Genomic DNA, 57,671 nt, shown 5'->3' with positions numbered 1-57,671 from the left:
GACAGGCGGACCGTGGTCGTCGTACCGCCGTCCTCGCGGACCGTGCGGGAGACGTCGTGGCCGTACGTCGAGTCGTTGAGGACCGCGACGCCGTAGCCGGGCTCGGCGACATGCACCCAGCGGTGGCCGGAGACCTCGAAGCGGGCCGACTCCCAGCTGGTGTTGGTGTGCGTGGGGCGCTGGACGTGGCCGAACTGGATCTCCGCCGACGAGTGCGCCGCTCGGACGTCCACCGGGAAGGCCGCCTTGAGGATCTTCTCGGCCTCGTGCCAGTCGATCTCGGTCTCGAAGTCGATGCGGGGGCTGCCCGCCCGGACGGTGATCGTCTGGACGATCTTCGAGCCCTTGCCGAAGGCGCGCTCCACGCGGATGGCGCCGAGGAGCGGGTCCTCGTCGACGACCGTGATGGCGGACGCTTCCAGCAGGTCCGTGTAGCGGTTCTTGTAGTGCTTGTCGATGTCCCAGGCGTCCCAGTAGTTCGGGAGGTCCGTGTGGAGGCGGAGCAAGTTGCCCTTGTCGCCCAGGACTTCGCGGTCCGCCCGCAGGTCGCGGACCGAGGACAGGGTGCCGTCCTCGGCGATCTCCACGCGCACCAGGCCGTTGTCCAGGACCCGGCCCGCCGTGACCGTCACCGGCTGCGGGGGCTCCGCGACGGCCAGCGGGGCGCTGCCGTTCGCCGGGACCTCCACGTACATGGGGACGCCCGTCGAGGTGCGGACCACCTCGGCCCGGTCGTACGGGCTGGTGTTGAAGGCGCGGGAGTCGCCGCCGCCCAGCGCGGCCACCGCCTCGGCGGTCAGGGCCTCCAACTCCTCGGCCACACGGGCGTATTCGGCCTCCGCCTCGCGGTGCACCCAGGCGATCGACGAGCCCGGCAGGATGTCGTGGAACTGGTGCAGCAGGACCGTCTTCCAGAGGCGGTCCAGGTGCTCGTACGGGTACGCGTAGCCCGGCGCGTGCAGCGCGGCCGTCGTCGCCCACAACTCGGCCTCGCGCAGCTTGTGTTCGCTGCGCCGGTTGCCCTGCTTGGTGCGCGCCTGGGAGGTGTACGTGGCCCGGTGCAGCTCCAGGTACAGCTCGCCGACCCACACCGGGGCGTCCGGGTACTCCTCGCGGGCCTTGGCGAAGAAGTCGTCGGGGTGCTCGATCTCGACCTTCGCCGAGCCCTCCAAGTCGGCGAGCCTGCGCGCCCGTTCCATGATCTCGCGGGTGGGACCGCCACCGCCGTCGCCCCAGCCGAAGGGGGCCAGCGAGCGTGAAGCGGCACCCTTCTCCTGGTAGTTGCGGGATGCGCGGGCCATCTCCTCGCCGCTGAAACGGGCGTTGTAGGTGTCGACCGGCGGGAAGTGCGTGAAGATGCGGGTGCCGTCGATGCCCTCCCACCAGAAGGTGTGGTGGGGGAACTTGTTGGTCTGGTTCCAGGAGATCTTCTGCGTGAGGAACCAGTCGTTGCCGGCCAGCTTTGCGAGCTGCGGGTAGGCCGCCGTGTAGCCGAAGGAGTCCGGCAGCCACACGCCCTTGGTCTCGACACCGAAGTGCTCGATGAAGAACCGCTTGCCGTGGATCAGCTGGCGGGCCATCGCCTCGCCGCCGGGCAGGTTGCCGTCGGCCTCGACCCACATGCCGCCGACCGGCGCCCACTGGCCCTTCTTCACGGACTCCTGGATGCGCGCCCACACCTTGGGGTAGTTGTCGCGCACCCATTCGTACTGCTGGGCCTGCGAGCAGGCGAAGATGAAGTCCTCGTACTCGTCGGCCAGCGAGGTGACGTTGGAGAAGGTGCGGGACGTCTTGCGCTTGGTCTCGCGGATCGGCCACAGCCACGCCGAGTCGATGTGCGCGTGTCCGACGCCGGAGATCTTGTGGGCGCTGGCGTTGGCCGGCTTGGCGAGCGCGGGTGCCAGGGCCGCTCGTACCGCCGCCGCCGAACCGGCCACGTCGTCCAGGTCGAGCAGGTCGAGCGCGCGGTCCAGGGTGTGGGCGATCTCGTGGCGGCGCGCGTCGTGCTCCTCCAGCTCCAGCATCAGCTCGCGCAGTACCTGGACGTCGAGGTCGAGGTGGAAGACCTCCTCGTCCAGGATCGCGAGGTCGGCGCGCTGGAAGGTGTAGATCGGCTTGTCGCCGGCCGTGAGGATGTCACCCATGGGGGTGATCTTGGAGAAATTGTCGGCCAGGATGTCGGGGTTCGAGGCCGCCTCGACGAGGTAGTCGATCTCCTCGCCGCCGACGGCCGGGTTGGCGATCGGCACGTACTGGTTGAGCGGGTTGACCGCCTTCAGCGGGGTGCCGTCCGTGAGGTGGACGAGGGCCTCGGCCTGGTTGCCGGGCCAGTCGCCGATGAAGCCGAGGTCGATGACCGCCTCGACGCGCCGGCCGGCCCACTCGGCGGGCACCTGTCCGCGCATCCGGAACCAGGTGGTGCCCCAGGGCGGGCCCCAGGGGGTGTCCATGGCGAAGGGCGCGTAGGTCGCGGCCGACGCCTCCTCGAAGGAGACCGGCTCGCCCGGCGCCTGCCAGGCCTCGACCTCGAAGGGAACCGTGGCCGCGTAGATCGCCGCCTTGATCCGCTGGTCGTGGAGACGCTGTACGCGCTCCTCGATCCGCCGGCGTTCGTCGTGCATGAGAAGTCTCCAGACCAGTACGAGCGGGGAAAGCGCTTACTTAAGGTACGCCAGACCAGGATGGACCGCGGTGTAACCGTCGACCAGTCTGCGGGCCACGTTCACGGAGTCGACGAGGGGGTGCAGCGCGAACGCCTTGACCGCCGTCGCGCGGGAGCCGGACTCGGCGGCGGCGAGCACCTCGCGTTCGACCGCCTTGACCGAGCAGACCAGGCCGGAGGCGTGGTCGGGCAGCGGGTCGACGGTGACGGGGTGGGCGCCGTTGGCGTCTACCAGGCAGGGCACCTCGATGACGGCCTCGGCGTCGAGCACCGAGAGCGTCTTCCGGTTGCGGACGTTGAGGATCAGGGTGGTGCGCTCGTCGCGGGCGATGGCCCGCATCAGCGCGAGGGCGACCTTCTCGTAGCCCCCGGACAGGTCGTCGGCGTCACGTTCGCCCGCGCCCGCCGTCTCGCGGGCCTCGGCCATGTAGGTCGCCTCGCGCTCGGCGCGGGTGCGGTCCCAGGCGGTGAGGGCGGCGGCGCCGGGCCGGGTCATCTCGTCGTAGAAGCCGGCCTGCTGGTCGCGCAGGAAGGCGCCGCGGGTCCGCTCGGCCTCGCTGTAGGCGCGTACGGCCTCGCGGTTGAAGTAGTAGTAGTGCAGGTACTCGTTCGGGACCGCGCCCAGGGACTGCAGCCAGTCGGTGCCGAAGAGCTTGCCCTCCTCGAAGGAGCCGAGGAGGTCGGGGTCGGCGAGCAGCCGCGGGAGTTCGTCGCGGCCGTTGATGCGCAGTCCGCGTACCCAGCCGAGGTGGTTGAGGCCGACGTAGTCGATCCACGCCTCGCCGGGGTTGGCGCCGAGCACGCGTGCGATCCGGCGGCCGAGGCCGACCGGGGAGTCGCAGATGCCGATGACGCGGTCGCCGAGGTGGCGGGACATGGCCTCGGTGACCAGTCCGGCGGGGTTGGTGAAGTTGATGACCCAGGCGTCGGGGGCGAGGCGGGCGACGCGCCGGGCGATGTCCTCGGCGACCGGGACCGTGCGCAGACCGTAGGCGATGCCGCCCGCGCCGACCGTCTCCTGGCCGAGGACGCCCTGGTCGAGGGCGACCTTCTCGTCGTTCGCCCGGCCCTCCAGGCCGCCGACGCGGATCGCGGAGAAGACGAAGTCGGCGCCGGTGAGTGCCTCGTCGAGGTCGGTCGTGGCGCTCACCTCGGGGGCGTCGGGCACCCCGGCCGCCTGCTCGGCCAGGACCCGGGTGACCGCCGAGAGGCGGCCCGCGTCCAGGTCGTGCAGGGTGACATGGGTCACCCTGCCCTCGGCGTGGTCGCCCAGCAGGGCGCCGTAGACGAGCGGGACGCGGAATCCGCCGCCGCCCAGGATGGTCAGCTTCAAGGTTGCACCTTTCCTGCCGTGATGATCTGCACCCCGGCCTCCTGCAGTGAGGACTGCGTCGCCGGGTCCACCGGCGCGTTCGTCACCACGATGTCCAGTTCGTCCGGGCCGCAGACCTTCGCCATGCCCGTCCCCGGGAACTTGGCGCGGTCGGCGAGCAGCACGACCCGGTCGGCGGCCTTGATCATGGCGCGCTTGACCGGTACCTCGACGACCGTGGTGTCCATCACCTGGCCGCCGGGGCGGATGCCGCTGGTGCCGAGGAAGAGCCAGTCGGCGTGCAGCTGGCGCAGATTGTCCTCGGTGAGGAAGCCGACCAGGGAGCGGTACTCGCGCCGGACCATGCCGCCGAGGAGCACCAGTTCGATGCCCTCGTCGTCGACCAGCTCCTCGAAGACCACCAGGTTGCTGGTGATCACGGTGAGCCGGCGGCCGTGCAGCTGGCGGGCCAGCCGGTAGGCGGTGGTGCCGATGTCGAGCAGCACGGTCTCGCCGTCCGCGACGAGCGACGCGGCCTTGGCGGCTATCGCGTCCTTCTCGGCGACGCGCACCTCGGCGACCTCGGCGAAGGGCTGGTCGCCCTCCTCCACCACGGCACCGCCGTGTACACGTGTGAGCAGGCCCTCCTCCTCCAGTCTGACCAGGTCACGCCGGATGGTGGCGGGGCTCACGCCCAGTTGCTCGGAGAGATCGGTCACGGCCGCGGGGCCGCCCGAGCGCAGGGCCCGCAGGATGAGTTGATGTCGTCTTTCTGCCAGCACGCGACGAACAGTACTAGTCATCTTCAATCATTTCTATGCTCAGTTCTGCTCGACTCTTGCCAAATCTTCCGAAGACGCGCACGATTCCGGTCATCAAACTCATCAAACTGACGAGTTTTGACGAGAGGATGCGCACGTGGACGACGAACGGCCCGATGTGCTGCTGACCGGGCTGCTCTTCTTCGACCTCGTCCTCACCGGCCTGGGCAAGCCCCCGACGCCCGGCGAGGAGATCTGGACGTCGGGGATGGGCACCAGCCCAGGTGGCATCGCGAACCTCGCGGTGGCCGCCTCCCGCTTCGGTCTGAGGACCTCGCTGGCCACGGTCTTCGGCGACGACGCGTACGGCGCCCACTGCCGGACCGTCCTCGCGGACCAGGAGGGCGTCGACCTCTCGCTCTCGCGCACCGCGGACGACTGGCACACCCCCGTCACCGTCTCGCTCGCCTACGACGGCGACCGCGCCCTCATCACCCACGGGCAGCCGCCGCCGTACTCCCAGGACACCCTGCTGGGCGACCCGCCCGAGGCACGCACCGCCCTGGTGCACATCGAGGCCGAGCCGCACCGCTGGCTCGCCAAGGCGGCGGCGAACGGCACACAGATCTACGCGGACGTCGGCTGGGACCCCACCCAGCAGTGGTCCTCGGACCTGCTCGACCAGCTCGCCCTGTGCCATGCCTTCCTCCCCAACGAGACCGAGGCGATGGCCTACACGCGCACCGACACCGCGGTCGCCGCGCTGGGCACGCTCAGCGAGCTGGTCCCGGTGGCCGTCGTCACGCGCGGCGGGGACGGCGCGCTCGCCGTCGACCAGACGACCGGCGAGTACGCGGAGGTCCCGGCGCTGCCGGTGGACGTCGTCGACTCCACGGGCGCCGGTGACGTGTTCGGCGCTAGCTTCGTCGCCGCCTCGCTGGGCGGCTGGCCGCTGGAGGAACGGCTGAGGTTCGCCGTACTGGCCGCCTCGCTGTCCGTGCGGCACCACACCGGCGCGCTGGCCGCGCCCGGCTGGTACCACGTCAGCCGCTGGTGGCACACGCTCGACGACCCCGAACTGCGCCGCGCCTACGGCTTCCTGGCCGACCGGCTGCCGGCCGACCCGGGACCGCCGGTGCGCTTCGCGCCCGTCACACCCTGAGACCCCCACACATTCCCTTCCCCCCTTGACCTTGACTCCCTTTGCGATTCCCCCCTTTACGCACGTACCGAACAGATCCGAAAGGCGGTGGGAGCTGTGCAGCTCTCACGAAGAGGCCTACTGCGCGCGGGCCTGGCGGGCACTGCCGCCACCGCGCTCGGCGGCCTGGCGAGCGGCTGCGCCGTTCCGACCGGCTCCACCGGACGCAACATGGTCCTGTGGTACTGGAGCGGCGGTCTGAGCGACACCGTCGTCAAGAACGCCAAGACCCGCTACGACAGTTCCGTCGACCTGCGGGCCATCCAGATCGGCGGCCAGTACCGCTCGAAGCTCATCACCACGATCACCGGCGAGGCCCATGTCCCCGACATCGCGGGGCTCAAGGGCGAGGACATGGCGGCGTACCTGCCGAACGCGGACCAGTTCATCGATCTGCGGACGCTGGGCGCGGAGAAGTACAAGAGCCAGTACCTGCCATGGAAATGGGACCAGGGCATCGCCGACGACGGCACGATGGTCGGCTTCCCGATCGACTGCGGACCGGTCGCGCACTACTACCAGTACGAGGTGTTCCGCAAGGCGGGCCTGCCGTACGAACCCGCCGACGTGTCGAAGGAGTTGAACACCTGGGAGGCGTTCTTCGCCGCCGGCGAGCAGCTCAAGAAGCGTGTCCCCGGCGCCCAGTTGCTCACGGACGTCAACTCCGTCTTCGAGAACGTCGTACAGCAGGGCAGCAAGCGGTACGTCGACAAGGACCGTCACTTCATCGGTGACGAGCAGCATGTGCGCGACGCCTGGGCGCTGGCCGTGGAGGCCAAGCAGCGGGGGATCGTGTCGGACCTGGTGAACGGCACCCCGGACCAGCTGTCGGCCGTGCAGGACGGCAAGCTGCCCAGCCAACTGGGCGCGTCCTGGGCGAGTTTCGACATCAAGAACGGGGTGCCGAAGACCAAGGGCCGGTGGCGGATCGCCGACATGCCGGTACGGCCCGCGAACAACGGCGGCTCGTTCCTGTCGATCACCAAGGCGTGCCGGGAGCCCGAGCAGGCCTTCCAGATCATCACCTGGATGCTCAACGCGGCCAACCAGGCCCAGGGTTACGTCGACGCCGGGCTCTTCCCGTCCACGCCCGCGTCCTACGACCTGAAGCAACTCCGGGAGGCCGACCCCTTCTTCGGCGGTCAGGTCACCACGGACGTCTTCGGGCCGGCCGCGCAGAAGATCGTGGTCGCCTACAACAGCCCGTACGACATCGCGCTCGGCACCCCCATCAAGGACGAGATCAAGAACGTCGGCGTCCTCGGCAAGGACCCCAAGAAAGCCTGGAGTGACGCCATGAGCAAGTGCCGTCGCATCGCGAAGCACCTGGGGGTGAGCTACTGATGGCGGTCATCGAGCAGTCCCCGCCGGTGGTGGCGCAGCGGCCCTCGCCCACCGGTCCGAAGAGAGGGCTGCGCAAGTACTGGCACCTCTACGCGGCGATCTCGCCCTTCTATCTGATCTTCCTCGGCTTCGGCCTGTTCCCGGTCGGCTTCTCGCTGTATCTGTCGTTCCACCGCTGGGACGGCCTCGGCTCGATGGAGTGGGCCGGGCTCTCGCAGTACCAGTACCTGCTGACCGACAGCGACTTCTGGAACTCGATCGGGAACACGATCATCATCTGGGCGCTGGCCACCTTCCCGATGATCTTCCTCGCGATGATCACGGCCGTGATGCTCAACTCGGCGGTCCGCTTCAAGAACCTCTACCGGTTCGCGTACTTCCTGCCGAACGTCACCTCCGTCGTCGCCATCGCGATCGTCTTCGGCTCGATCTTCTCCACCAACTTCGGCATGGTGAACGCCATCCTGAACGCGGTCGGCATCGACCAGATCGCCTGGCTGAACACACCGTGGGGCATCAAGGTCACCATCGCGGCCCTGATGACCTGGCAGTGGACCGGCTACAACGCGATCATCTTCCTCGCCGGCCTCCAGACCGTGCCGAGCGAGCTGTACGAGGCGGCGCGCATGGACGGCGCCGGGCCCGTGCAGACCTTCTTCAAGATCACGCTGCCGCTGCTGCGGCCCACCCTGCTGTTCGTGCTCGTCGTGTCGACGGTCACGGGCCTACAGAGCTTCTCCGAACCACAGGTCCTGCTCCAGACCTCGTCCAACGACTCGACGTTCGCGGGCGGTCCGGGCCACTCCGGCCAGACGATGGTCCTCTACTTCTTCCAGCAGACCTTCGACAACAACGACTTCGGGTACGGAGCCGCGGTGGCGTGGGGCATCTTCCTCGTCGTCGTCCTCTTCTCGATCATCAACTGGCGCCTCGTGCAGCGCCGGGGCGACTAGGAAGGGCCCGCATTCATGGCATCCATCAAGGGCTCGCGCCGCAGAGGGCTCGCGCTGCACCTCCCGCTGATCATCGGCACGCTGATCTCGGCCTTCCCGTTCTACTGGGCCGTCATCATGTCGACGCACAGCTCGTCGGAGATCTTCTCCTACCCGCCGAAGCTGCTGCCGGGCACGCACTTCCTGGAGAACGTCCGCAATCTCTTCGACGCCATCGACTTCTTCGGGTCGATGTGGAACTCGCTCCTCGTGGCGACGTCGGTGACCTTCCTGGTCCTGCTCTTCGACTCCCTCGCGGCGTTCGTCTTCGCCAAGTTCGAGTTCCCGGGCAAGAACGCGCTGTTCGGGCTGCTCATGGTCATCTTCATGGTCCCGGCGCAGCTGTCGGTCATCCCGCAGTTCGTCATCATGGCGAAGATCGGCTGGATCGGCTCGATGACCGCGCTGATCGTGCCGGCCGCGGCCAACGCCTTCGGCATCTTCTGGATGCGCCAGTACATGAAGACGGCCATCCACGACGAGCTGCTCGACGCGTCCAAGCTCGACGGCGCGAACTTCCTGCGCCAGTACTGGCATGTGGCGCTGCCGGTGGTCCGCCCCGGTCTCGCCTTCCTCGGCATCTTCACCTTCATGGGCCAGTGGAACGACTTCGCCTGGCCGCTGATCTCCCTCACCAACCCCGACAACGTGACCCTCCAGGTCGCGCTGTCCCAGCTCAACGGCACCCACGGCACCACCGACTACGGCATCGTCATGACCGGTGCGCTGCTCGCCCTCATCCCCCTGCTGATCGTCTTCGCGATCGGTGCCAAGCAGATCATCGGCGACCTCGCGAAAGGAGCCGTCCGCGGATGACGAGCGACCCGCTGCTCGCCCTGCGCCCCTGGGAGTCACCCGAGGTGACCTCCTGGGGGCGGCTGCCCATGAACGCCGTCGACCGGCGTTCCGGCGCCCTCTCCCTCGACGGCGACTGGCGCTTCCAGCTCCTCCCGACGCCCACGGCACCCGTCGGCGACGACTGGTCCACGGCCCAAGTCCCGGGCGCCTGGACCCTCCAGGACACCGACGACCTGCCCTGGTACACCAACGTCCAGATGCCGTGGGGCGACTTCCCGCCCGACTCGCCCGCCGCCAACCCGACGGGTGTGTACGAGCGTGAGTTCGCCGTGCCGGCCGAGTGGGCGGGCCGGCGGATCGTGCTCCAAGTGGGCGCCGCCGAGAGCGTGTTGCTCGTGCACGTGGACGGGCGGCCGGTCGGCATCTCCAAGGACTCCCATCTGGCGGCCGAGTTCGACCTCTCCGACGTCGTGTGGCCGGGCCGCTCGGCGACCGTACGGCTGACGGTCGTCAAGTGGTCCGACGCCACCCACATCGAGGACCAGGACCAGTGGTGGCACGGCGGCATCACCCGCTCGGTCCTCCTGTACGCGACCGACCCGCTGTATCTCGCGGACGTGACCGTGCGCGCTCCGGCCTCCGGTGAGCTGCAGGTCGACTGCCGGGTACGGGACGCGGGCGGCGCGCTGCCCGAGGGCTGGTACGTCACCGGCGACCTGGACGGCCGACTCCTCGTCCAGGACCTCGACTTCGACCGGCTCAACGCCGAGGACGACCGCGTCTCCGACTTCCTCGGCGAGCCCCGGCTGTGCGCCCAGGTGCCCGACGTACGCACCTGGACCGCCGAGACGCCCGAGCTGTACGGCCTGACCGTCCGGCTGCACCGCGCCGACGGAACGGTCGCCGACACCTCGCAGAGCCGGATCGGTTTCCGCGACGTCGAGATCGTCGGCCGGGACCTGCTGGTCAACGGCGAGCGGATCTACGTCCGGGGCGTCAACCGGCACGACTTCCACCCGCTGACCGGGCGGACGGTGTCGTACGACGACATGCGCGCCGATCTCGTGCTGCTGAAGCGGTTCGGGTTCAACGCGGTCCGTACCGCGCACTATCCGAACGACCCGACGCTGTACGACCTCGCGGACGAACTCGGTTTCTACGTGGTCGACGAGGCGGACATCGAGTCGCACGACCACGCGCACGAGATCGCCGACGACCCGCGCTATCTGAACGCCTTCGTGGACCGGGTCTCGCGGATGGTGCTGCGGGACAAGAACCACCCGTCGATCATCATCTGGTCGCTGGGAAACGAGTCCGACTACGGCGCCAACCACGACGCGGCAGCGGGCTGGCTGCGCCGCCACGACCCGACCCGGCCCCTCCAGTACGAGGGCGCCGCGAAGACGGGCTGGGCCGATCCGGCCGTGGCCTCCGACATCGCCTGCCCCATGTACGCGCCGCTGGAGGACTGTGTCGCCCACGCGCTGTCCGGTGAGCAGACCAAGCCGCTCATCCAGTGCGAGTACTCGCACGCCATGGGCAACAGCAACGGCACGCTCGCGGACCACTGGGCCGCCATCGAGTCAACTCCGGGACTTCAGGGCGGGTTCATCTGGGAGTTCTGGGACCACGGCATTCTCCAGTGCGTGAACAGCGGCAGACCGGTCGGGCGCGCGGGCGCCGGACTCTATGACAACGGTGTCGCCGCCCCCGGCCTGCGCTGGGCGTACGGCGGCGACTTCGGCGAGTCGATCCACGACGGCGCCTTCATCGCCGACGGGGTCGTCTTCCCCGACCGCACGCCCAAGCCCGTCATGTACGAGCACCGGGAGATCGCCGCTCCGGTGCGCCTGGAGGCGTTCCGGCACGAGGGCCTCGTGCTCGCCAACCACCAGTGCTTCCGCGGCCTGGACTGGCTCGCGGGCACCTGGGAACTGGCACTCGCGGACGGCCGTACGCTCTCCGCGCCCGCCCAACTCCCGGATCTGCGCCCGGGCGAGACGGCGGCCGTACCGCTGCCCTTCGAACTCCCCGCCGACGGCGGCGAGGCCTGGCTGACCCTGCGGGTCACGACGGCCGACGACGAGCCGTGGGCGCCGCGCGGTACGGAGGTCTGCGTACCCCAACTGCTGTTGCGGGCCGCGCCCGAGGTGACGGAGAAGGCGGTCACCGGACCGCGCGTCAAGGTCGACGGCGACGGGCTGCTGCTGCACCCGCTGCTGACGTCGGCGCCCACGCTGTCCCTGTGGCGGGCCCCGACCGACAACGACGAGCTGGGCGGCATGGCGACCCGCTGGCAGGACTGGGGTCTCGACTCCCTCGTACGCAAGGCAGTTGACGTCCGCCGCGACGGCGGCCGGGTGACCGTGCTCGCCGAGTACGCCGGGAACGCGGGCGTCATACGCCACGAGCAGACCTTCACGCCGGTCCAGTGCGGCATCCGCGTCGAGGAGACCGTCGAACTGCCGGACGCCTACGCCGATGTGGCCCGGGTCGGTTCCGTGTTCGAGACGGTGTCCGGGCTCGACCTGCTGGAGTGGTACGGGCAGGGCCCCTGGGAGTCCTATCCGGACCGCGCGGCCGGGGCGCCGGTCGGCCATCACTCGGCGCCCGTGGACTCCCTGTTCACCCCTTATCTGCGACCGCAGGAGAGCGGCGGACGGCACGGTGTACGGCAGTTCAGGCTGTCGGCGCCGGACGCCACCGGTCTCTCGGTCGTGCTGGACCGGCCGCGCCAGGTCTCCGTGACCCGGTTCCGCGCCGAGGATCTCGCCGCCGCGACACACCACGACCAGCTGAAGCCCCGGCCCGGCTGTGTGGTGCACCTCGACGCGGCACACCGGGGGCTCGGCACGGCGTCGTGCGGCCCCGACACCTTCCCCTCCTATCTCGTACAGCCGGGCACCCACCGCTGGGCCTGGACTCTCCGCACGCTCTGAATCCCCCCACACACCTCCTCTCACCTCACGGAACCACTTACGGAGTCAGTTGTGTGCACCTCGCACGAGTCCGGGCACGAGCCTGCCCTGGAAGCGCCCCAGGCGGGCGCGGGTCGGCGTAGTTTCCTGCGGGCGACCGCGTTGATCGGGGCGGCGGCGACCACGTCCGTCGCCCTGCCGACGGCCGCCGAGGCCCTCACGGACCAGGCGCGTTCGTCGTCGCGGCCCGACACGGAGAGCCGTCGGTTCACGCTCGCCGTGATGCCCGACACGCAGTACCTCTTCGACGGGCCGAGCATCGACAAGGCGCCCGTCGAGGCGTCGCTGCGCTATCTGCTGGAGCACGGGCGGGACGAGAACATCGTGTTCCTGTCCCACCTGGGCGACCTCACCCAGAACGGCGCGGCGCCGGAGTTCGCCGCGATCGGCGAGGCGTTCCGGCTGCTCGACCGGAAGGGCGTCGGCTACAGCGTCCTCGCGGGCAACCACGACGTGAAGTCGTCCACGACCGACCAGCGGGGCGCCTCCGCGTACCTCGACGTGTTCGGGCCGCAGCGGTTCAAGGGCAAGCGGACCTTCGGCGGGGCGTCGGCCGACGGCTACAACACCTTCCATGTGTTCAAGGCCGGCGGACGGGAGTGGCTGGTCCTCGCGCTGGACTGGCGGCTGTCCGACAAGGGCTACGCGTGGGCGAAGGACGTCCTGGCGAAGCACCCGACCCTTCCCGTCATCCTCACGACGCACGAGCTGGTCGTCGAGGACAACTCCCTGTCGGACTACGGTCAGCAGCTGTGGGACAAGCTGATCGCCGACCACGACCAGATCTTCCTCACCCTCAACGGCCACTACTGGCCCGCCGGTCGGGCGACGCGCAAGAACGCGGCGGGACATGACGTCGAACTGCATCTGACGAACTATCAGAACCGGTACTTCGGCGGCGCCGCGATGATCCGCCTCTACCGTTTCGACCTCGACCGGAACACCATCGACGTGGAGACGGTCTCCCCGTGGATCCTGGGCCGAGCCGCGAAGGGCCTCAACGAGCTGGAGCGGCAGGAGATCGAACTCAGCGGCGACGCCGACCGGTTCTCCGTCGACATCGACTTCGCGGAGCGCTTCGCCGGCTTCGCCCCGGTGCCCGTGCGTCCGGCCCGCCCGGCGTCGAAGATCGTGATCCCGGGCACGGTCGCCTACTGGCGCTTCGACGGCCAGACGGACGGCGCCGCGCTCACCGGTAAGGTCCGCGACCAGTCGGGACGCGGCAACGACCTCCAGCTGGTGACGGTCGGGGGCGCCACCCTGAACTGGTCCAGCGACCACCACCCGGACCAGCCCGGCCACGGCAGCCTCGACTTCAACGGCTTCAAGTCGCCACTGAAGGGCGCCTATCTGCGCACGGTCGACGGCGCACCCCTCAACTCGGCGACGTTCAAGGCCGGTTACACCATCGAGGCGTTCTACCGCCTCCCCGCCGACTGGGACCCCGACCACCACGCCTGGGCCGGAGTGGTCAGCCGCACCGGCACGGGCGGCGCCGCGGGCAAGACGGGCGACGACCCGGACGAGCCGATCGCCACCCTCTCCCTCTCCAACGACCGCGAGCCGCAGTGGGCCATGCGGCCCCTCAACCAGCAGGGCATCGCCACCAACTGGGGCCAGGAGACCCCGCTGGAGACCTGGTGGCACCTCGCGGTCGTCAACGACGGCAGGCACACCACGCTGTACGTCCAGGGCTGCCCGGTCGTGCGCAACCCGACGGCGACCTCCATCGGCATCACCTCGGTCGGGCTGCCGTGGCTGCTCGGCGGCTACGAGTACGCGGGGAAGATCGACCAGATCCTGCACGCCCGGCTGGGTGACGTGCGGATCGTCGAACGGGCGCTGCCCGTCAGCTCGTTCATGAACAACTGACACACCGTCAGACCCCTTTGCCCCGACTGGACTTCCTAGACTCCAAGGGACCCACACGACCATGACAGAGCAGCAGCTGCCTGCCTGGGCCGACCCCGCCGTCTCCCCCGCCGGTCTCGACGCCCAGGGCGTCTCCCGGCGTCAACTCCTGCACCGGGCGGGCCTGTTCGGCGCCGCCTTCGCCGCCGGTTCGCTGGCCACGCCCGCCGCCGCCTCCGCCGGACCGCGCCGGCTCGGCGGCAGCGACCCGCGGCTCGCCTATCTCGTCGGCGACCATCACATCCACACCGTGTACAGCCACGACGCCAAGTACACGTTCTCCCAACTGGCCGCCGCCGGTGAGAAGTTCGGCCTCGACTGGATGGTGTTCACCGAGCACTCCAACTTCGGGCACGCCCAGTACGGGGCGCCGCTGGAGCACGCCGAGATCCTCAAGGCGCGCAGGGAGAACCCGCGTCAGCTGATCTTCCAGGGCCTGGAGTGGTACATCCCGGGCGCCGAGCACTGCACGGTGTTCTCGCCTCCCGGCAAGCACGAGGTGGACCTGCTCACCAAGTTCGAGAGCGCCTACGACGGCAAGCTCCTCGGCTACACGGAGGGTTCGGCGGGCGCCGCCGACACCGCCCGCAACGAGGCGCACGCCGTCAAGGCGATCAAGTGGCTGGCGGAGCAGCGCCGTACCGGATACGTGGACGACGTGCTGGTCCTCGCCAACCACCCGATGCGCCTGGGCATCGACTCGCCGCACGAGATGCGGAACTGGCGGGACGCGGCCCCGGAGATCATGATCGGCATGGAGGGCGCCCCCGGCGCCCAGGGCGCGGCCCTCCCCGGCTGGCGCGGGGCGACCTCGATCCGCGGCGAGTACGAGAACAAGCCCTCGGCGCAGTCCTGGGCGGGCTATCCGGCGGCCGGGTATCTGACGTACGGCGGTTTCGACTGGGCGACCGCGACGGTCGGCGGGCTGTGGGACTCGATGCTGGCCGAAGGCAGCCTGTTCTCGATCACCACGAACTCCGACGCGCACCGGATCGTCTTCGACACCTGGAAGAACGGCGACTGGCCGGCCGGGCAGAACTTCGACAACACCGGCAAGCTGCCCGACCCGGTGAACACCGACACCCCGCAGCCCGGCAGCGACTTCTGGCCCGGCCAGTTCAGCCGCACCCACGTCGGCGTCACCGGCTACGGCTACCGTGCGGTGATGCAGGGCATGCGCGCGGGCCGGGTCTGGCTGGACCACGGCCACCTGCTGGACGGGCTCGACGTCCGGCTGACCCGGGACTGCGAGTTCGGCCGGGGTGTCACCCTGGGCGGGCGGCTCCGGGTCCGCAAGGGCGAGAAGCTGACGCTGAACATCACCGTGACCTCCGCCTCCCGCCTCAACCCCCAGGGAATCCTCCCGGAGTTGGCGCACGTGGACGTCATCCGGGGCGCGGTGCGCGGACCGGTGACCGACCGGGACACCTGGCAGGCGCCGGACACGAAGGTCGTCAGGTCGAAGGACGTGTCGGGCCGCAAGGGGACGTACACCCTGCGCGTGCCGATCACCGCCGCCGACGAGTCGTTCTACGTCCGGCTGCGCGGCAGCGACGGCAACCGGCACGGCGCCGGTTACCTCGGCGCGTCGATCGACCCGCACGGCCCGATCCCGCACGAGCCCGGAAACGGTGACCCGTGGGCCGATACGTGGTTCTATTCGAACCCGGTGTTCGTCGACGTCGTATAGGTGGCCGACTGATGAAGCGTCAACTCCTTTCCCTGACAGTGCTCTTGGGCCTTTCCGGAGCGCTGGCTCTCGGCGGCGGGACAGCGTCCGCAGCCGACACACAGTGGACGGAGACCGGCGCGACACAGGTCGAGACCCTGGGCAGCGGTCAGGGGCTGGCGTCCCGTGCGGACGGCACGCTCCTGTACCGCGGCCTCACCTCCATCCCGCTGGATCTGCGGATCGCGGGCTGGGGGCACATCGGTGACCCGGACATCGCGAACGGGTACGTGTTCGATGCCTACCAGGGTTCGGACACGGCCACGTCCAAGATGTTCGCGGTCACCACCCCGGCCGGGCAGCGATACCAGTACGTCCACACGCTCGACTCGGGCGAGAAGCTGAACAACTCCTTCGCCACCGTCTCGCCCGACAACCAGTGGCTGGTCTCGGGCGAGTGGGGCGACCAGACCCGCCTCCAGGTGTTCCCGGCCCCGCTCCTCAACGCGTCCACCCCCGCCACGGGCGGCACGCTGGCACAGGCCGGGCAGATCACCCTCAACAAGACCGTACGGGATATCCAGGGCTGCGACTTCGTCACCGCGACCCGGCTGATCTGCGCCTCGGACGACGACTCGGGCACCCTGTTCCCGGAGATCCGCCCGCTGCTCCAGGTCGACCTGGCCCGCGCGCTGGACGGCAAGGCGGTCACGGGCACCGTCACGAGCCTGTTCGCTCTGCCCCAGCGCAGCAGTTGCTCGGGGACGGCGTTCGAGGCGGAGGGCGTCGACTACGACGTCAACAGCGGCACCCTGCGCGCCCAGGTGATCCAGCCCGGCATCTGCGCACTGGCGACCACCGTCTACTCGTATCAGCAGGTCACGGGCTGACGAACTGATCGGCGGGGCGTACCGTTGGCCGCGTGACCACCGAAGAGTCGCTGCGACCGCAGTCCCTGATGCTGGCCTTCCTGGGCGACCAGGTGCTCGGTCGTGACGTCTGCGTGTACTCGGGCAGCGTCATCGACGTGTTCGCCCGGGCGGGCATCGGCGAGCAGGCGACCCGCTCCACGCTGACCCGGATGGTGAGCCGCGATCTGCTGCGCCGCCAGCGCGAGGGCCGCCGCATGTACTTCGGGCTGACCGGGCGTTCGGCGGCGGTGCTCGCGGACGGCGAGCGGCGCATGTGGCAGACCGGCGCGGTCAACCGGCAGTGGGACGGCACCTGGACGCTGCTCGGCTTCTCCCTCCCGGAGTCCTGGCAGCGCCAACGCCACGATCTGCGCTCGCAGTTGACGTGGAGCGGCTTCGGCCCGCTGTTCAACGGCCTGTGGATCGCGCCGGGCGAGGTCGATGTCGCCGCCCTGGTGGCCGAACTCGGCCTGTCCGCCCATGTGAAGGTGTTCCGGGCGCACGCGGACACGGGCATGGACATCGGCGCGATGATCGAGGAGACCTGGGAACTGTCCGAACTGGCCGCGCGCTACGAGGCGTTCGTACGGCGCTGGCGGCCCTGGGTGACGGATCTGCCCGCGGCGGACGACGCCCTCTCGCTGCGCCTCGTCATCCAGGCCGAGTGGCTGGGCATCATCCGCCGCGATCCACGCCTCCCGGCCAAGCACCTCCCGGACGACTGGCCTGCCGAACCGGCCGAGAAGACGTTCCGGACGGTGTACGACCGGCTCACACCACTCGCCCAGGACGCCTCGGAACGGCTGCTCGACCTGGTGCCCGTGCGCGGGGACGGCGACAACGAGGGTGCGGATCAGGCGTAGAACCGCGACAGGCTCTGCAGCACCGCCGCGGGCTTCGGGGCGCCCTCGATCTCGATCGTGCCGTCCACGGTGATCTGCACGCCGCCCGGTACGTCCTCGACGTCGGCCAGCCTGCCGACCAGGCGGATCTTCGAGCCGACCTTCACGGGCGAGGGGAAACGCACCTTGTTGAGGCCGTAGTTGACCTTCGTCGTCACGCCCTGGACGTCCAGCAGCTCGGTGAAGAGCGGGATGAAGAGGGAGAGGGTGAGGTAGCCGTGCGCGATGGGCGCCCCGAAGGGGCCCTCGGCGGCCTTCTCCGGGTCGACGTGGATCCACTGGTGGTCGCCGGTGGCGTCGGCGAAGGTGTTGATGCGTTCCTGGGTGACCTCGATCCACTCGCTCGTGCCGAGGTCTGTGCCGGCGAGCTTCTTGAGGTCGTCGATGCCGTTGACGGTGATGCTCATATTGCGTTCCTTAGCTGGGAGTTGGGCTGAGATTGAGTGTTGTCCGCGGGGCGGTGGGGGCTGGTCGCGCAGTTCCCCGCGCCCCTTGGGGGCGCGGCTACGAACCCGTGCCGTAGGCCTTGCGTACGCGGGCCTTGAGGAGCTTTCCGGAGGCCGTGCGCGGGAGTTCGTCCGCGATGACGAGCGACTTCGGGATCTTGTACTTGGCCAGCCGCCCGGACAGCGAGGCGAGCACCTCGTCGGCGTCCAGGGCCGCGCCCTCGCGCGGCACTACGACCGCGCGCGGCACCTCGCCCCACTTCTCGTCGGCGACGCCGATGACCGCGCACTCGACGATGTCGGGGTGGGCCAGGAGCAGGTCCTCGATCTCGGCGGGGTAGATGTTCTCCCCGCCCGAGATGATCATGTCCTTGATGCGGTCGACGATGAAGACGTAGCCGTCCTCGTCGATCCGGGCGGCGTCCCCGCTGCGGAACCAGCCGTCGGTGAAGGAGGCGGCCGTCTCCTCGGGCAGCCCCCAGTAGCCCGGCATGACGTGCGGCCCGCGGACCACGATCTCGCCGGGTTCGCCGACCTCCGCGGGGGTGAGGTCCGGCCGGACCACCCGGACGTCGCTGAAGAAGTGCGGTACGCCCGCCGAACCGGCCTTGCTGATCGCGTGCTCGGCGTCCAGGAAGAGGGTCCCGGGCGAGGCCTCGGTCATGCCGTAGCCCTGGAGGAAGGTGAGCCCGCGCTCCTGGAACCTGGCGATCAGCGGGGTCGGCACCGGTGAGCCGCCGCAGGACAGCATCCGCAGCGAGGACAGGTCGGCGTCCGCCCAGCGCGGATGTCTCGCCACATGGTCGAACATCGTCGGCACCCCGAACATGAAGGTGATCCGGTGCCGTTCGATCAGGTCGAAGGTCTCCTCGGGGACGAAGGACTCGACCAGGACGCACAGCCCGCCCTTGAGCAGCACGGGCAGGGTGAGCATGTTCAGCCCGGCCGTGTGGAACAACGGGGCGGAGACCAGGGCGCGTTCGTCGGTGATGACGTCCTGGTCGACGAGGACGTTCACGGCGTTCCAGGTCAGGTTGCCGTGCGTGAGCATGGCCCCCTTGGGCCGGCCCGTCGTGCCCGAGGTGTACATGATGATGCAGGTGTCGTCGGCGGTCACGGGCGCGTCGATCGGCTCGGCGGAGGCACCGGCGAGCGCCGCCTCGTACTCGGCGCCGACCTCGACATACGTACGCACGTCCGTGTTGCCCGGCAGTCCGGCGACGAGACCGGCGTGTGAAGGACCGTAGACGAGGGCCTTGGTGCCGGAGTCGGCGAGCTGGTAGGCGATCTCCGGGCCGGCGAGGCGGGTGTTGAGCGGGACGAAGACGGCGCCGAGCGTGCCCGCCGCGAACAGGGTCTCCAGGTAGGAGGGGTGGTTCGGGCCCAGGTAGGCGATCCGGTCACCGCGCCGCACACCCTTCTCGCGCAGGGCGTGCGCGAGGCGGGTGGTGCGCTCGTACAGCTGCGCGTAGGTGAGTGTGGTGTCGCCGTGGATCAGGGCGGTGCGTTGGGGGGTCTTGCGGGCCCGGCGGGCGGGCCAAGACCCCAGTCCCTCGTTGCGCATCGTTGCGCCCCTCTACGAGTTACGAGATACGAGTTGCGGTGCCAGGACTGTGGTTATGGCTTGGTGAGGCCGAGCAGGCGGGCCGCGTTCTCCTTGAGGATCTTCGGCCGGACCTCGTCCTTGATCGGCAGCTTCTCGAAGTCGGCGAGCCAGCGGTCCGGGGTGAGGACCGGGTAGTCCGAGCCGAAGAGGACCTTGTCCTTGAGCAGGGTGTTGGCGTACTGCACCAGCTGCGGCGGGAAGTACTTCGGCGACCAGCCGGAGAGGTCGATGTGCACACCCGGCTTGTGCGTGGCGACGGCGAGCGCCTCGTCCTGCCAGGGAAAGGACGGGTGCGCCAGGATGATCTTCATCTCGGGGAAGTCCGCCGATACGTCGTCCACGTGCAGCGGGTTCGAGTACTTGAGGCGGATTCCGCCTCCGCCGGGCACCCCGGCCCCGATGCCGGTCTGGCCGGTGTGGAAGAGGGCGATCGTGCCGGTCTCCTCGATCACCTCGTACAGCTCGTACGCGACCGAGCGGTCGTTGGGGAAGAAGCCCTGGATGCTGGGGTGGAACTTGAAGCCCCTGACCCCGTACTCCTCGACCAGCCGCCGGGCCTGCTTCGCTCCCGCCCGGCCCCGGAAGGGGTCGATGGAGGCGAAGGGGATCAGCACGTCCGGGTTGGCGGCGGCGGCCTCGGCGACCTCCTCGTTCGGGACGGGCGCGGTGCCGGTCGCGGACTCGGCGTCGACGGTGAAGATGACGGCGGCCATCTTCCGCTCCCGGTAGTACGCGGCGGTCTCCTCCAGCGTCGGCTTCCGCTTGCCCTCGACCTTGAAGTAGGCCGACGAGGCGTCGTGGAGGTCGTCGGCCAGGGACGAGGTGCCCTTGGAGGAGATCTCGGCGTGGGTGTGGACGTCGATCGCGACGAGTTCCTCGACGTTGAGGTCCGTCATGGTCAGGCCTCCGGGAACTTGGGGGCGGGGATGCCCACCGACTGCGGTTCGGCGCCGACCGAGGTGGGCCAGGCGTCGGCCAGGGCCTCCGGGGTCCAGCCGCCGTCGGCGTACGCCGTCTTGATCTCCTGCGGATGCGACCAGAGTGCCACCTTGTCGCCGCCGATGCCGATGGCCTGGCCGGTGATGCCCCGGGCGGCCTCGGAGGCGAGGAAGGCGACGAGGCCGGCGCAGTCCTCGGGGGTGCCGAAGCCCTCGCCCTTGCGCAGGAAGGCCGGGAACGGCTCGCCGTTCTTCAGCGCCTCGACGTAGGGCGCGAAGGCGGGGATCGTCTCGGTCATGGCGGTGGCGGCCACCGGCACGATCGCGTTGACGGTGATGTTCGCGCGGCCCAGCTCCATCGACCAGGTACGGGCGAAGGCGGCGATGCCTGCCTTGGCGGCGGCGTAGTTCGTCTGGCCGAAGTTGCCGCGCTGTCCGGCCGGGGAGCCGACCAGGATCAGCGTGCCGCCCTCGCCCTGCTCGCGCATGCGTACGGCGGCGGCGCGGGCGCAGGTGAAGGTGCCCTTGAGGTGGGTGGTGATCACCGCGTCGAAGTCGTCGTCGGTCATCTTCCACAGCACCTTGTCGCGCAGGATGCCCGCGTTGGTGACCAGGATGTCGAGCCGCCCGAACTCCTCCACCGCGCGGTTCACGAGCCGCTCGGCGGCCTCGGTCGTGCCGACCGGAACCACCTCGGCGACGGCGGTGCCACCGGCCGCGGTGATGGACTTCACGGCCTGCTCGGCCACGTTCTCGTCGACGTCGTTGACGACCACGGAGGCGCCGGCGGCGGCGAGAGCGTGCGCGTAGGCGAGGCCGAGGCCCCGGCCACTGCCGGTGACGACGGCGACCTTGCCGGTCAGATCGATGCTGGGCACGAGGGGGGTCCCTTCACAAGACGACGGCTCACAAGACGAATCCGCTACGGGATTGAAGCTAAGAGCAATAATTGTCGACGTCAATAGTTGTTGATGACATACGGGTGAGTCATGCTGGAATCTGCAGGACAGACCGACCCAGGGAGCCCGCCATCACACGCCAGGACGTCACCCCCAACGCCACAGGCCCCAACCCGATCGACGCGGACGAGCCCTGGATGCGCGGGCTGCACGCCGACACGGGCTATCTGCTGTACCGCCTGGGGCTGCGCTCGGGGCAGTTGTTCAACACGTTCCTCCAGGAGTCCGGCCTGCGCCTGCGCCACTACGCGGTGCTGCGTTTCCTGAGCACCGCCGAGGGCGCGCTCCAGCGCGAGCTGAGCGCCCAGCTCGGCTACGACCCGTCCGCGATCGTCGGCCTGGTCGACGACCTGGAGAAGCAGGGCTTCGCCGAGCGCCGCCCCTCCCCCGACGACCGCCGCAGCCGCATCGTCGTCCTGACCGAGGACGGCCGCGCCTTCCTCCGGGACACCGACGAGGCCGGCCAGCGCGTGACCAACGACCTGCTGGGCCCCCTCGACCAGGCAGAACGCGCCTCCCTGCACACCCTGCTCCAGCGGATCACGGAGGACGGACTCGGCTGACGCGGGTGATGCGGGGCGACTTAATGTTGTGCATGTTATTGACTGCCGCATGATCGATGCCTAACTTCACCCGGACACCGGTTCGATCCCCACACCGGTGACGTCCCCCCACGGCATCGGCATCAGGGAGCTTCCCGTGCAGCCAATCCGCTCGTCCCCCGGCTCCACCCGGGAGTTGCGCCGCGTCGCGCTCTCCGGACTGCTCGGCACGACCGTCGAGTTCTACGACTTCCTCGTGTACGGCACGGTCGCCGCGCTGGTCTTCGGCGAACTGTTCTTCCCGCAGGCCGACCCCGCGGTCGGCACGATCGCCGCCTTCGGCACCTTCGCCGCGGGCTATGTGGCCCGGCCGCTCGGCGGCATCCTCTTCGGCCACTTCGGCGACCGGCTCGGCCGCAAGTCGATGATGCTGATGACGATGACCCTGATGGGCTGCGGCAGCTTCCTCATCGGGCTCCTGCCGACGTACGACGCGATCGGCGTCTGGGCGCCGGTCCTGCTGGTCGCCCTCCGGGTCGTCCAGGGCCTGGCGATCGGCGGTGAGTGGGGCGGCGCGACCCTGATGGTCGTCGAGCACGCCGAACGCACCCAGGGTTCCCGGCGCGGCCTGTGGTCCAGCTTCACCCAGCTCGGCGCCCCGCTGGGCTCGGTGCTCTCCGCCGGAGTGGTCACCCTCGTCGCGACGCTCCCCGACGACCAGTTCCGCTCCTGGGGCTGGCGCGTGCCGTTCCTGCTCAGCTTCGTGCTGCTGGGCGTCGGCCTGTTCGTGCGGCTGCGGGTCGCGGAGAGCCCGCTGTTCGCCGAGGTCAAGCGGGAACGGTCCGCCACCCCGCCGATCTTCGAGGTGCTGCGCCGCCCGAAGCCGGTCCTGCTGGCCTGCTGCGTGGGCATCGGCGCCTTCACCGCCCAGTCACTGCTGACCGGCTTCATGATCTCCTACGCCACCGGCAACGGTTACAGCAGGTCACAGGTCCTCACCGCCGTGACCATCGCCTCCTGCGTGGCGCTGGTCGTGCTCCCCACGGCAGCCGCGCTCACCGACCGCGTCGGCCGCCGCCCGGTGGTCCTGGCCGGCGCCCTCGCCTCGGCCGCGCTCGCCTTCCCCGTCCTCGCGCTGGTCGACTCCGGCTCGCCCGGACTGCTGATCCTCGCCCTGGTCCTCGGCCACGGCATCGCCCAGTCCACGATGTACGGGCCGCTGGGCGCCCTGTTCTCCGAGATGTTCGGCACCCGGGTGCGCTACACGGGCGCCTCGCTCGGCTACCAGGCGGCGACCCTGGTCGGCGCCGGGTTCTCGCCGCTGATCGCGAGCAGCCTGCTCGCCTCGAACGGCGGTGGGAGTACGCCGGTGTCGCTGCTGCTGTGCGGCGGCGCGCTGATCACCGCGGTCACCGTGTGGCGGATGCGCGAGACGAACACCGACACCCTCGGCTCCGCCGCCCTCCCCCAGGAAGCCCCCACGCCCGAAGGGATCCGCCCGTGAACCCGCGCACCCTGGTCCTCCTCGCAACGGCGTTACTGGCCACGCCCGTTCTGTCGGCACAGGCGGCCACGACCACGGCCCCCGAGCACGTGGAGGGTCAACTCCCCTCCGGCGCCGCCTACTTGATGGACGTACCGGCCGACTGGAACGGCACGCTCCTGCTGTTCAGCCACGGTTACCGCCCCGCCGGAACCCCCAGCCCGGCCGAGGACGCACCGACCCCGGCGGTACGACAGCTGCTGCTCGACGCCGGTTACGCGCTCATCGGGTCGTCGTACGCCACGAACGGCTGGGCGGTCACGGAGGCCGTGCCGGACCAGCTGGCCACGCTCGACCTGTTCACGGAGCGGTTCGGCGAGGCATCGCGGACGATCGCCTGGGGCCGGTCCTACGGCGGCCTGGTGACCACGGCCCTGGCGGAACGGCACGCCGACCGCTTCGACGGCTCGCTGTCGATCTGCGGTCTGGTGCAGGGCGGGGTGGCCAACTGGAACAGCACGCTGGACCCGGTCTTCGCGCTGCGCACCCTCCTCGCCCCCGACTCGGGCATCCGGCTCACCGGCTTCGCCGACCGGTCGGCGGCCCGCTCGGCCGCGAGCACGCTGGCCGCGAAGGTCACCGAGGCCCAGGGAACCCCGGAGGGCCGGGCTCGGATCGCGCTCGCCGCGGCCCTGCACAACATCCCCGGCCACAACGACGCCTCGCAGCCCGTCCCGGGCCCCACGGACTGGAACACCCAGCAGGCCAACCAGTACGCGGCGGTCACCGGCCTGATCCTCAACCCGGCGTTCAGCTGGCGCCAGGAGGCGGAAACCCGGGCCGGCGGAAACCCGTCCTGGAACACGGGGGTCGACTACACGCGGATGCTGCACCGGTCCTCGGTATACAAGGAGGTGACCGAGCTGTACAAGGAGGCGGGACTCTCGTTGCGCGACGACCTGAAGGCACTGGACAGGGCGCCCCGGATCAGTGCGGACGCCAGGGCGACGGCATGGATGAGCCGTACGAGCGCGTTCACCGGCCGCCTCACGGACCCCCAACTGAACATCCACACGACCGGCGACGCGCTGATCCCCGTACAGGCGGAGAGCGCCTACCGGCGGACGGCGACCGCGGGCGGCTCGGGCGCACTGCTGAGCCAGGCGTACGTCGACGGCCCCGGCCACTGCACGTTCACTCCCGGGGAGACGGTGGCCGCCGTCCGCACCCTGGAGCACCGCCTGGACACGGGCCGCTGGGACACCTCGGCGCGGACCCTCAACTCCCGCGCGGAGCAGGCGGATCCGACGACGACCGGACGCTACGTCACACACCGCCCGACGGAGTACCCCCGCCCCTACGACCTGGCGCGACCCCCGGGAGCTGCCCGCCCATGACCACCCGCTCCGCGCCCGACCGGCTGCTGTCCGTGCTCAGCGCCTTCGACCACGAGCACCCGGCGCTGTCCCTCACGGACATCAGCCGACGGGCCGGGCTGACCCTGACCACCACCCACCGCCTGGTGGCCGCCCTCACCGACTGGGGCGCCCTGGAGCGGGACGAGGCCGGCGTCTACCACGTCGGCCTCCGTCTGTGGGAGGTCGCGGCCCTCGCCCCACGCGGTCTGGCGCTGCGCCAGATCGCGCTGCCGTATCTGGAGGACCTGTACGAAGCGACGCACGAGAACGTGCAGTTGGCGGTACGGGACGGCGGCGAGGTCGTCTACATCGAGTGGCTGTCGGGCCGTTCGGCGGTAGGGGTCCACATCAGGGTGGGCGCCCGCTGGCCCCTGCACGCCACGGGTGTGGGCCTGGTCCTGCTGGCCCACGGCGACCCGGACTTCCAACAGACCTACTGCAACGCCCAGTTGGCAGCCTTCACGCCGCACACGATCACCGACCCGACCAGACTCCGCCGACTCCTGGCGGAGGTCCGCCGGACGGGCGTGGCGGTGAGCAGCCGCCAGGTGACGGACGACGCCCTGTCGGTGGCGGCCCCGGTACGGGGGCAGGGCGGCGGGGTGGTGGCGGCGGTCTCGATCGTGGTCCCGCAGGCGGACGCCCAGGTCCCGGTGCTGGTCCCGGCGGTAAGACTGGCGGCAAGAGGCATCTCCAGGGCCCTGGGCTGGCGCCCCTGAGGGGCGCGGGGAACCGCGCGAGAAGCCCCACGGCCGCGCAGCCAAAACACAAGCCGCTCCCCCACCCCACCCGTCCTTACCGGAATCTCAGACGGCAGCCCCCCTTTTCAAAGAACAAACCCATACAGAAAGCGCACCATGCACGCGCAGCATCGATCACTCCTGATCGTTCCAGAAAGGCGTGCCGTGGGCGTTCCGCACATACCGAACCCGTCCGAGCCGAGCGGACAGGACCCGGCCACCTGGTCCCGACGCGGAATCCTCGCCGCGCTCGGTGCCGTTCCGGCCGCCGTCGTCCTGACCGGCTGCAGCGGTTCCGCCGACGCCTCGGCGACGACCGAGGCGAGTGCGAGCGCGTCGGCGAAGGCCGCCAGGGCGAGGCAGGCCGTCGTCACCGTCACCCCCGCCGACGGCACCCGGCACGCCGACTTCGCCACCCCCGTCGAGGTCACCGTCACCGACGGCACCCTCGCCTCCGTCACGGTCACCGGCGGCGACGGCAGCGTGCTGGCCGGGACCCTCGACGCGGCCCGTACGAAGTGGACGTCCAGCGGGAACCCGTACTCCGGGACGACGTACAAAGTGTCGGCGCAGGTCACCGACGCCGCCGCGCACACCGCGACCTTCACCACCGCCTCGCCGTCGGCCACCTTCGTCGGGTACTTCACGCCGGAGGCCGACTCCACCTCCGGCGTCGGCATGCCGGTGTCGATCAACTTCACGGAGGCGGTCACCGACCGGGCCGCCGTCCAGAAGGCGATCACCGTGACCGCCGAACCGGCCGTCGAGGTGGTCGGACACTGGTTCAGCGACACCCGGCTCGACTTCCGCCCGGAGACCTACTGGGCCGCCGGTACGAAGATCACCCTCGGGCTGCGCCTCAAGGACGTCGAGGGTGCCGACGGGGTCTACGGCACCCAGTCCAAGGACGTCACCTTCCACATAGGCCGCGAGCAGATCAGCACCGTCGACCTGGCCGCGAAGACGATGACCGTACGGCGGGGCGGCGCGACCACGGCCACCTATCCCGTCTCCGGCGGCGACGCCGAGCACACCACCTGGTCCGGGATCATGGTGATCAGCGAGCGCTTCAAGCAGACGCGGATGGAGTCGTCGACGGTCGGGCTCGGCGACGAGTACGACATCTCCGACGTCCCGCACGCCCAGCGCCTGACCACCTCCGGCACCTTCGTGCACGGCAACTACTGGGCGTCGACCTCGGTGTTCGGCAGCACCAACACCAGCCACGGCTGCGTCGGCCTGCACGACACGAAGGGCGCGAACGACACCTCCGTACCGGGCTACAAGTTCTACGACAGCTCGATGCTCGGGGACGTGGTGATCGTCAGGAACTCGGGCGAGGTGACGGTCGATCCGGCGAACGGGCTCAACGGCTGGAACCTGTCCTGGGCGGACTGGAAGACGGGCAGCGCCCTCTGAAGTCCGCCTTTCCCTAGCACATTCATGTCTTCATCGGGTGAACTCACCTGTGGCGGAAGGAAATTCTGGGTTTCACCTCTTGACGGCCGGAGCCACCGGGAGCACATTGGGCCCACTTTGAGAGCGCTCTCAAGCCTTCTCGAAGACACCCGCGCTCACTTCCCCGTACCCGAGAGGCACCCCCATGAGTGAATCCTCCGGCATACCCAGACGGCGACGGGCTCTCGTCGCCGTGCTGAGCACCCTCGGTCTGGCCGCCGCCGTGGCGACGGCGGCCACCCTCCCCGCCGGCGCCTCCGCGCCCACACCCCCCACCGGCTGGACGCAGGTCTTCGTCGACGACTTCAACGGCACCGCCGGGACCGGTGTCTCGACCACCAACTGGCAGTACTCGACCGGGACTTCGTATCCCGGCGGGCCCGCCAACTGGGGCACGGGCGAGATCGAGACGATGACGAACAGCACGAACAACGTCTCGCTCGACGGCAGCGGCAATCTGCGGATCACCCCGATCCGTGACTCCGCCGGCAACTGGACCTCGGGCCGTATCGAGACCAACCGCACCGACTTCCAGCCCCCGGCGGGCGGCAAGCTGCGCGTCGAGGCCCGGCTCCAGGTGCCGAACGTCACCGGGGCGTCCGCGCTCGGCTACTGGCCCGCCTTCTGGATGCTCGGGGCGCCCTACCGGGGCAACTACCAGAACTGGCCGAGCGTCGGCGAGATCGACATCATGGAGAACACCCAGGGCCTCAACACCATCTGGGGCACCCTGCACTGCGGTACGAGCCCGGGCGGCCCCTGCAACGAGACGACCGGCCTCGGCGGTACGACCACCTGTACCGGCACCACCTGCCAGGCCGGCTTCCACACATACAGCATGGAGTGGGACCGCTCGGTGACCCCGGAGGCGATCCGCTTCTACGTCGACGGCACCAACTACCACACGGTGACGGCCAATCAGGTCGACGCGACGACCTGGTCGAACGCCACCAACCACGGCTTCTTCATCATCCTGAACGTGGCGATGGGCGGCGCCTTCCCGGCGGCGTTCGGCGGCGGCCCCGACGCCAACACGGTCTCCGGGCGGCCGATGGTCGTCGACTACGTCCAGGTCCTCCAGTCGACCACCGGCGGCGGTACGACCACTCCCCCGCCGACGGGGACCCGGGACGCGTACAGCGCGATCCAGGCCGAGTCGTACAACAGCCAGTCGGGCACCCTCACGGAGACCACCACCGACACCGGCGGCGGCCAGAACATCGGCTCGCTCGCCAACGGCGACTACGCGCTCTACCAAGGCGTCAACTTCGGCTCCACGGCGGCCACTCAGTTCGTCGCCAGGGTCGCGAGCGGCGCGAACACGGGCGTGAGCGGACTGGTCGAGGTACGCCTCGACAGCCGTACGAACGCACCGATCGGCAGCTTCTCGATCGCCAACACGGGCGGCTGGCAGAGCTGGCGGACGGTACCGGCGAACATCAGTTCCGTCACCGGCACGCACGACGTCTACCTGACGTTCACGAGCGGTCAGGCGCAGGACTTCGTCAACGTGAACTGGTTCAACTTCGGCCACTGAGACAGGCGTCACCCGTGCCCCGCGAGGTCCTCCCGACCTCGCGGGGCACCGGCGTATCCGGAACCGCGTGGCCGATATGCAAAGAAAGATTGCAGATGCAGCTATCGTCCTGCGCCATCGGGAGTCCGCACGCAGACTGCGGAAAGGGGCGCGCGGCGGCGCCGTGAGCGCCGGTGGACCACAGTGGCGAGTTTCAGCCAATTCGATCAAACAGGTTTGAACTCACCAGTATCAACAACGAGTTACCGCACCCACCCCTAGAATCAGCGCAACGTCACGGCGGTCGTATCGTCGTGCCGCGTCACTGGAGAACCGCGTCGCGCGGGGACCGCACCTCGTCCCAGGCCGTCGCGTTCGTGAACGGGGGCTCTTTGCCATGCCCGGTGTCGGAGAAGACAACGGAACACTCTTCGCACTGCCGCTGGTCGTGCCCCGCTCGACGGAGTACACCCGCCTCGGTGTGCCGCCGGAGGCGACGGCCGACGAGATCCGCGCGGCGGCGGCACGCTACGACGCGCTGCTCCAGGCACGGGGGGCGAGCGAGGCGGAGATCGCCGCCGCGCACGCCGTCAACCTGGAGAACGCCGAGGCGCGCGCCGCGCACGACGCCCGCCGTCCCCCGCTCCCGCTGCTGCGCCTCGAACCCACCTGGGAGCCGGTGCTCGACGAGCGGGACGTCGGACTGACCGTGCTGCGCAGGGAGATCGAGACCTTCCTGTCCGCCGCCGGCGAAGACGTCCACCACCCCACGGACACCACCCGGACCGACTTCACCGGTGATTTCACCCGCGTCCACCTGCTCGACGGCTTCGCCGGCGAGTGAACCCCGGAGGAACTCTCCCCAATGGATGACCAGTTGCACCGGGTCGTCGGCATCGACCTCGGCACGACCTACTCGGCCGTCGCCGCCTACCACCCCGACGACTTCGCCCCCAAGATCCTCGCCGATCCCGAACGGGAGGGGAACAGCGCCGTGGCCACCCCCTCCGTCGTCCGCCTCGACCGGGCCACCGGCGCACTCGTCGTCGGCCACGACGCCAAGGACGCCATCAGCACGGACGGTCCCGGCACCGGCGACACGCTCGTCGAGATCAAGCGCGAGATGGGGGCGGTGTTCACCCAGGAACTGCTGGAGCGGTTCGGCGCGGCCGGCGTCCACAAGGAGGGCGACCCGGTACGGGCCCGGCTGGGCGAGGACTGGCTGCGCCCGCAGGAGATCAGCGCCCTGGTGCTGATGCAAATGAAACGGATCGCCGAGCAGGCCCTCGGCGGCGAGATCCACGACGCCGTGGTGACCGTACCGGCGTACTTCATGGAACGGCAGAAGAAGGCCACCGAGGAGGCGGCCCTGCTGGCCGGTCTCTACCCCCGCCAGCTCATCCCGGAGCCGACCGCCGCCGCCGTGGCCTACGGCGTCGACCGGGCCGAGTCGGAGCGGCAGGTCTACCTCGTCTTCGACCTGGGCGGCGGCACCTTCGACGTGTCGATCATCGAGACCCGGGACGACGAGATCGAGGTCATCGCCACCGCGGGCGACCAGCGGCTCGGCGGCGGCGACTTCGACGACGCCGTCGCGGCCTGGCTCGTCCGGGAACTCGGCGACGCCCTGCCGGAGGACACCGACCGGCTGCGGCTCAAGGCGGCTGCCGAGGCCGCCAAGCGCGAACTGTCCCTGCGCAGCGTCACCACGGTCGACCTCGGCGGCGGCGTCCCCGCCCTGGAGCTGGACCGGGACACCTTCGAGCGGGAGATCCAGCCGATCCTGCAGCGGTCCCTGCACCAGGTCGACGAGGCCCTGCGCTTCGCCAGCAGCGCCAAGGGTGTACAGCGCGAGGACGTCAACGCGGTGCTGCTCGTGGGCGGTTCGACCCGTATCCCGCGCGTGCGGCAGATGCTGCTCGACCACTTCGACCAGGACGAGGGCTTCGTGCGCGGCGACGCCAACCCCGACACCCTGGTCGCCCGGGGCGCGGCCATCATCGCCAACCGGTTCGAGCCGTCACCCGTCTTCGACCTCGCGACCCGGCCCACCGCCGAACGCTCCGCGGACGACCAGGACTACACCGTCACCCTGATCACCGAGCACACCCTCGGGGTCGGCGTCCAGCAGGGCCGGTTCAACACGCTGATCCCGCGCGGCACGAAGATCCCGGCCCGCCAGGCGAAGACGTACGGCAACCCGGATCAGGCCGACCGCATCGAGGCGGCCATCTACCAGGGCGAGGGCGAGTACATCTACGACAACACCCTGATCGGCACGATCCACCTCGACGACATCGAGCCCCGGCCGGAGGGCCACCACCAGTTCGAGGTCGAGTTCTCGCTCGATGTGAACGGTCTCCTCGGAGTGCAGGTCACCCACACCAACACGGGGCGGGAGTACCAGGCGACCTTCGACCAGAGCACGACCATCGGGAAGTTCGACGAGCTGGTGGAGCGACGCGCCGCCCTGGTACGGCTGTTCGCGGGCGGCTCCCGGCGGAAGCCGGCCGCGCGCCAACCCGGCGCCGCATCCCCGGAGTTCGGCCTGCCCGACCCGGTGACCGTCTCCGTGCCCGACCCCGTCACGATTCCGGCCCCGGCCGCCGCGCCGCTGCCCGAGGTCGACCTCGACGCGGTCCCGGCCGAGTTCCGCCGGACGGTCAGGAGGGCGCTGCGGTCCGCGCAGGACGGCCAGGTGAGTCCGCCGCTCGCCGAGGCCCTGCACGCCTTCGTCGGCGCCGTGGCCGCGGGCGCCGACGAGGACAGGCTCGACGAGCTCGCCGACCGGCTCGAAGGCGAGCTGTGACGACACCCGTCGACGAACACACGAAGGCGGTCGAGGAGGAACTCGACGCCGAGTACGCCGGGGCGGGCTGGTGGGGTTCGCTCTACCGCGCGCCCCGGCAGCGCCGCTGGTACCGGCTCATCCCGAACGACGAGATCAACGGGGCGCAGCGGGCCGACCTGGTCGCCTGGCAGACCCGGCCGCGCCGCCGTGAACTGGTCCCGGTCGTGCGGAGCGAGCAGGGCGAGCAACGGCAGCTGGGCGGCCGGTGGTTCCAGGTCGTCAGCTACGAGACCGACGCGCGGCGCAGTGTCGCCGACGCCCTGGACTCCCCGGAACCCGCGCTGCGGGTCGCGGTGCTCGCCGCCGTGCTGCGGGCGTACCCCGGGTGGCGCGAGGCGGTCGGGCCGGGGCTGGTGCCGCTGCCCGCCGACATCGTGCTGGCCGGTGAGCTGGGCCCGCTGCTGCTCCCGCTGCCGCCCTGGGGAGCGCCGTCCCTGGCGCAGCTCACCGACGCGCCGACGCGGATCGCCCACCTCACCCCCGAGGCGGCCTGCGGACTGCCGTCCCGTGACCGCGACCCCGGTCTGCACTCCCTGGCGGTCGCGGCCCGGCACTGCTTCGAGAACCTGCCGGCGGACGACACCGGGCGGCTCCTGCAACGCGCCGCGTGCGGCACCGTGTTCACCGACGAGCGGCGCGAGGGCCGGCTGCCGTCCTGGATGCGCCGCGTGGAACCGGTACGCAGGGTGCGCGAGCGGCTGCGCGAGATGACCGGCCCGCACACCGCACGGGTGGGCGACACGGACGCCGGGGAACTCGCGGACGCCCTCGACAGGGCGCGGGACGCGATGGACCCGGTGACGGCCGTGAAGGCGCTGCGCGCCGAGGGCGGTCCGCGACCGGCCGTGGGGCTCGCCCAGGCCGCCCTGGTCGACCGGCCGAGCTACGAACTCCTGCTGCTCGCCGCCGAGATCGCCCGGGAGGATCTCCACGAACCCCTGGAGGCGCTGTCCCTGCTGGAGCGCGCGGTGCAGGCGGACCCCGGCCGGTCCGAGGCCTACGCCGCCCAGCTGTCGATCATCGGCGGGCTCTGGCAGGTCGTCCAGGGCGGGCTCGCCCAGGCCACCGACGGCTCGTTCGCGCAGCGGCTCAACGACACGGCCCGCGCGGCCTTCGAGCGGCTGCCCGCGGAGCTGCGACGCGAGCACGCCCATGAGATGGCCCGCTGTCTCATCGGCCAGGGGGCGTACGCCGAGGCCAACGTCCATGTCCACAACTGGCTGCACGACAACGGGAAAACGCTGATGTGGTGGCGTTTCGACCTCATGCTCGACTACGCCGAGACCTTCCTGCTGCTCGGCCGCCACGACGCCGCCGCCCAGGTCGCCGAGCAGGTCAGGGCCGGACTGGGCAGGCTGCGGGAGAAGCGCGAGATGACCACCCGGGAGATCCACGAACACGGCATGCGGCTGGCCGCGTTGGACCGGCGGCTGCTGGAGGGCGACGGATGACCACGATCCTGCTGGCGGCCGTCCTGCCGTCGCTGTTCCTCACGACCGTGGCGAGCGGGGTGTACTTCCTCGTGCTGCTGCCCGGTCGCTGGCGCGGGCCGTACGAGGAGGCCCTGGTCCTGCTCGACAGCGACGACCGCGACGAGCTGGAGCGGGCCGAGGGGCTGCTCGGGCAGGCCGTCAACGCGGGCCCCAGGGGGCGGGCGCTGAGCCGGATCCGGTTCGCCCAGGCCCAGGTGCGGGCGATGCTGGGGACGTACGAACCGGCCCGCTACGGCGCCGCCGCGACCGTGCTCGGCGAGCTGATCGCCGCCGATGGCCGCACCGAGCACTCCGCCTGTCTCGAACTGTGGCTCCAGGCACGCCTGGGGAACCACTCCCGGGTCACCGACCTGTACACCGAGCACCGGCGGCTGCTGGACTCCCGCCCGCAGAGCCGTCGTATCGCCGCCGTCTCCCATCTCCAGCTCGCCGTCACGCACTGGCGGCGCCGGGAGACCGACGGGGCGCTGCACCACTTCGACCGGGTCAGGGAACTCGGCGAACTCACCGACCACATCCCGGCCGAGCTGAACGACCTCCAGCTCGCCAAGGGCGTCCAGGCGGTGTTCGACGGGCGGACGGACGAGGCGCGCGAGGCGTTCGGGGTGGCACGCAAGCGGATGGAGGGGCAGCAGCTGTCCACCGCCGAAGCCGAGCTGGGGCTGCTGGTGTGCGACTGGCCGGACGGCGAACCGGGGCAACTCGGCCAGTGGCTGGCGCAGTTGGCGGACCAGTTGGAGCGGCGGCCACCCGACGACGAGGCCGCCTCCGTCCAACTGCGATCGGGCATCGCCCTGTTGCGGCTGCTGGCGCTGCTGCGGGAGTGGCTGGCCAGGCCCGCGCGGTCCGGCGCGCCGTCGCCGGACGACTTCGCGGAGTTCCGGCGGCGGGTGGACGCCGTGCGCGAGACCGACCCCGAACTGGGCGACGCCGACCTGGTCGACGGCCTGGTCCGCTACTACTTCGCCCTGAGCCAGCCGGAGCGCGAACAGGCGCTGAAGGTGCTCGACGCGGGGCAGGGCAGGGCCAGGGCGGTCCTGCTGCCCGAGGTGCTCGACCTCATGGAGCGCGAGCGTGAGCTGGGCGGCGAGGAGAACGCACTCTCCCGCTACCTCGTCCTGCTCACGGAGTTCATGGAGAATCCGGGCTGCTCCCCGGAGAGCCGTGCCCAACTCCTGCGCCAGAAGCGGAAGTTCGAGCGGTTCGCCCCGGCGGACGGCCTCGACGGGGAGGCGGTGCCGCATCAGCGTGCCCCGGTGGACGACCCCAAGCGCCGGGTGGAGGCGCTGATCCGCCGGATCGAACTGATCGTCTATCCGAGGCTCCGGGACCTGCCCGCGGACCACCCCGCGCGGGACACCCTGCGCGAGCTGCTGACGGAACTGCGGCGCGTCGCCGACGCGGCGGCCGACGGCGCCGAGGGCGTCCACCGGGCCGAGCTCGACCTCATCATCAGCACGGCCCAGCTACTGCTGCCGGAGGAGACCCCGTGATCAGCCGTTTTCTTCCGGCCGCCCTCCGGGCCCGTACGGAACGACGTCGTGCGCCGGACCACGGAGCGCTCCTGGACCGGCTTCCGCCGGTGGAGCACCGGCCCCCGCCCGACCAGGACCAGCTGCTCGAACAGGCCTCCCTCGCGAGGGCGTTGCTCCTCCTGGTGCGGGTCGACCAGGAGGCCGAGTACCGGCTCTGCCGGGACCTGGCCGAACACGCCCTGGGCGCGGTGCCCGAACCGGGCGAGTAGGGCCGGCAGGCCCTCGCAGTGACCCCCTCACCTCCTGACCCAGCCCAAGCACCGGAAGAGGACCCGTGACCGGCACCGGCCGTGACCACACGTTCCACGAGCTCCGCCCCGTACAGACCCTGCGCACCCCGTCGTTCCAGCTCAACGCGGCCACCGGGCACGCGGGGCTCGTCGGCCTCGAACCGCGGCCGGAGGACATCGCCCGCGAGGCCGCCGCCGCCATCTCGCGGACCACGCAACTGCTGGCGCCCCCCGTCGCCGCCCTGGCCGAGCTGTCGCTGCACCTCGGCGACCACGGGGAGGACCTGCTGGAGGACGCCAGGGCGAACGTCGCCGACGGCGAGTACCGACTCGCCGCCGAGTTGCTGACGGAGTTCCTGGAGACCTCCCCGGACCACCAGGAGGCCCGCTACCTGCACGCCTTCTGCCTGTTCCACCTGGCCGGGGAGAACCGGACCCGGGCACTGCGCGTCCTGCGCCCGCTGCGCGACGAGCCGCTCCCGGACGACCTGCGCGCACGGGTCGGCGAGCTGCGCGGCGAACTGCGCCGCCTGCTGACCCCGGCGGAGATCGCCTCGTACGCCGAGACGTCCCGGTCCGATCCCCGGGGCGCCCTCGAACGGCTCGCGGCCTTCCTGGAGCTGGTCCCGGAGGAAGGCACCCTCTCCTACCTCGTCGCCGCCGGGAAGGCCGACGCCGGGTATCCGGAGGCGGCGCTGGACATCGCCGAGCGGGGTGCCCGTGAGGCGGACACCGACGGGGAACGGGTCGCGGCCTACGCCCGCCGGCTGAGCCTCGTGGTGCTGGTCCCGTACGTCGGCCGGGCCGTGGCGGCGTTCAAGGACGGCGAGCCGCAGCAGGCCCGCCGGGAACTGGCGGCGATCGCGCCCCGCCGGCGCGGCGCCGTCGTCCTCGACGACTTCGACGCGTTCCTCCAGTTCGTCGGCCCGCGCGGCGACCGCACGCCCTACCCGCAGCCGCGGCTGACCGAGGACCGCGCCGAGGACCTCTACACACTGATCGCGGGACCCGACACGGAGCGGGCGGCCGGCATGCTGGCGACGGGCCGTTTCGACGCGGCGAAGCGGGTCATGGACGACCTGCTTCCCCTCCTTCCGGGCTTCCGCAGGCTCAACTTCTTCTACGCCGTCTGCCTCCTGTGCCTGGGCCGCGATCCCGACCGGGCCGCCGTGTGCGCCGAGATCGCGGTGCGCGACCGCACCCTCCCGCAGGCCCCGGAGCTGCTCCGGGCGATCCGGGACTGGCAGGAGGCCATGGTCATCAACCCCGTGGTGAAGGCCTATGTCGACGCCATGGAGGGCGTACGCCACGAAGTCTCGCCGGCGAGTCTGACGCTCCTGCGCGACCGGCTGACGAACCTCCGGCGCCGGATTCCGGAGCTGCGCCGCGCCGCCCGGAGCGAGGTCGGAATCGACGTCGTCCGGCAGCTCGACGAGGCGATCGCGGCGCGGCTCTCGGAGATCGAGCGGGCCGAGACGACCATCGCGGTCTCCGAACTACTCACGCGGTTCACGGAGGTGGCGGGTCTGCTGGGCCGGCCCGACCGGTACACACCGCGCACCCGGCTGGACGACCTGCTCCGGGAGGCCAAGGCACTGCGCACCAGGCGCGGTCTGACCGCGGAGTCCCAGGTGGTGCTCGACCAGCTGATCGCGGCCGTCTCGACGATCTCCGGGACGCGGCGATGACGGCGGACCGGGCGGCCGACGACTGGGACGTGTTCATCAGCTACGCCCGTGAGGACTACGTCCAGGCCAAGGACCTGCACGACGCGCTGCTGGAGTGCGTGACCGCTCGCGGCGGGACGCCGAGGGTCTTTCTCGACGTGTCCCGCACGGGCATTCCCGGCGGGGCGGACTGGCAGAGCTACCTGGAGGAGGCCCTGCGCGGCACGCGCCATGTCGTGGCGCTGTACTCGCAGACGTACTTCGAGAAGGACGTCTGCCAGTGGGAACTGCACCGGGCGTACGAGCTGCGGCTGACCGAGGGCGGCCGGTTCGTGCCGCTGCTGATCGATCCCGGCGCCGTCAAGAAGGTGCCGTACGTCGTGAACCGGATCAACTGGATCCCGACGACGAGGCCGCACTGGATCGAGGAGGTGCGCAAGGCGCTGGGGCTGAGCACGGCCGTCGCGCGCCCGGCGCTGCGCTTCGACGCGCCGGTCGGCGACGCGGTGGCGGGCCACACGCTCGCGCCGCTGACGGTGACCGCCGCCACCCCGGAGGGCGCACCGGCCTGGCCGGAGGGGAGCACCGTCACCCTGGCCGCCCAGCCGCCCGGCGCCGGGCTGACCGGCACGCTCTCGGTGCGGGTCAGCGGGGGCGCGGCTGTCTTCGGCGACCTCGCGTTCGGTTCCGCCGCGCCCGAGGTGGTGCTCGTAGCGTCCGCCCCCGGGTGCGAACCGGTCACCACGGCGCCCTTCCCGGTGCGGGCGCCGCAGGAACGGTCGTCGTCGTGGGACGCCGTCGACCGCCCGGTCATCGACACGCGCGGGCTGCCGGTGTTCCTCCCCGACGGCCGGACCCTGGCCGTCTTGGACGGCCTGAGGCTGACGGTCCACCAGCCGAACGGATCGGCGTACGAGGCCGTCGGCACGGCGAAGCTGGGGCAACGGCCTCGGCTGTGGGCGCACGGGAGGCACGGGCTGGCCGTCGCCGACTGGTCGGGGCAGGTGGTGGTGGCCTCCCCGCGCCACGGCATCCGGGTCGTCGGCCTCCCGGCGCCCGCGGACGCGCGGCTCAACGTGCCGGGGGCGCTGGCCTTCGGCGCGGACGACGTCCTGTACATCGGCATGTGGTCGGGGTCGGTCTGGCGTCTGCCCCCCGGTTCCACGGAGCCGGAGCGGGTGCTCGATCATCCGGCCGGTGTCCAGGTGCTGGCAGCCGACGGCACGGACCTGCTGGTGGGCGGGCTCGACGGGACGCTCACCCGGTACGTGGGGCGCCGGATCGCCACGGAGCATGTGCTGGAACCCGTACTGCTCGGCATCGCCCGGGTAGGGGACTTCGTCCTGGTCGTCGGCGAACAGCACGTCCACCGACTGAATCTGACGACTCGTCAGATTCTGCGCGTGACCCTGCCGGTCGCACCGGTCACGGATGTCCTGGCGTGCGGGGAGCTGATCGCGATCGTCGACGCGAGGGGCCAGGGCGTCTGTTTCGACGGCGAGTTGGCGGTGCGCGTCGGCTTCCACACGGTGCCGGGCGCCCGGCCGGTGGGCTCCGCGCTCGGCGGACGGCTGCTGGTGCTTGAGCACCCGGACGGCTCCCACGCCCTGATGCGCGAGGGCCGAACCACCCATGTCTGTGGGCATCCGCTGGACGTCTCCCCGGACGGGAGCCTGGCGGCGGTGTCGGACGGGGAGCGGCTGCTGGTCCTGCCGGTTTCGGAACTGGGCGAAGAGGGGACACGGGCATGACCCTTCGTACGGGGCTGGAGAACCGGCCCGACACGCTGTGGCGGCTGGCGGAGCCGTTGTGGTCGCGGGCCGAGCAGGGCGAGGGGCTCACCCAGGGCCAGCTGGACGCGGTCGTCGAGGCCTTCTTCCGGCTCGGCGTCCATCCCGGCACGGCTCCGGCGACCGCGCTGACCCTGCTGTCCCGCGCCCACCGCCTGGACGGCGCCAACCCGAAGCACCCCTACCACGTCGGTCTGCTGTATCTGCGGCACGGGCATCCGGAGGCCGCCGTCCGCTGGCTGACGGCAGCCGCCGAACTGTCCCCCGTCAACCACCGGGTGCAGGCCCATCTGAGCCTCGCCTACCGGGGTCTCGACGAGCGGCGGGCGGGCACCCCGGGCTACACCGGCGAGCACCGCGCGCGGGCCGAGGAGATCGAGGCGGCGGTCCGGGAGGGCCGCGACGACTTCGATCCGGAGGCCGGGGAGCCCGTGCTGCCCCTGCTGTGGCCCGGGGTCTGCCGGTGGACGGGCGTCCACGACATGGCGGCCGACGGCCGGTTGCGCGGCCGTACCGCCGAGCGGACCCGGGACACCCTCCACGCCGATCTGGAGGCGGTCGCCGCCCTCGCGGAGCGCCGGCGGGGCGGCACGGCCTCGTTCACCGTGCTCGCCGTCCAGTGGATGGTGTACGGCTATCCGCCCGCGACCGTACGGCGTCTGATGAAGCGTCTGCCGCCCGACGACGGCCCGGCCGGCCGGCTGCTCTCCCTGGTCTGCGAGCTTTTCGAGACCGACCCCGGCGGGCTGCCCGACCGGCTCGCGGTCTGTCTCGCCGAGGGTTCCCTGCCGGACGTCCTGGTCGCGCTGATCCACCGGCGGCGGCTCTTCCGGCGTCCGCTGCGGTTCCCGGATCTCGGCGCCCACGCGGCGGCCAGGGCGTTCACCGACGGCGACCCGGTCCGGCACGAGAAGGCCCTGGCCGCGGCCTGGCGGACGCTCACCGAGGAGCCCCCGGGGCCCATGGCGGACGTACCCCGTCAGGAGGGCCCGGAGGAGGCCCCGGCCGCCGGTCCCGACGAGCGGCTGGCGGTGCTCGTGGACACGGCCGCCGCACTCAGGGGGCTGCGCGAGGACGCGCGGGCCCGGGCGAAGGCCCTGGGCCGGGAGACGGTCACGGACGCGGCCGGCTACGCGCGGCTCGCCGGGGACCGGGAGATCCTCGCGGAGTCGGTGGACCGGCTGGAGGCCGTACGGCAGTGCTGGGTCGAGGAGGTGCGCCGTTTCAAGGGCGCCGAACCGGCGGGACTGGTCATGCCGTTCGCCGAGTTCCAGCGCCGGCTGGAGGAGTGCGAGGCGGAGTTCCAGGAGCCGCTGGGCAGTATGCGGCGCGTCCTCAAGAAGGGGGTGGACCGGAAACTGGCCGCGCGGCGCGCGGAGTTCACGGCGGTCACCCCCGAACCCTCCCCCGGTGCGCTGGACTTCGCGGCCCGTCTTACCGGACTGGAGAGCCGGGAGCCGTCGGCCCTCGCGGTGGGCGCGCCGCAGCCGCCGGGCCCCGACGCGCGGCTCGCCGCGTTCGAGGGCGCGGCCGATCTGCTCACCGGTCTGATGGACGATGCCCTCGGCCACGCCAAGGGCCTGACGACGGCCTCGGTCGAGGAGTCGGCCGGGTGGGCCCAAGTCGCGGGCGACCAGGGGGTCCTGGCCGAGCTGGTCGACCGCTGGGAGCACGTCCGGCTGGCCCGGCTGGAGGATCTGCGGCACTTCAAGGACACCGAACCGACCGGACTGGCCATGCCGTTCGCGGAGTTCCAGCACCGGCTGGAGACGTGCGAGGCCCGGCTGCAGCAGTCGCCGGGCAGTCTGCGGAACATCCTGAACAAGCGGGTCGGACGCCGACTGGCCGCGCGCCGGGCGGAGTTCGGGACGCTCGCGCCCACGCCCTCGGATCCCGCGCGGGATCTGGTGGCCCGGCTGACCGCACTGGAGGAGCAGGACTCCGGGGCACCGTCCGGCGACCCGGTGGCGACGGCGGTGCCGGGTTCGCCGCCCGCCGGCCGACGCCCTGGCTCCCCGCCCGCCCCGCCCGGGGACGCCGACGCCGGTGCGCGGGTCGCCCACGCCCTCGCCACGGCCGAGGAGCAGCTGAGCGTCAACTTCACCGAGGCCCGGGCGACCCTGGACGCCTATCCGCCGGGGCTGCGGCAGCGTGAGGCGGTCCGGCTGCTGCGCGGCCACCTCGACGGACAGCAGGCCGAGGCCGAGCTGCGGCTGGGCCGGACGACCGCCGCCCGACGGCGCTGGAACGCCATGCTCGCCGACGATCCGCTGCACCCGGCGGTGCTGCGGAACCTCGCGGTGGCCCACACCTCGGCGGGCGACCTGGCGCATGCCGCGCTGGCCTGGCGCCGCTGCCTCGAAGCGCTGTATCTGCGGGACCTGCTCCACGGCGACATCCGTCGCGGCGCCGCCGAACGCGCCGAGGTCCACCGCGTGCTGGCCGGTTCCTTCGGGACCGCGCCGCTAGTGCAGGGCATGACGCCGCGCGGCGAACCGGACCAGGACGACCACCACCGGATCCCGCCCGTACTGGCGTCCCGGGCCAAGGTGGGGACGGCCGCGGCCCATCTGCGGCTTGACGAGGTCAACCACTTCCTCACCCACCGCGGCCCGACCCTGCTGCTCGGCGTCGGCCGCTCCGTGGGCGAGACGGAACTGGCCGCCGCCCGGGACGGCCGAAGGGCCGCTGTCGCCACGGCCGTCGCGGCGCTTCCCGCCCGGGTGCGGGAGCCCTTCGAGCAGGCGTGCGTCCGGTTGATCGAGGAGGCGTACGACGAGGCCTCCCGGGCGAAGGGGCGCACCCGCAGGCACGGGGACGAGGCCGAGGAGCGGACGCAGCTGGCCTGGGCCCAGAGCCGGGTGCTGTGGAAGGCGGCGATCCACCAGGCCGTCGTACAACCGGACGCGGAGGCCGACTGGGCCCTCACGGAGTACTCCGGCGACGTGCTGGTGAACCTGCGTCTCATCGACGCACTGCCGCTGGACCCGACCGACGAGATCGTGCTCGCCGCCGCGCGGCAGGTGGGCCACCAGGGCGACCCCGAGCCGTTCGTGAGGCAGTACAACAGACTCGCCGCGGTCGCCTGCGACCACGCGGTGTCCCGGATCTACGACGCTGCCCGAGACACCGCGTCCGACGGCGGGGCCGACCGCTTCCCCGACCGGTTCCGGCGCATCGGCCTCTCCTGGGTCCGCAGCGGCGTGCCCGAGCGGTACATCGATCTCCTGGACGATCCCCAGGACGTCTACGCCCCGTCCGTCGCGTCGGCCTTCGAGTTCCTGAACACCTTCGGTCCGCCCATCGAGGAACAGGAACGGAAGCTCGTGGCCGCCGCCGTGACCGCGCAGGAGCGCTGGGTACGACGGATGCCCGGGGCGACCGGCCCGGCCATCGTCCTGGCCCACCTCCTGAGCAGCCTCGGGCGGCACGACGACGTCGCCGAGGTGCTGTCCAAGGCCAAGTACGCGGCCTTCGACGACCGCGGCCGGCAGAAGCTGACGCCGTCCTACATCCGCCTCGACATCGACCGCGGACGCCACGCCGAGACCGTGCCGCGCATCCGGACCCTGCTGGAGGCCGCCCCCGACGACCCGGAGCTCCGCGGTCTCCTCGTCCACGCGTACAGCAGCTGGATCAACTCCGGTGAGAACCCGCCCTCGACGCGGACCGTCACCGAGGACTTCGCCCGGTGGACGGACGACAAGACGGTCGCCCTGCGCCGGAGCCTGGTCCTGGCGGCGGCGATGGCCGCGTACCGGGCCCGCCACCTGACGGGCGGCACCGGTCCGCTCGTCGCCGAACTCCGGCGGGTGTGCCTCGACGACCCCGGCCACGAGGACGCCCGCTACCAGTTCGTCGAGGCGCTGTACAAGCACGCCTTCGAACTGCGCAAGGAGATCCAGGGCGTCGCGGGCGAGCAACGCAGGGCGCTGCGCACGGAGTTCCAGAAACTCCTGGCGGAGTGCGAGCACCAGGCGCGCGCGGCCCTGGCCGGTGGCGGGCTCGACAAGGAGAGGCGGGCGCGGATCGAGGAGATCCTCCGCGGTCTCCGCCCCGAGTGACTCAGCGCAGCTCCGCCCGGAACGCCACCGGCGTGCTCCCGGTGTGCAGTTGGAAGAACTTGGAGAAGTTCGCCGCGTCCGGAAAGCCGACGGCCGCGCCCACCCGGCCGATCGGCAGTGAGGTGTGCGCCAGCAGCCGCTTCGCCTCCAGGGTCACGCGTTTGTCGATGAACCCCTTGGGCGTCTCGCCGGTCGCGGCGCGGACCGCGCGGACGAGGGTGCGGCGGGAGTAGCCGAGGGCGTCGGCGTACGCGCTGACGCTGTGATTGGTGGCGAAGCCCTGTTCCACCGCGTCCCGGAACAGGGTGAACGTCGTGTCCGCCCGGCCGCGTGCCGCCTCCGCCGAGGTCGCGGCGAGGTGGGACAGGCGCAGCAGGAACGCGGTGAGGGTGTGGCGCAGTACCGAGGTGTGCACGCCTATCGGCAGGGTGGCCGTGTCCTCGTACTCGCGGCCCAGTTGGGTCAAAGACGCTTGCAGGCCAGCGAGTTGGGGCGCGTCCGGGCGCAACAGCGGGGGCAGGTCGTAGTGGTAGAGGCCGGTCGACTCGACCGTGGCCCGGGGCAGGAAACCGGGCTGCATGGTGAGGACGGTGCCGTGGTACCCGCTGGTGCGGGAGAAGCGGTGGACCTGACCGGGGCGGATCCAGAGCACATCGCCCGCTGTCGCCTCGTACTCCGCGAAGTCGATCATGTGGGTGACCGGGCCCTCGTCGAACAGCATCACGATGTGGAAGTCGATGCGGTGGACGCGCTCCAGCGGGGCGCCGTCCTCGTGCCAGGTGCGGTCGGGTGACATCGGGCCGACCTGCATGCCGACGCCCAGGATGCTCAGATCGACGGGGAAGGGAAAGGTCCTGATCCCGTCATGAGTGCTTCTGTCCGCCATGTCCGTCTCTTGCCGCCTCGACCCCAGCGCCCGTGTCCCACTTTCACCAAAGGGTGACACACAGGTACCTGGCCCCGTAAAAGTCAGACTTTTAAGTTTGAACACGTCCGAGCAGTTCGCCGCAGTTCGTACGCCCCTACCGAGGAATTCTTGAAGATGAGTACGCAGACAGCCGACAGCCTCCAGTGGACCGAACTCGACCGGCGCGCCGTCGACACGGCCCGTGTTCTCGCAGCTGACGCCGTGCAGAAGGTCGGCAACGGCCACCCCGGAACCGCGATGAGCCTGGCCCCCGCCGCGTACACGATCTTTCAGAAGGTGATGCGACACGATCCGGCGGACCCCGAGTGGACGGGCCGCGACCGCTTCGTCCTCTCCCCCGGGCACACCTCGCTGACCCTCTACACCCAGCTGTTCCTGTCCGGGTACGAGCTGGAGCTGGACGATCTCAAGGCGTTCCGGACGCACGGTTCGAAGACGCCCGGTCATCCCGAGTACGGTCACACGGCTGGTGTGGAGACGACCACGGGCCCGCTCGGCCAGGGTGTCGCCAACGCGGTCGGCATGGCGATGGCCGCCCGTTATGAGCGCGGTCTGTTCGATCCCGAGGCGCCCGAGGGCACCTCCCCCTTCGACCACACCGTCTGGGCGATCGTCTCCGACGGCGACCTGGAGGAGGGCATCTCCGCCGAGGCGTCCTCGCTGGCCGGGCACCAGAAGCTCGGCAACCTGGTCTTCCTCTACGACGACAACCACATCTCCATCGAGGGCGACACCGCCACCGCCTTCTCCGAGGACGTGCTGAAGCGCTACGAGGCGTACGGCTGGCACGTGCAGCGCGTCGAGCCGGAGCTGGGCGGCGACATCGACGTCCACGCGCTGTTCACGGCGCTCGAAGCGGCGCGGGCCGAGACCGCACGCCCCTCCATCATCGCCATGCGCACGATCATCGCCTGGCCCGCCCCGAACGCCCAGAACACCGAGGCCGCGCACGGCTCGGCCCTCGGCGACGACGAGGTCGCGGCCACCAAGCGCATCCTCGGCTTCGACCCGGAGCGGTCCTTCGAGGTCGCCGACGAGGTCCTCGCCCACGCCCGCCGGGCCCTCGACCGGGGTGCCGAGGCGCACGCGGCCTGGGACAAGCGGCTCGCCGAGTGGCGTACCGCCAACCCGGAGCGGGCGAAGCTGTTCGACCGGGTCCTCGCAGGTCAGCTGCCCGATGGCTGGGAGGACGCGCTGCCGGTGTTCGAGGAGGGCTCGTCCGTCGCGACGCGTGCCGCGTCCGGCAAGGTGCTCCAGGCGCTGGGTCCGGTCCTGCCCGAGCTGTGGGGCGGCTCCGCCGACCTCGCCGGGTCGAACAACACGACGATCGACAAGACGTCGTCCTTCCTGCCCGAGGGCAACCCGCTCCCCGAGGCTGACCCGTACGGCCGAACCGTCCACTTCGGCATCCGCGAGCACTCGATGGCCGCCGAGATGAACGGCATCGCGCTGCACGGCAACACCCGCATCTACGGCGGCACCTTCCTGGTCTTCTCCGATTACATGCGGAACGCCGTACGGCTGTCGGCGCTGATGCAGCTGCCCGTGACCTACGTCTGGACGCACGACTCCATCGGCCTCGGCGAGGACGGCCCGACCCACCAGCCGGTCGAACACCTGGCCTCCCTGCGCGCGATCCCGGGCCTGAACATCGTCCGCCCGGCCGACGCCAACGAGACCTCCGTCGCCTGGGCCGAGATCCTCAGGCGGCACGCCACCCACCCGGCCCCGCACGGCCTCGCCCTCACCCGTCAGGGTGTACCGACGTACGCCAGGAACGAGGACGCCGCGAAGGGCGGTTACGTCCTGCGCGAGGCGTCGACCGGCACCCCGGACGTCGTCCTGATTGCCACCGGCTCCGAGGTCCAACTCGCCGTCGCCGCCCGCGAGGCGCTGGAGGCCGAGGGTGTGGGTACCCGGGTGGTGTCGATGCCGTCCGTGGAGTGGTTCGAGGAGCAGTCGGCCGAGTACCGCGCGAGCGTCCTGCCGCCGTCCGTGAAGGCACGCGTGGCGGTCGAGGCGGGCATCGGTCTCACCTGGTACCGGTACGTCGGTGACCACGGACGCATCGTCTCCCTCGAACACTTCGGCGCCTCCGCCGACGCCAAGACCCTGTTCGCAGAGTTCGGCTTCACCCCCGAGAACGTGGCCCAGGCCGCGCGGGAATCCTTGGCCGCCGCCCGCGGTTGATCCGTCCGCAAGAAGGAAGATGATCACAGTGACCACCGAAACAACCACCACCGCGGGCACGCTCAAGCGCCTCTCCGACGAGGGCGTCTCGATCTGGCTCGACGACCTGTCCCGCAAGCGGATCACGTCCGGCAACCTCGCCGACCTCATCGACACCCACCACGTGGTCGGCGTGACCACCAACCCGTCGATCTTCCAGGCCGCCATCGGCTCCGGCGAGGGGTACGAGGAGCAGCTCGCCGACCTCGCCGTGCGCGGGGTCACGGTCGACGAGGCCGTACGGATGATGACCACCGCCGACGTCCGCGCCGCCGCCGACATCCTGCGCCCGGTGTACGACGCCACGGCCGGCCGGGACGGCCGCGTCTCCATCGAGGTCGACCCGCGCCTCGCCCATGAGACGGCGGCGACGATCGCCGAGGCCAGGCAGCTGGCCTGGCTGGTCGACCGGCCCAACGTGATGATCAAGATCCCGGCGACGAAGGCAGGGCTCCCGGCGATCACCGAGGTCATCGGCCTCGGGATCAGCGTCAACGTCACGCTGATCTTCTCCCTGGAGCGCTACCGCGAGGTCATGGCCGCCTACCTGGCCGGCCTGGAGAAGGCGCAGGCCGCCGGCATCGACCTGGCGACCGTCCACTCCGTGGCCTCCTTCTTCGTCTCCCGCGTCGACTCCGAGATCGACAAGCGCCTGACGGTCCTGGGCACGGACGAGGCCCTCGCCCTCAAGGGCAAGGCCGCGCTGGCCAACGCGCGGCTCGCGTACGAGGCGTACGAGGACGTGTTCGGGGGTGACCGCTGGACGGCCCTCGGCGGCGCCCGCGCCAACAAGCAGCGTCCGCTGTGGGCTTCGACCGGCGTCAAGGACCCCTCGTACAAGGACACGCTCTACGTCGACGAGCTGGTCGCGCCCGGCACGGTCAACACCATGCCGGAGGCCACCCTCGACGCCACCGCCGACCACGGTGACATCCACGGCGACGCGGTGACCGGCGGCTACGCCCAGGCGCGTGCCGATCTCGCGGCCGTCGAGGGGCTCGGGATCTCGTACGACGAGGTCGTGAAGCAGCTGGAGGACGAGGGCGTCGCGAAGTTCGCGATCGCCTGGGACGAACTGCTGGACGCCGTGACGAAGTCGCTGAACAGCAAGGGAGTTGACGGGGAATGACCGAGGCACCGACCCTGCCCACCACCGACGTCGAAGCACTCGTCGAGGCAGCCGCCGACTGGGAGAACCCGCTGCGCGACCGCGGCGACCGCCGGCTCCCCAAGATCGCCGGGCCGTCCGGGCTGGTCATCTTCGGGGTGACCGGTGACCTGTCCCGCAAGAAGCTGATGCCGGCCGTGTACGACCTCGCCAACCGGGGTCTGCTGCCGCCGGGCTTCTCGCTCGTCGGGTTCGCCCGGCGGGACTGGGAGGACGAGGACTTCGCGCAGATCGTGCACGACTCGGTGCGCGAGCACGCCCGTACGGAGTTCCGTGAGGAGGTCTGGCAGCAGCTCGCCGAGGGCATGCGGTTCATCCCCGGCGACTTCGACGACGACCAGGCGTTCAAGCAACTGCGCTCGGCCGTCGAGGAGTTGGACGCCTCCCGGGGTACGAGCGGCAACTACGCCTTCTATCTCTCCGTACCGCCGAAGTTCTTCCCGAAGGTCGTCCAGCAGCTGAAGAAGCACGGGCTGGCGAAGGCGCCGGAGGGTTCCTGGCGGCGCGCGGTGATCGAGAAGCCGTTCGGGCACAACCTGAAGAGCGCCCGCGCGCTGAACAAGGTGCTGCACGACGTGTTCGACCCCGAGCAGGTCTTCCGGATCGACCACTACCTCGGCAAGGAGACCGTCCAGAACATCCTGGCGCTCCGCTTCGCCAACCAGATGTACGAGCCCGTCTGGAACCGGTCGTACGTCGACCACGTACAGATCACCATGGCCGAGGACATCGGCATCGGCGGCCGGGCCGGGTACTACGACGGCATCGGGTCCGCGCGTGACGTCATCCAGAACCACCTGCTCCAGCTGATGGCCCTCACCGCCATGGAGGAGCCGCTTGCCTTCGACGTCGACTCGCTGCTCACCGAGAAGCTCAAGGTCCTCAAGTCGGTGAAGCTGCCCGAGGAGTTGGGCGAGCACACCGTGCGCGGGCAGTACGCGGGCGGCTGGCAGGGCGGTGAGCAGGTGCTCGGCTACCTCGAAGAGGACGGCATCAACCCGCAGTCCAGCACCGACACTTACGCGGCCGTCAAACTGGAGGTGGACAACCGGCGTTGGGCGGGCGTCCCCTTCTATCTGCGGACCGGCAAGCGGCTCGGCCGCCGGGTCACCGAGATCGCGGTCGTCTTCCAGCGCGCCCCGCACTCCCCGTTCGACTCGACGGCCACCGAGGAACTCGGCGCGAACGCGATCGTCATCCGCGTCCAGCCCGACGAGGGCATGACCGTGCGCTTCGGTTCGAAGGTCCCGGGTACCTCGATGGAGATCCGGGACGTCACCATGGACTTCGCCTACGGCGAGTCCTTCACGGAGTCCAGCCCGGAGGCGTACGAACGGCTCATCCTGGACGTCCTGCTCGGCGACGCCAATTTGTTCCCCCGTCACCAGGAAGTGGAAGAGTCCTGGAAGATCCTCGACCCGATCGAGGAGTACTGGGGCACGCATGGCAGGCCCGCGCAGTACTCCTCGGGCAGTTGGGGCCCGCAGGAAGCCGACGAGATGCTCGCACGAGACGGACGGAGCTGGCGCAGGCCATGAAAATCGACCTCACCGACACCACAGCAAGCAAGATCAACAAAGCACTGGTGAAGGGGCGACGCGCCATCGGCACCCCTGCCGTGGGCATGGTCCTGACGATGGTCATCGTCACGGACGAGGAGAACGCCTACGACGCGATCAAGGCGTCCGAGGAGGCCTCGCACGAGCACCCCTCGCGCACCCTGGTCGTCATCAAGCGGCACGCCCGCAGCCCCCGTGACCGCACCAACTCCCACCTCGACGCCGAGGTAAGGGTGGGCGCGGACGCCGGCACCGGCGAGACGGTCATCCTGCGGACGTACGGCGAGGTGTCCGACCACGCCGACTCGGTCGTCCTGCCGCTGCTGCTGCCGGACGCGCCGGTCGTCGTGTGGTGGCCGGTGGACGCCCCCGAGGTGCCCGCGAAGGACCCGCTGGGCGCGCTGGCCCAGCGCCGGATCACCGACATGTACGCGGTCGAGAAGCCGCTGGTCGCGCTGGAGGCGCGGGTACGGTCCTACGCGCCCGGCGACACCGACCTCGCGTGGACGCGCCTGACCCCGTGGCGCTCGATGCTGGCGGCGGCCCTCGACCAGGCCCGTACGAAGATCATCTCGGCGGCCGTCGAGAGCGAGGCCGAGAACCCGAGCGCCGAACTGCTGGCCCGCTGGCTCGGCGCCCGCCTGGAGGTCAAGGTGGACCGGGTCGTCACCCCCGGGCCGGTCGTCACGGCCGTCCGCCTGGGCACCGACAAGGGCGAGATCGTCATCGACCGCCCCGAGGGCCCGCTCGCCACACTCACCCTGCCGGGCCAGCCCTCCCGCACCCTCGCGCTGAAGGTGCGCCCCACCTCCGAACTGATCGCCGAGGAACTGCGCCGCCTCGACGCCGACGAGATGTACGCCGTCGCTCTGCGGGGCAACAGCACCAAGGAGACCCCCACTCATGTCTGACTCCCCCAGGCTCACCCAGCGCCCCGAGTGGACCGCGCTGGAGGACCACCGCTCCGACGCGCTCCCCCAGCCGCAGCTGCGCGAGCTGTTCGCCGCCGACCCGGGTCGCGCCGAGCGGTACGTCGTGCGGGTCGGCGACCTGCACATCGACTACTCCAAGCACCTGGTCACCGACGAGACCCTCGCCCTCCTCCAGGAACTCGCCGCCGCCACCGATGTGTTCGGGCTGCGGGACGCCATGTTCCGGGGCGACCGGATCAACATCACCGAGGACCGGGCGGTCCTGCACACCGCGCTGCGGGCACCGCGCGACGCGGTGATCGAGGTCGACGGGGAGAACGTCGTCCCGGCCGTGCACGCGGTCCTCGACAAGATGGGTGCCTTCGCGGACCGCGTGCGTTCGGGCGAGTGGACCGGGCACACGGGTAAGCGCATCAAGAACGTCGTCAACATCGGCATCGGCGGCTCCGACCTCGGTCCTGCGATGGCGTACGAGGCCCTGCGGGCGTTCACCGCACGGGAGTTGACGTTCCGTTTCGTGTCGAACGTCGACGGCGCCGACCTGCACGAGGCGGTGCGGGACCTGGACCCGGCCGAGACCCTCTTCATTGTCGCCTCGAAGACCTTCACGACGATCGAGACGATCACCAACGCCACCTCGGCCCGGTCCTGGCTCCTCTCGGGGCTCGGCGGCGACGAGAAGGCGGTCGCCAAGCACTTCGTGGCCCTGTCGACGAACTCCGGCAAGGTCGGCGACTTCGGCATCGACACGGCGAACATGTTCGAGTTCTGGGACTGGGTCGGCGGACGCTACTCCTACGACTCGGCGATCGGGCTGTCGCTGATGATCGCCATCGGCCCGGACCGCTTCCGGGAGATGCTGGACGGCTTCGCGCTGGTCGACGAGCACTTCCGGACGGCTCCGGCGGAGGAGAACGCGCCGCTGCTGCTGGGCCTGTTGGGCATCTGGTACGGCAACTTCCTCGGCGCCCAGTCGCACGCCGTACTGCCCTACTCGCACTACCTCTCCAAGTTCACGGCGTACCTGCAGCAGCTGGACATGGAGTCCAACGGCAAGTCCGTCGACCGGGCCGGGCTGCCGGTGGAGTGGGAGACCGGGCCGGTGGTGTGGGGCACGCCCGGCACCAACGGGCAGCACGCCTACTACCAGTTGATCCACCAGGGCACGAAGCTGATCCCGGCCGACTTCATCGGGTTCGCCGAGCCGGTGGCCGAGCTGAGCGACGAACTCAAGGGCCAGCACGACCTGTTGATGGCCAACTTCTTCGCGCAGACGCAGGCGCTGGCCTTCGGCAAGACACCGGACGAGGTGCGGGCCGAAGGGGTCCCGGAGGAACTGGTCGCCCACAAGACCTTCCAGGGCAACCACCCGACGACGACCGTGCTGGCGCGCGAGCTGACCCCGTCCGTGCTCGGCCAGTTGATCGCGCTCTACGAGCACAAGGTGTTCGTCCAGGGCGCCGTCTGGAACATCGACTCCTTCGACCAGTGGGGCGTCGAGCTGGGCAAGGTCCTCGCCAAGCGCATCGAGCCCGCGCTCACCACCGGGGCCGACGTGCCCGGCCTCGACGCCTCCACCGCCGCCCTCGTGGCCACGTACCGCACTCTTCGTCACGCTCAGGAAGTGAACTGACATGCAGATTGGTCTGATCGGTCTCGGCAAGATGGGCGGCAACATGCGCGAGCGCATCCGCCGTGCCGGCCACACCGTCATCGGCTACGACCGCAACCCCGAGGTCTCCGACGTGGCGAGCCTCGCCGAGCTGGTCGAGAAGCTCGAAGCGCCGCGCGTGGTCTGGGTGATGGTCCCGGCCGGTGCCGCCACCCAGTCCGTGGTCGACGAGCTGGGCGGGCTTCTGTCTTCCGGTGACACGGTCGTCGACGGCGGCAACTCCCGCTGGACGGACGACGAGAAGCACGCCGAGGAGCTGGGCACCAAGGGCATCGGCTTCGTCGACGCCGGTGTCTCCGGCGGCGTCTGGGGCCTGCAGAACGGCTACGCCCTGATGGTCGGCGGCGACAAGGAGCACGTCGAGCGGCTCCACCCGATCTTCGAGGCGCTCAAGCCCGAGGGCCCGTACGGCTATGTCCACGCGGGCAAGGTGGGCGCCGGGCACTTCTCGAAGATGGTCCACAACGGCATCGAGTACGCCATGATGCAGGCGTACGCCGAGGGCTGGGAACTCCTGGAGAAGGTCGACTCCGTCACCGATGTGCGCGAGGTCTTCCGGTCCTGGCAGGACGGCACGGTCATCCGGTCCTGGCTGCTGGACCTGGCGGTCAACGCCCTTGACGAGGACGAGCACTTGGAGCGGCTGCGCGGGTTCGCACAGGACTCCGGCGAGGGCCGGTGGACGGTCGAGGCGGCCGTCGACAACTCGGTCCCGCTGCCCGCGATCACGGCGTCGCTGTTCGCCCGGTTCGCGTCCCGGCAGGACGACTCCCCGCAGATGAAGATGATCGCGGCGCTGCGCAACCAGTTCGGCGGGCACGCCGTCGAGTCCAAGGAGTAGGAAACCGTGGGTGACCTTCTCCTGGTCCGCCACGGCGAGACGGAGTGGAGCGCGTCGGGCCAGCACACCAGCTGGACCGACCTGCCCCTCACCCCGCACGGCGAGGAACAGGCCGAGTCCCTCGCGCCGCTCCTCGCCGGACGGACCTTCGCACGCGTCCTGACCAGCCCGCTCCGCCGCGCGGTCCGCACCGCCGAACTCGCGGGCCTGACCGGGGCGTTGACCGACCCGGACCTGCACGAGTGGGACTACGGCGGGTACGAGGGTGTGACGACCGCCGAGATCCACCGCACCCGGCCCGACTGGTACCTGTTCACGGACGGTGTCACGCCGGGTCCGGACGGGCACGCGGGCGAGTCGCCCGACGAGGTGGGCCGGCGCGCGGACCGCGTCCTCGCCCACCTCAAGGACGCGCTCGAAGAGGGTGACGTGGTCCTGGTGGCCCACGGGCACTTCCTGCGGGTACTGACGGCCCGTTACCTCGGGCTGCCGGCCGCCGACGGACGGCTGTTCCAGCTCGCCACGGGCACGGTCAGCACGCTCTCCACCGAGCACGACCGTCCGGTGGTCGCGGAGTGGAACTCCCGGCAGAGTGCGGTGAGTTGAGCCGAGCGGTCGGCTCGGCGGGCTGAAGTGGCGATCGGGCCCGGGGCGTTGTCCCCGGGCCCGATTGACATGGGTGCCGGGGCGCGTCAGAGTCGCCCCGGTGGAGATCAACGAACTGACGGCGGCCGAACTACGCGTGTGGCAGGCCTTCCGCAAGGGTGAGCCCGTCGACTTCCGCGAGACGCCCGACGAGAGCGCGACCGCCGGCGCCGACTGGGGCCCGGAGCGGAGCGTACGTGGCTCGGTACTGCGGTCCCTGCTGCTGGGCACCCCGCAGGAAGAGGGCGAGATCCCCCGGCTCAGGCTGTCGGGCGCCCGGATCACCGGGCATCTGAACCTGATGTACGCGGTGGTGGACCACCCGCTGCACCTCCGTTACTGCCACTTCGACGAGTCGCCCGACCTCTACGGCACCCGGCTGCGCCAGCTCAATCTGCGCGGCTCGGTGCTCCCGGCCGTCAACCTCGCGAGTACACGCATCGACGGCCCGCTGCGCATGACCGACTGCCGGGTGCACGGTCCGGTGCGGCTGGCCGGTGCGGAGATAGCGGGCGCGCTCTTCATGGACGGCGCCGAGGTCACCGCGTCCGACCCGGCCGTGCCGGTGCTCCAGCTCCACCAGTGCGTGTTCGGCGACGGCTTCGCCGCGCCACGGCTGCGGGTGCGGGGCGAGGTGCTCCTCGACGGTGCCACGGTCGGCGGCTCGGTCAATCTGGAGGGCGCCGAACTGAGCAACCCCGGCGGCCACGCCCTGCGCGCCCAGTCGCTCGAAGTACGGGCCGACGTCCGGGCCCGGGGCCTGCGCGCCGAGGGCGGGGTCGATCTGCGCGGCGCCCGCATCCCCGGGCGGCTCGACCTCATGCGGTCGCGGCTGTCGAACCCCGGCGGTATGGCGCTGCGGGCCAGCAGTTGTGTCATCGGCGAGCTGTGGCTGTTCCGCAGCGAGCCGCTCGACGGCACCCTTCACCTTCGCCGCTCCCGCATCGAGGTACTGGGCTTCGAACCGGAGGTCGTCCCGGGCAAGGTGCTCTTCAACAACCTCAGCTACACCTCGCTCACCCCGCAGGAACCCGCCGACCGCCGGCTGCCCCTGCTGGAACGCGACGGCGACGGCTATGTCCCGCACGCCTACGAGCAGTTGGCCGCCGCCTACCGTCTCGTCGGCGACGAGGGCGCGGCCCGCCGCGTCCAGCTCGCCAAGCTGCGCCGCCACCGGACGACCCTGCCCTGGCTCGGCCGCGTGTGGGGCCACCTCCAGGACCTCACCGTCGGCTACGGCTTCCGCCCGCTGCGCGCCGCGGTCTGGCTGCTGTCCCTGCTGGCGGCGGGCTCGATCGCGTACGCCACCCACCACCCGAGCCCGCTCAAGGCGTCCGAGGCACCGGAGTTCAACCCGGTCTTCTTCACCCTGGACCTGCTCCTCCCGGTGATCTCCTTCGGCCAGGAGGGGTCCTTCGCGCCGGAGGGCGGGTACCAGTATCTGTCGTACGTCCTCATCCTGACCGGTTGGATACTGGCGACGACCGTCATCGCCGGGGTGAGCAGGAGCGTCAGCCGGCAGTAACGGGAGCGGGAGCCGTGCGGGTCGACTCCCCTTACCGAAGCGGCCGTTGGGCGTGCTGGGCGGCGAGGCGCACCGGGGCGTTCTGGGCGCCGTAGCCCTGGTAGCCGCCGTCGCGCTGGACCAGTTCGAAGAAGACACGGCCGACGGTACGGGTGTAGCAGTGCCTGAACTCGCCCTGGGCGTCGCGGTCGTAGAGGATGCCGAGTTCGCGGTAGGTCGCCAACTCGCCCTCGGTGAACTCGTATCGGGCGGCGAGGTCGTCGTAGTAGTTCGCGGGCATGGGCAGGAGACTGCCCCCGGCCTCGCGGAAGCGCCGGGCGGCGGCGACCACGTCGTCGGTGGCCAGCGCGATGTGCTGGGCGCGGGTCTCGTCCTCGGTGGGCGCGGGGCCGACGGCGAGCGCGATCCGTACGCTCCCGGTGGAGTTGGTGACGGCCCGGCTGCGGAAGAGGCCGTACGGGTCGGCGACGTCGACACTCTCCTGGCCGTTCAGACCGAGGACGCTGCTGTGGAAGAGGGCGGCCTCGTCGAAGTGGTGCCAGGGCTGGGTGAGGGCGAGGTGGTCGATCCGGCCGACGCCGGGCTCGGCCGTCTCCAGAGGCTCGAAGTCGGTCCGCCAGTCGGGGAGTTCGGGCCGCCCGGTGGCACAGAAGAAGAGTTCCGTACCGTCCGGGGCGGCCACGGCGTCGAGCAGGGCGTCCTCGGGGGCGCGGCGGCGGGGCAGCACCGGGGCGAGCAGTGCCTCGGCTCGGCGGGCGGCGCCTGCCGGGTCCGGTGACTCCAGCCCGACGGCGGCGAGCCCGGTGCCGTCGCGCCGGGCGGACGGCCCGGTGTTGACCAGGACACGGGCCTCGCCGCGCTCCCAGAGGTCGACGGGCTTGCTGCGATGACGGGCGGTACGGGTGAGGCCGAGCGCGCCGAGGACCGCCGAGACGGGTTCGGCGTCGGGGGTGACGATCTCGGCGAAGGCGATGCCGGTGGGGACGACGGGCTCGGGCAGCGGGGCGAGGCCGATGCTCTCCTGGAGGACGAGGAGGGAGCGCCGGGCGTCCACGGCGGTGGGTCCGGCCTCGGCCTGCCGGAACACGTCGTTGAACACTTCGAGGGAGAGCGGACCGTCGTAACCGGCCCTGACGACATGCTGGACCAGCCCCGCGATGTCGAAACCGCCCTGCCCCGGGAAGCAGCGGTAGTGCCGGCTCCACTGGAGCACGTCCATGGCGAGCAGGGGCGCGTCGGCCAGCTGGAGAAAGAAGATCTTCTCGCCGGGGATGTCCTCGATGCCCTTCGGATCGGACCCCCGGGAGAGGATGTGGAAACTGTCGAGGCAGGTGCCGAGCGCCGGATGACCGGCCGCCTCGACGATGCTCCAGGCATGCTCGTACGTACTGACGTGCCGCCCCCACGCGAGCGCCTCGTACGCGACACGGACGCCGAACTCCTGCGCCAGATCGGCCAGTCGGGCCAACTGGGCGGCGGCGAGGGCGTCGTCGTCGAGGGCGAGCGGGGAGACGCTGGAACAGACGAGAACGGTGTCGGTCCCGAGCCGCCGCATCAACTCGAACTTGTGCCGGGCACGGCGGAGGTTGCGGACGAACTCGCCCTCGGGCACGGCCTCGATGTCCCGCATCGGCTGATAGAGGTCGATGGTGAGCCCGAGGTCGGCACACCGGGCCCGTATCTCCTCGGGGGCGAGAGGACTGGCGAGCAGATCGTTCTCGAAGATCTCGACCCCGTCGAACCCGGCCCGCGAGGCGGCGGTCAACTTCTCGGTCAGGGAGCCACTGAGAGACACGGTGGCGATGGATGTACGCATGGGACCCGCTCCTTCAAAACACCGGTAACTGCAGCGCCCCGACAGGGGCGCGGGGAACTGCGCGACCAGCCACGACGGACCCGCAGCCGCCGAACCACCTAACCCACCGAGCTCTCCGCGGCCCCAGCCAACTCAGCGATGTCCGCCAACATCCGCCCACAGTCAGGCTCACGCCCAGTAAAGAGACGGAACGCGTCCGCAGCCTGAAACACAGCCATCCCACCCCCGTCCAAAGCAGCGCACCCAACCGCCCGGGCGGTACGCAACAGCTCCGTCTCCAACGGCCGATACACCAACTCGGCCACCCAGAGCCCGGGATGCAGCAGCTCCGCCGGGAAGGGCAACCCGGGATGGGCGGCCATACCGGTGGGGGTGGCATGCACGATGCCGTCGGCCCGACCGATCAGTGCAGCCAGCTGGTCGGGCGTCGCGGCCGTCGCCCGGCCAACCCCGAAGTGCCGGTTCAGGGCGGCGGCGAGATCGGCCGCCCGGTCGGGCAACGCGTCAACGACGGTCACCTCCCCCGCGCCAAGGGTGAGCGTGGCGTGCGCGACAGCCGCCCCCGCCCCACCCGCACCGAGCTGCACCACCCGCTCCAGCGGAGCATCGGGCAACCCGCGCGCGAACGACGCCGCGAACCCGGTCACGTCCGTGTTGTGGCCGACCGCGCGACCGTCCTCGAAGACCACGGTGTTCACCGCACCGAGCGCCTCCGCCTGCCGGTCGAGACCGTCGAGGTGCTCGATGACGAGCTGCTTGCACGGGTGGGTGATGTTCAGCCCGTCGAAGCCGAGGTCACGGGCGGCCCGTACGAGATCGCCGACCGCCTGCGCCGGGACGCCCAGCGTGTCGATGTCGATGAGCCGGTAGAGATAGCGCAGCCCCTGCCGGTCGGCCTCGCGCTCGTGCAGTGCGGGGCTCAGTGACGGGCCGATGCCGGAGCCGATGAGCCCGACGAGAAACGAGTCCTTGGCCACGACCGACCTCCACTAATGTACGAACTAGTACGTTAGCTATATCAGCAGGACCGGGCCACGGGGAAGCCCCTGGGTGTGCTTCTAGAATTCACGGCACTGGCACCTCGCCCGCCCTCGCCCGAAGGAACCCGATGACCAGCGTCGAAGAACCGGCACACAACGGCGGGCGCATCCGCGACGCCGCCCGCACCAGGGCCGAGATCCTCGACGTGGCCACCAAGGAGTTCGCCCGGGCCGGTCTGGCGGGGGCCAGGGTGGACGAGATCGCCGCCCTCACCCGCACCACCAAGCGGATGATCTACTACTACTTCGGCGGCAAGGAGCAGCTGTTCACGGCGGTCCTGGAGCGCGCGTACACGGTGATCCGGCAGGCCGAGCAGGACCTCGACGTCGAGCATCTGGACCCGGTCGCGGCCATCCGGCGCCTGGCGGAGCTGACCTTCGACCACCACGAGGCGCACCCCGACTTCATCCGCCTGGTGAGCATCGAGAACATCCACGAGGCCGAGCACATCGCCGGCTCCGAGCAGCTCGGGCGGATCGGCTCGCCCGCGCTGGAGGTCATCCACCGCATCCTGGAGTCGGGCCGCAAGTCGGGCCTGTTCACGGCCGACGTGGACGCCGTGGACCTGCACGCCATGATCAGCTCCTTCTGCTTCTTCCGGGTCGCCAACCGGCACACCTTCGGCGCGCTGTTCGGCCGCGACCTGACGGCCCCGGACCAGCGGGAGCACTACCGGACGATGCTCGGCGACATGGTCATCGCCTATCTGACGGCGGACCGTACGGCCTGAGGGGCGGATCAGCGCCGACCCGCCGAGCGGCAAGATCCTTCGGCGCGACCTCTTGACACCCGGGAAACGTGAGCGCAACATCCGTAGCCAACCGCTACTAACTATCCAGTGGGTTAATTAACCGGGCAGCGACAGCTCCCGGCACGGCCGCCCCATCACCCCCCGGGAGCCGGCACTTCTCCCCTCCGCTCACTCCGCCTACGTTGGAGTTCCCTCGAAGGAGCACGCCGTGTCCGTCCCCGCAGCACCCCTGGACGCCCCGCCGGGCGGCCAGCCGAAGAAAGCCGCCACGGCCGCCTGGATCGGCAGCGCCCTGGAGTACTACGACTTCTTCATCTACGGCAGTGCGGCTGCCCTGATCTTCCCGAAGATCTTCTTCGACGACTCGGACCCGGCCACCGCGACGCT

43 protein-coding genes (2 of these 43 only partly in view) are annotated in these 57,671 nt (G+C 70.7%); 33 read left to right on the top strand and 10 right to left on the bottom strand.

From position 1 onward, the window contains the following. The 3 genes in view from CW359_RS19610 to CW359_RS19600 are tightly spaced (at most 36 nt apart) and all read right to left on the bottom strand, a layout consistent with a single transcriptional unit that may run on beyond the window. On the bottom strand, positions 1-2,621 hold the 5' portion of the coding sequence (locus tag CW359_RS19610; protein WP_105971266.1) for an alpha-mannosidase. Its footprint begins 433 nt before the window's first position; only the first 2,621 of its 3,054 coding nucleotides appear in the window; it begins with the start codon at positions 2,619-2,621; its stop codon lies off the left edge, out of view. Positions 2,622-2,657: 36 nt separating this feature from the next. Next, entirely contained in the window at positions 2,658-3,995 is a 1,338-nt protein-coding gene (locus tag CW359_RS19605) for a 6-phospho-beta-glucosidase (protein ID WP_105971265.1), read from the bottom strand. Then, positions 3,992-4,756: a DeoR/GlpR family DNA-binding transcription regulator gene (locus CW359_RS19600; RefSeq protein ID WP_105971264.1), complete on the bottom strand. Its 765-nt coding sequence runs from the start codon at positions 4,754-4,756 to the stop codon at positions 3,992-3,994. Before CW359_RS19600 ends, CW359_RS19605 begins: the two co-directional genes overlap by 4 nt. Positions 4,757-4,892: 136 nt before the next feature. On the opposite strand from CW359_RS19600, the gene CW359_RS19595 reads away from it, so the two are divergent. The 9 genes from CW359_RS19595 (at position 4,893) to CW359_RS19555 (ending at position 17,402) form a co-directional block, all read left to right on the top strand. After that, complete coding sequence (locus CW359_RS19595; protein WP_105971263.1) at positions 4,893-5,897, top strand: carbohydrate kinase family protein; 1,005 nt, start codon at positions 4,893-4,895, stop codon at positions 5,895-5,897. 96 nt (positions 5,898-5,993) lie between these two features. Next, positions 5,994-7,280, top strand: coding sequence for an ABC transporter substrate-binding protein (locus CW359_RS19590; RefSeq protein ID WP_105971262.1), 1,287 nt, complete (start codon positions 5,994-5,996; stop codon positions 7,278-7,280). Beyond that, a complete protein-coding gene (locus tag CW359_RS19585; protein ID WP_105971261.1) occupies positions 7,280-8,233 on the top strand; it encodes a carbohydrate ABC transporter permease in 954 nt (317 codons plus the stop codon). Before CW359_RS19590 ends, CW359_RS19585 begins: the two co-directional genes overlap by 1 nt. Before the next feature lie 15 nt (positions 8,234-8,248). Next, positions 8,249-9,088, top strand: coding sequence for a carbohydrate ABC transporter permease (locus tag CW359_RS19580; protein WP_105971260.1), 840 nt, complete (start codon positions 8,249-8,251; stop codon positions 9,086-9,088). Further along, positions 9,085-12,009, top strand: a complete 2,925-nt coding sequence (locus CW359_RS19575; protein ID WP_105971259.1) for a glycoside hydrolase family 2 TIM barrel-domain containing protein — start codon at positions 9,085-9,087, stop codon at positions 12,007-12,009. Before CW359_RS19580 ends, CW359_RS19575 begins: the two co-directional genes overlap by 4 nt. Before the next feature lie 51 nt (positions 12,010-12,060). Next, positions 12,061-13,920, top strand: a complete 1,860-nt coding sequence (locus tag CW359_RS19570) for a LamG-like jellyroll fold domain-containing protein (protein WP_105971258.1) — start codon at positions 12,061-12,063, stop codon at positions 13,918-13,920. 61 nt (positions 13,921-13,981) lie between these two features. Continuing rightward, the gene (locus CW359_RS19565) at positions 13,982-15,649 is read left to right on the top strand and encodes a PHP domain-containing protein (RefSeq protein ID WP_105971257.1); all 1,668 of its coding nucleotides are present in this window, start codon (positions 13,982-13,984) and stop codon (positions 15,647-15,649) included. Positions 15,650-15,660: 11 nt separating this feature from the next. Next, on the top strand, positions 15,661-16,518 hold the full coding sequence (locus CW359_RS19560) for a hypothetical protein (RefSeq protein ID WP_105971256.1): 858 nt from the start codon (positions 15,661-15,663) through the stop codon (positions 16,516-16,518). Positions 16,519-16,550: 32 nt separating this feature from the next. Further along, on the top strand, positions 16,551-17,402 hold the full coding sequence (locus CW359_RS19555; RefSeq protein WP_105971255.1) for a PaaX family transcriptional regulator: 852 nt from the start codon (positions 16,551-16,553) through the stop codon (positions 17,400-17,402). Here CW359_RS19555 and CW359_RS19550 read toward each other — a convergent pair. From CW359_RS19550 to CW359_RS19535, 4 genes are all read right to left on the bottom strand, one after another. Next, the gene (locus tag CW359_RS19550) at positions 17,393-17,848 is read right to left on the bottom strand and encodes a MaoC family dehydratase (RefSeq protein ID WP_105971254.1); all 456 of its coding nucleotides are present in this window, start codon (positions 17,846-17,848) and stop codon (positions 17,393-17,395) included. The two genes, CW359_RS19555 and CW359_RS19550, sit on opposite strands and share 10 nt — an antisense overlap. A 97-nt stretch (positions 17,849-17,945) precedes the next feature. Continuing rightward, a complete protein-coding gene (locus CW359_RS19545) occupies positions 17,946-19,451 on the bottom strand; it encodes an acyl-CoA synthetase (protein WP_105971253.1) in 1,506 nt (501 codons plus the stop codon). Positions 19,452-19,504: 53 nt separating this feature from the next. Then, entirely contained in the window at positions 19,505-20,389 is an 885-nt protein-coding gene (locus CW359_RS19540) for an amidohydrolase family protein (RefSeq protein ID WP_105971252.1), read from the bottom strand. Positions 20,390-20,391: 2 nt separating this feature from the next. Next, the gene (locus CW359_RS19535) at positions 20,392-21,309 is read right to left on the bottom strand and encodes an SDR family oxidoreductase (RefSeq protein ID WP_105971251.1); all 918 of its coding nucleotides are present in this window, start codon (positions 21,307-21,309) and stop codon (positions 20,392-20,394) included. Positions 21,310-21,527: 218 nt separating this feature from the next. Between CW359_RS19535 and CW359_RS19530 the strand changes: the two genes are divergently transcribed. From CW359_RS19530 to CW359_RS19465, 14 genes are all read left to right on the top strand, one after another. Beyond that, the gene (locus tag CW359_RS19530) at positions 21,528-21,953 is read left to right on the top strand and encodes a MarR family winged helix-turn-helix transcriptional regulator (RefSeq protein ID WP_105971250.1); all 426 of its coding nucleotides are present in this window, start codon (positions 21,528-21,530) and stop codon (positions 21,951-21,953) included. A 136-nt stretch (positions 21,954-22,089) separates the two neighbouring features. Next, on the top strand, positions 22,090-23,436 hold the full coding sequence (locus CW359_RS19525; protein ID WP_105971249.1) for an MFS transporter: 1,347 nt from the start codon (positions 22,090-22,092) through the stop codon (positions 23,434-23,436). Beyond that, positions 23,433-24,812: an alpha/beta hydrolase family protein gene (locus tag CW359_RS19520; protein ID WP_105971248.1), complete on the top strand. Its 1,380-nt coding sequence runs from the start codon at positions 23,433-23,435 to the stop codon at positions 24,810-24,812. Before CW359_RS19525 ends, CW359_RS19520 begins: the two co-directional genes overlap by 4 nt. After that, on the top strand, positions 24,809-25,552 hold the full coding sequence (locus CW359_RS19515; protein ID WP_105971247.1) for an IclR family transcriptional regulator: 744 nt from the start codon (positions 24,809-24,811) through the stop codon (positions 25,550-25,552). The genes CW359_RS19520 and CW359_RS19515 overlap by 4 nt, the downstream gene beginning before the upstream one ends. 186 nt (positions 25,553-25,738) lie before the next feature. Beyond that, entirely contained in the window at positions 25,739-26,992 is a 1,254-nt protein-coding gene (locus CW359_RS19510; RefSeq protein WP_232838474.1) for a L,D-transpeptidase, read from the top strand. Positions 26,993-27,176: 184 nt separating this feature from the next. Then, complete coding sequence (locus CW359_RS19505; RefSeq protein ID WP_105971245.1) at positions 27,177-28,568, top strand: glycoside hydrolase family 16 protein; 1,392 nt, start codon at positions 27,177-27,179, stop codon at positions 28,566-28,568. 376 nt (positions 28,569-28,944) lie between these two features. Further along, complete coding sequence (locus CW359_RS19500) at positions 28,945-29,391, top strand: J domain-containing protein (protein ID WP_105971244.1); 447 nt, start codon at positions 28,945-28,947, stop codon at positions 29,389-29,391. Positions 29,392-29,412: 21 nt separating this feature from the next. Next, positions 29,413-31,356 (top strand): Hsp70 family protein, encoded by a 1,944-nt coding sequence (locus CW359_RS19495; protein ID WP_105971243.1) that lies wholly within the window; start codon positions 29,413-29,415, stop codon positions 31,354-31,356. After that, positions 31,353-32,849 (top strand): hypothetical protein, encoded by a 1,497-nt coding sequence (locus CW359_RS19490; RefSeq protein ID WP_105971242.1) that lies wholly within the window; start codon positions 31,353-31,355, stop codon positions 32,847-32,849. The genes CW359_RS19495 and CW359_RS19490 overlap by 4 nt, the downstream gene beginning before the upstream one ends. After that, positions 32,846-34,384, top strand: coding sequence for a hypothetical protein (locus CW359_RS19485; RefSeq protein ID WP_105971241.1), 1,539 nt, complete (start codon positions 32,846-32,848; stop codon positions 34,382-34,384). The genes CW359_RS19490 and CW359_RS19485 overlap by 4 nt, the downstream gene beginning before the upstream one ends. Then, positions 34,381-34,635, top strand: a complete 255-nt coding sequence (locus CW359_RS19480; protein WP_105971240.1) for a hypothetical protein — start codon at positions 34,381-34,383, stop codon at positions 34,633-34,635. Before CW359_RS19485 ends, CW359_RS19480 begins: the two co-directional genes overlap by 4 nt. 65 nt (positions 34,636-34,700) lie before the next feature. Next, complete coding sequence (locus tag CW359_RS19475) at positions 34,701-36,344, top strand: alkyl sulfatase dimerization domain-containing protein (protein ID WP_105971239.1); 1,644 nt, start codon at positions 34,701-34,703, stop codon at positions 36,342-36,344. Then, complete coding sequence (locus tag CW359_RS19470) at positions 36,341-38,074, top strand: TIR domain-containing protein (protein WP_105971238.1); 1,734 nt, start codon at positions 36,341-36,343, stop codon at positions 38,072-38,074. The genes CW359_RS19475 and CW359_RS19470 overlap by 4 nt, the downstream gene beginning before the upstream one ends. Continuing rightward, on the top strand, positions 38,071-42,177 hold the full coding sequence (locus tag CW359_RS19465) for a hypothetical protein (protein WP_105971237.1): 4,107 nt from the start codon (positions 38,071-38,073) through the stop codon (positions 42,175-42,177). The genes CW359_RS19470 and CW359_RS19465 overlap by 4 nt, the downstream gene beginning before the upstream one ends. Position 42,178: 1 nt before the next feature. Here the strand turns inward: CW359_RS19465 and CW359_RS19460 are convergent, their stop codons facing one another. Next, positions 42,179-43,063, bottom strand: a complete 885-nt coding sequence (locus CW359_RS19460; protein WP_105971236.1) for a helix-turn-helix domain-containing protein — start codon at positions 43,061-43,063, stop codon at positions 42,179-42,181. Positions 43,064-43,219: 156 nt separating this feature from the next. On the opposite strand from CW359_RS19460, the gene tkt reads away from it, so the two are divergent. From tkt to CW359_RS19420, 8 genes are all read left to right on the top strand, one after another. Beyond that, entirely contained in the window at positions 43,220-45,295 is a 2,076-nt protein-coding gene (gene tkt, locus CW359_RS19455; RefSeq protein WP_105971235.1) for a transketolase, read from the top strand. A gap of 19 nt (positions 45,296-45,314) precedes the next feature. Continuing rightward, a complete protein-coding gene (gene tal, locus CW359_RS19450; protein ID WP_105971234.1) occupies positions 45,315-46,463 on the top strand; it encodes a transaldolase in 1,149 nt (382 codons plus the stop codon). Next, positions 46,460-48,040: a glucose-6-phosphate dehydrogenase gene (gene zwf / locus CW359_RS19445; RefSeq protein ID WP_105971233.1), complete on the top strand. Its 1,581-nt coding sequence runs from the start codon at positions 46,460-46,462 to the stop codon at positions 48,038-48,040. The genes tal and zwf overlap by 4 nt, the downstream gene beginning before the upstream one ends. Further along, positions 48,037-48,972 carry a glucose-6-phosphate dehydrogenase assembly protein OpcA gene (gene opcA / locus CW359_RS19440; RefSeq protein WP_105971232.1) on the top strand — a complete coding sequence of 312 codons (936 nt, stop codon included), beginning with the start codon at positions 48,037-48,039 and terminating at the stop codon, positions 48,970-48,972. Before zwf ends, opcA begins: the two co-directional genes overlap by 4 nt. Next, a complete protein-coding gene (pgi, locus tag CW359_RS19435; protein WP_105971231.1) occupies positions 48,965-50,626 on the top strand; it encodes a glucose-6-phosphate isomerase in 1,662 nt (553 codons plus the stop codon). The genes opcA and pgi overlap by 8 nt, the downstream gene beginning before the upstream one ends. A gap of 1 nt (position 50,627) precedes the next feature. After that, positions 50,628-51,506 carry a phosphogluconate dehydrogenase (NAD(+)-dependent, decarboxylating) gene (gene gnd / locus CW359_RS19430; protein ID WP_105971230.1) on the top strand — a complete coding sequence of 293 codons (879 nt, stop codon included), beginning with the start codon at positions 50,628-50,630 and terminating at the stop codon, positions 51,504-51,506. 6 nt (positions 51,507-51,512) lie between these two features. After that, positions 51,513-52,112: a histidine phosphatase family protein gene (locus tag CW359_RS19425; RefSeq protein ID WP_105971229.1), complete on the top strand. Its 600-nt coding sequence runs from the start codon at positions 51,513-51,515 to the stop codon at positions 52,110-52,112. 100 nt (positions 52,113-52,212) lie between these two features. Next, positions 52,213-53,676 (top strand): membrane-associated oxidoreductase, encoded by a 1,464-nt coding sequence (locus tag CW359_RS19420; protein ID WP_105971228.1) that lies wholly within the window; start codon positions 52,213-52,215, stop codon positions 53,674-53,676. Between the two features lie 31 nt (positions 53,677-53,707). Here CW359_RS19420 and CW359_RS19415 read toward each other — a convergent pair whose 3' ends face one another. After that, the gene (locus CW359_RS19415; RefSeq protein ID WP_105971227.1) at positions 53,708-55,492 is read right to left on the bottom strand and encodes a bifunctional sugar phosphate isomerase/epimerase/4-hydroxyphenylpyruvate dioxygenase family protein; all 1,785 of its coding nucleotides are present in this window, start codon (positions 55,490-55,492) and stop codon (positions 53,708-53,710) included. Between the two features lie 98 nt (positions 55,493-55,590). Then, a complete protein-coding gene (locus CW359_RS19410; RefSeq protein ID WP_105971226.1) occupies positions 55,591-56,469 on the bottom strand; it encodes a shikimate dehydrogenase in 879 nt (292 codons plus the stop codon). A gap of 131 nt (positions 56,470-56,600) precedes the next feature. Between CW359_RS19410 and CW359_RS19405 the strand changes: the two genes are divergently transcribed. Then, positions 56,601-57,263: a TetR/AcrR family transcriptional regulator gene (locus CW359_RS19405; RefSeq protein WP_105971225.1), complete on the top strand. Its 663-nt coding sequence runs from the start codon at positions 56,601-56,603 to the stop codon at positions 57,261-57,263. A 229-nt stretch (positions 57,264-57,492) separates the two neighbouring features. Further along, positions 57,493-57,671: the start of an MFS transporter gene (locus CW359_RS19400; protein WP_105971224.1), read on the top strand. The gene runs 1,177 nt beyond the window's last position; 179 of the gene's 1,356 nt are visible here — the first part of the coding sequence; it begins with the start codon at positions 57,493-57,495; the stop codon falls past the right edge of the window.

Origin of the sequence: Streptomyces geranii (assembly GCF_002954775.1) — a bacterium.
Lineage (GTDB): Bacteria > Actinomycetota > Actinomycetes > Streptomycetales > Streptomycetaceae > Streptomyces > Streptomyces geranii.
This window is presented reverse-complemented; position numbering and strand designations above follow the sequence as displayed.

What these genes read in the sequence shown, in the direction of transcription:
- CW359_RS19585 (WP_105971261.1), top strand. Translation starts at nt 7,280, where the DNA reads ATGGCGGTCATCGAGCAGTCCCCGCCGGTGGTGGCGCAGCGGCCCTCG.
- CW359_RS19580 (WP_105971260.1), top strand. Translation starts at nt 8,249, where the DNA reads ATGGCATCCATCAAGGGCTCGCGCCGCAGAGGGCTCGCGCTGCACCTC.
- CW359_RS19575 (WP_105971259.1), top strand. Translation starts at nt 9,085, where the DNA reads ATGACGAGCGACCCGCTGCTCGCCCTGCGCCCCTGGGAGTCACCCGAG.
- CW359_RS19565 (WP_105971257.1), top strand. Translation starts at nt 13,982, where the DNA reads ATGACAGAGCAGCAGCTGCCTGCCTGGGCCGACCCCGCCGTCTCCCCC.
- CW359_RS19560 (WP_105971256.1), top strand. Translation starts at nt 15,661, where the DNA reads ATGAAGCGTCAACTCCTTTCCCTGACAGTGCTCTTGGGCCTTTCCGGA.
- CW359_RS19550 (WP_105971254.1), bottom strand. Translation starts at nt 17,848, where the DNA reads ATGAGCATCACCGTCAACGGCATCGACGACCTCAAGAAGCTCGCCGGC.
- CW359_RS19545 (WP_105971253.1), bottom strand. Translation starts at nt 19,451, where the DNA reads ATGCGCAACGAGGGACTGGGGTCTTGGCCCGCCCGCCGGGCCCGCAAG.
- CW359_RS19540 (WP_105971252.1), bottom strand. Translation starts at nt 20,389, where the DNA reads ATGACGGACCTCAACGTCGAGGAACTCGTCGCGATCGACGTCCACACC.
- CW359_RS19530 (WP_105971250.1), top strand. Translation starts at nt 21,528, where the DNA reads ATGCGCGGGCTGCACGCCGACACGGGCTATCTGCTGTACCGCCTGGGG.
- CW359_RS19515 (WP_105971247.1), top strand. Translation starts at nt 24,809, where the DNA reads ATGACCACCCGCTCCGCGCCCGACCGGCTGCTGTCCGTGCTCAGCGCC.
- CW359_RS19505 (WP_105971245.1), top strand. Translation starts at nt 27,177, where the DNA reads ATGAGTGAATCCTCCGGCATACCCAGACGGCGACGGGCTCTCGTCGCC.
- CW359_RS19500 (WP_105971244.1), top strand. Translation starts at nt 28,945, where the DNA reads ATGCCCGGTGTCGGAGAAGACAACGGAACACTCTTCGCACTGCCGCTG.
- CW359_RS19495 (WP_105971243.1), top strand. Translation starts at nt 29,413, where the DNA reads ATGGATGACCAGTTGCACCGGGTCGTCGGCATCGACCTCGGCACGACC.
- CW359_RS19485 (WP_105971241.1), top strand. Translation starts at nt 32,846, where the DNA reads ATGACCACGATCCTGCTGGCGGCCGTCCTGCCGTCGCTGTTCCTCACG.
- CW359_RS19470 (WP_105971238.1), top strand. Translation starts at nt 36,341, where the DNA reads ATGACGGCGGACCGGGCGGCCGACGACTGGGACGTGTTCATCAGCTAC.
- CW359_RS19465 (WP_105971237.1), top strand. Translation starts at nt 38,071, where the DNA reads ATGACCCTTCGTACGGGGCTGGAGAACCGGCCCGACACGCTGTGGCGG.
- CW359_RS19460 (WP_105971236.1), bottom strand. Translation starts at nt 43,063, where the DNA reads ATGGCGGACAGAAGCACTCATGACGGGATCAGGACCTTTCCCTTCCCC.
- tkt (WP_105971235.1), top strand. Translation starts at nt 43,220, where the DNA reads ATGAGTACGCAGACAGCCGACAGCCTCCAGTGGACCGAACTCGACCGG.
- tal (WP_105971234.1), top strand. Translation starts at nt 45,315, where the DNA reads ATGATCACAGTGACCACCGAAACAACCACCACCGCGGGCACGCTCAAG.
- zwf (WP_105971233.1), top strand. Translation starts at nt 46,460, where the DNA reads ATGACCGAGGCACCGACCCTGCCCACCACCGACGTCGAAGCACTCGTC.
- opcA (WP_105971232.1), top strand. Translation starts at nt 48,037, where the DNA reads ATGAAAATCGACCTCACCGACACCACAGCAAGCAAGATCAACAAAGCA.
- pgi (WP_105971231.1), top strand. Translation starts at nt 48,965, where the DNA reads ATGTCTGACTCCCCCAGGCTCACCCAGCGCCCCGAGTGGACCGCGCTG.
- gnd (WP_105971230.1), top strand. Translation starts at nt 50,628, where the DNA reads ATGCAGATTGGTCTGATCGGTCTCGGCAAGATGGGCGGCAACATGCGC.
- CW359_RS19415 (WP_105971227.1), bottom strand. Translation starts at nt 55,492, where the DNA reads ATGCGTACATCCATCGCCACCGTGTCTCTCAGTGGCTCCCTGACCGAG.
- CW359_RS19405 (WP_105971225.1), top strand. Translation starts at nt 56,601, where the DNA reads ATGACCAGCGTCGAAGAACCGGCACACAACGGCGGGCGCATCCGCGAC.